The organism is Candidatus Methylacidiphilales bacterium (assembly GCA_033875315.1).
GTDB lineage: Bacteria > Verrucomicrobiota > Verrucomicrobiia > Methylacidiphilales > CAZTYG01 > JANRJG01.
This window is the reverse complement of record JANRJG010000024.1, coordinates 56,261-106,017: the sequence shown is the minus strand read 5'-3', so window position 1 is coordinate 106,017 and position 49,757 is coordinate 56,261. Positions and strand designations below refer to the sequence as shown.

Annotated in this window: 41 protein-coding genes (1 of these 41 cut by a window edge); 30 read left to right on the top strand and 11 right to left on the bottom strand. The window is 61.3% G+C overall.

Annotation, left to right across the window (positions count from 1 at the left end):
* Positions 1–154: 154 nt before the first annotated feature.
* From SFU85_07785 to SFU85_07730, 12 genes are all read left to right on the top strand, one after another.
* Positions 155–1,117, top strand: coding sequence for an NAD(P)-dependent oxidoreductase (locus tag SFU85_07785; GenBank protein ID MDX6766675.1), 963 nt, complete (start codon positions 155–157; stop codon positions 1,115–1,117).
* Complete coding sequence (locus SFU85_07780; GenBank protein ID MDX6766674.1) at positions 1,114–1,842, top strand: glycosyltransferase; 729 nt, start codon at positions 1,114–1,116, stop codon at positions 1,840–1,842. The genes SFU85_07785 and SFU85_07780 overlap by 4 nt, the downstream gene beginning before the upstream one ends.
* Positions 1,839–2,867 carry a GDP-mannose 4,6-dehydratase gene (locus tag SFU85_07775; protein ID MDX6766673.1) on the top strand — a complete coding sequence of 343 codons (1,029 nt, stop codon included), beginning with the start codon at positions 1,839–1,841 and terminating at the stop codon, positions 2,865–2,867. Before SFU85_07780 ends, SFU85_07775 begins: the two co-directional genes overlap by 4 nt.
* Before the next feature lie 525 nt (positions 2,868–3,392).
* Positions 3,393–4,937 (top strand): hypothetical protein, encoded by a 1,545-nt coding sequence (locus tag SFU85_07770; GenBank protein MDX6766672.1) that lies wholly within the window; start codon positions 3,393–3,395, stop codon positions 4,935–4,937.
* A gap of 4 nt (positions 4,938–4,941) precedes the next feature.
* The gene (locus tag SFU85_07765; protein ID MDX6766671.1) at positions 4,942–6,768 is read left to right on the top strand and encodes a thiamine pyrophosphate-binding protein; all 1,827 of its coding nucleotides are present in this window, start codon (positions 4,942–4,944) and stop codon (positions 6,766–6,768) included.
* Positions 6,765–7,577: an aldolase gene (locus SFU85_07760; GenBank protein MDX6766670.1), complete on the top strand. Its 813-nt coding sequence runs from the start codon at positions 6,765–6,767 to the stop codon at positions 7,575–7,577. Before SFU85_07765 ends, SFU85_07760 begins: the two co-directional genes overlap by 4 nt.
* A gap of 4 nt (positions 7,578–7,581) precedes the next feature.
* Positions 7,582–8,244 (top strand): SDR family oxidoreductase, encoded by a 663-nt coding sequence (locus SFU85_07755; protein ID MDX6766669.1) that lies wholly within the window; start codon positions 7,582–7,584, stop codon positions 8,242–8,244.
* Complete coding sequence (locus SFU85_07750) at positions 8,241–9,308, top strand: hypothetical protein (GenBank protein ID MDX6766668.1); 1,068 nt, start codon at positions 8,241–8,243, stop codon at positions 9,306–9,308. The genes SFU85_07755 and SFU85_07750 overlap by 4 nt, the downstream gene beginning before the upstream one ends.
* Complete coding sequence (locus SFU85_07745; protein ID MDX6766667.1) at positions 9,305–10,234, top strand: glycosyltransferase family 2 protein; 930 nt, start codon at positions 9,305–9,307, stop codon at positions 10,232–10,234. Before SFU85_07750 ends, SFU85_07745 begins: the two co-directional genes overlap by 4 nt.
* A 41-nt stretch (positions 10,235–10,275) precedes the next feature.
* Positions 10,276–12,138, top strand: a complete 1,863-nt coding sequence (locus tag SFU85_07740; protein ID MDX6766666.1) for a hypothetical protein — start codon at positions 10,276–10,278, stop codon at positions 12,136–12,138.
* Positions 12,139–12,290: 152 nt separating this feature from the next.
* Entirely contained in the window at positions 12,291–14,336 is a 2,046-nt protein-coding gene (locus tag SFU85_07735) for a hypothetical protein (GenBank protein ID MDX6766665.1), read from the top strand.
* 106 nt (positions 14,337–14,442) lie between these two features.
* On the top strand, positions 14,443–15,147 hold the full coding sequence (locus SFU85_07730; GenBank protein ID MDX6766664.1) for a glycosyltransferase family 2 protein: 705 nt from the start codon (positions 14,443–14,445) through the stop codon (positions 15,145–15,147).
* Positions 15,148–15,156: 9 nt separating this feature from the next.
* Here SFU85_07730 and SFU85_07725 read toward each other — a convergent pair whose 3' ends face one another.
* On the bottom strand, positions 15,157–15,879 hold the full coding sequence (locus SFU85_07725) for a hypothetical protein (protein ID MDX6766663.1): 723 nt from the start codon (positions 15,877–15,879) through the stop codon (positions 15,157–15,159).
* Between the two features lie 108 nt (positions 15,880–15,987).
* On the opposite strand from SFU85_07725, the gene SFU85_07720 reads away from it, so the two are divergent.
* The 7 genes from SFU85_07720 (at position 15,988) to SFU85_07690 (ending at position 23,318) form a co-directional block, all read left to right on the top strand.
* The gene (locus SFU85_07720; GenBank protein MDX6766662.1) at positions 15,988–16,422 is read left to right on the top strand and encodes a transcriptional repressor; all 435 of its coding nucleotides are present in this window, start codon (positions 15,988–15,990) and stop codon (positions 16,420–16,422) included.
* Positions 16,419–18,287, top strand: a complete 1,869-nt coding sequence (locus SFU85_07715) for a KUP/HAK/KT family potassium transporter (protein MDX6766661.1) — start codon at positions 16,419–16,421, stop codon at positions 18,285–18,287. The genes SFU85_07720 and SFU85_07715 overlap by 4 nt, the downstream gene beginning before the upstream one ends.
* A gap of 118 nt (positions 18,288–18,405) precedes the next feature.
* Entirely contained in the window at positions 18,406–19,314 is a 909-nt protein-coding gene (locus tag SFU85_07710) for a serine O-acetyltransferase (protein MDX6766660.1), read from the top strand.
* A gap of 53 nt (positions 19,315–19,367) precedes the next feature.
* Positions 19,368–20,441: a polyprenyl synthetase family protein gene (locus SFU85_07705; protein ID MDX6766659.1), complete on the top strand. Its 1,074-nt coding sequence runs from the start codon at positions 19,368–19,370 to the stop codon at positions 20,439–20,441.
* A gap of 55 nt (positions 20,442–20,496) precedes the next feature.
* Positions 20,497–21,366: a phytoene/squalene synthase family protein gene (locus tag SFU85_07700; protein MDX6766658.1), complete on the top strand. Its 870-nt coding sequence runs from the start codon at positions 20,497–20,499 to the stop codon at positions 21,364–21,366.
* Between the two features lie 57 nt (positions 21,367–21,423).
* The gene (locus SFU85_07695) at positions 21,424–22,164 is read left to right on the top strand and encodes a lysophospholipid acyltransferase family protein (GenBank protein MDX6766657.1); all 741 of its coding nucleotides are present in this window, start codon (positions 21,424–21,426) and stop codon (positions 22,162–22,164) included.
* Positions 22,161–23,318 carry a glycosyltransferase family 2 protein gene (locus SFU85_07690; GenBank protein MDX6766656.1) on the top strand — a complete coding sequence of 386 codons (1,158 nt, stop codon included), beginning with the start codon at positions 22,161–22,163 and terminating at the stop codon, positions 23,316–23,318. The genes SFU85_07695 and SFU85_07690 overlap by 4 nt, the downstream gene beginning before the upstream one ends.
* 89 nt (positions 23,319–23,407) lie before the next feature.
* Here SFU85_07690 and SFU85_07685 read toward each other — a convergent pair whose 3' ends face one another.
* The 4 genes from SFU85_07685 to glpX all read right to left on the bottom strand — a co-directional run bounded on the left by SFU85_07685 (position 23,408) and on the right by glpX (position 27,836).
* Positions 23,408–24,175: a carotenoid biosynthesis protein gene (locus tag SFU85_07685; GenBank protein ID MDX6766655.1), complete on the bottom strand. Its 768-nt coding sequence runs from the start codon at positions 24,173–24,175 to the stop codon at positions 23,408–23,410.
* Positions 24,172–25,644 (bottom strand): phytoene desaturase family protein, encoded by a 1,473-nt coding sequence (gene crtI, locus SFU85_07680; protein ID MDX6766654.1) that lies wholly within the window; start codon positions 25,642–25,644, stop codon positions 24,172–24,174. The genes SFU85_07685 and crtI overlap by 4 nt, the downstream gene beginning before the upstream one ends.
* A 156-nt stretch (positions 25,645–25,800) precedes the next feature.
* Complete coding sequence (locus SFU85_07675) at positions 25,801–26,754, bottom strand: hypothetical protein (GenBank protein ID MDX6766653.1); 954 nt, start codon at positions 26,752–26,754, stop codon at positions 25,801–25,803.
* A gap of 23 nt (positions 26,755–26,777) precedes the next feature.
* A complete protein-coding gene (gene glpX, locus SFU85_07670) occupies positions 26,778–27,836 on the bottom strand; it encodes a class II fructose-bisphosphatase (protein MDX6766652.1) in 1,059 nt (352 codons plus the stop codon).
* A gap of 93 nt (positions 27,837–27,929) precedes the next feature.
* Between glpX and nth the strand changes: the two genes are divergently transcribed.
* The 5 genes from nth to SFU85_07645 all read left to right on the top strand — a co-directional run bounded on the left by nth (position 27,930) and on the right by SFU85_07645 (position 32,672).
* The gene (gene nth / locus SFU85_07665) at positions 27,930–28,625 is read left to right on the top strand and encodes an endonuclease III (protein MDX6766651.1); all 696 of its coding nucleotides are present in this window, start codon (positions 27,930–27,932) and stop codon (positions 28,623–28,625) included.
* Positions 28,622–29,026 (top strand): hypothetical protein, encoded by a 405-nt coding sequence (locus SFU85_07660; protein MDX6766650.1) that lies wholly within the window; start codon positions 28,622–28,624, stop codon positions 29,024–29,026. The genes nth and SFU85_07660 overlap by 4 nt, the downstream gene beginning before the upstream one ends.
* Position 29,027: 1 nt before the next feature.
* Positions 29,028–29,639, top strand: coding sequence for a LemA family protein (locus SFU85_07655; GenBank protein ID MDX6766649.1), 612 nt, complete (start codon positions 29,028–29,030; stop codon positions 29,637–29,639).
* Positions 29,640–29,722: 83 nt separating this feature from the next.
* Positions 29,723–31,741: a M48 family metallopeptidase gene (locus SFU85_07650; protein ID MDX6766648.1), complete on the top strand. Its 2,019-nt coding sequence runs from the start codon at positions 29,723–29,725 to the stop codon at positions 31,739–31,741.
* Positions 31,742–32,036: 295 nt separating this feature from the next.
* Positions 32,037–32,672: an RNA-binding protein gene (locus SFU85_07645; GenBank protein ID MDX6766647.1), complete on the top strand. Its 636-nt coding sequence runs from the start codon at positions 32,037–32,039 to the stop codon at positions 32,670–32,672.
* A 195-nt stretch (positions 32,673–32,867) separates the two neighbouring features.
* Here the strand turns inward: SFU85_07645 and SFU85_07640 are convergent, their stop codons facing one another.
* Complete coding sequence (locus SFU85_07640; protein ID MDX6766646.1) at positions 32,868–33,668, bottom strand: hypothetical protein; 801 nt, start codon at positions 33,666–33,668, stop codon at positions 32,868–32,870.
* Positions 33,669–33,885: 217 nt separating this feature from the next.
* Between SFU85_07640 and leuA the strand changes: the two genes are divergently transcribed.
* The 4 genes from leuA (at position 33,886) to SFU85_07620 (ending at position 41,678) form a co-directional block, all read left to right on the top strand.
* Entirely contained in the window at positions 33,886–35,544 is a 1,659-nt protein-coding gene (leuA, locus tag SFU85_07635; protein MDX6766645.1) for a 2-isopropylmalate synthase, read from the top strand.
* A gap of 191 nt (positions 35,545–35,735) precedes the next feature.
* Positions 35,736–35,912: a hypothetical protein gene (locus SFU85_07630; protein ID MDX6766644.1), complete on the top strand. Its 177-nt coding sequence runs from the start codon at positions 35,736–35,738 to the stop codon at positions 35,910–35,912.
* Positions 35,905–36,471: a hypothetical protein gene (locus tag SFU85_07625; GenBank protein ID MDX6766643.1), complete on the top strand. Its 567-nt coding sequence runs from the start codon at positions 35,905–35,907 to the stop codon at positions 36,469–36,471. The genes SFU85_07630 and SFU85_07625 overlap by 8 nt, the downstream gene beginning before the upstream one ends.
* A 551-nt stretch (positions 36,472–37,022) precedes the next feature.
* Entirely contained in the window at positions 37,023–41,678 is a 4,656-nt protein-coding gene (locus tag SFU85_07620; GenBank protein ID MDX6766642.1) for an autotransporter domain-containing protein, read from the top strand.
* A 405-nt stretch (positions 41,679–42,083) separates the two neighbouring features.
* Here SFU85_07620 and SFU85_07615 read toward each other — a convergent pair whose 3' ends face one another.
* The 5 genes from SFU85_07615 to SFU85_07595 all read right to left on the bottom strand — a co-directional run bounded on the left by SFU85_07615 (position 42,084) and on the right by SFU85_07595 (position 48,231).
* Positions 42,084–44,270, bottom strand: coding sequence for a serine hydroxymethyltransferase (locus SFU85_07615; protein MDX6766641.1), 2,187 nt, complete (start codon positions 44,268–44,270; stop codon positions 42,084–42,086).
* 48 nt (positions 44,271–44,318) lie between these two features.
* Positions 44,319–45,503 carry a S41 family peptidase gene (locus tag SFU85_07610; GenBank protein ID MDX6766640.1) on the bottom strand — a complete coding sequence of 395 codons (1,185 nt, stop codon included), beginning with the start codon at positions 45,501–45,503 and terminating at the stop codon, positions 44,319–44,321.
* Between the two features lie 3 nt (positions 45,504–45,506).
* Positions 45,507–46,829 carry a phosphoribosylamine--glycine ligase gene (purD, locus tag SFU85_07605; GenBank protein MDX6766639.1) on the bottom strand — a complete coding sequence of 441 codons (1,323 nt, stop codon included), beginning with the start codon at positions 46,827–46,829 and terminating at the stop codon, positions 45,507–45,509.
* A 45-nt stretch (positions 46,830–46,874) separates the two neighbouring features.
* A complete protein-coding gene (locus SFU85_07600) occupies positions 46,875–47,711 on the bottom strand; it encodes an MBL fold metallo-hydrolase (GenBank protein MDX6766638.1) in 837 nt (278 codons plus the stop codon).
* Positions 47,712–47,787: 76 nt separating this feature from the next.
* Positions 47,788–48,231, bottom strand: a complete 444-nt coding sequence (locus SFU85_07595) for a hypothetical protein (GenBank protein MDX6766637.1) — start codon at positions 48,229–48,231, stop codon at positions 47,788–47,790.
* Positions 48,232–48,316: 85 nt separating this feature from the next.
* Between SFU85_07595 and SFU85_07590 the strand changes: the two genes are divergently transcribed.
* The gene (locus tag SFU85_07590; protein MDX6766636.1) at positions 48,317–49,411 is read left to right on the top strand and encodes a CofH family radical SAM protein; all 1,095 of its coding nucleotides are present in this window, start codon (positions 48,317–48,319) and stop codon (positions 49,409–49,411) included.
* A gap of 7 nt (positions 49,412–49,418) precedes the next feature.
* Positions 49,419–49,757 carry the 5' end (the start) of a L,D-transpeptidase family protein gene (locus SFU85_07585; GenBank protein MDX6766635.1) on the top strand. The gene runs 684 nt beyond the window's last position, so 339 of the gene's 1,023 nt are visible here — the first part of the coding sequence; its start codon is at positions 49,419–49,421; its stop codon lies off the right edge, out of view.

Genomic DNA, 49,757 nt, shown 5'->3' with positions numbered 1-49,757 from the left:
CTGCGCAAAGCATCGGCCAGAACTTGGAAGGAGCTGATCTCAGCCCTCAAAGAAGCCATCGAATCCTTCACCCCGGAGCACTGTGCCAACTTCTTCTCTCATGCCAACTACGAAGCTAATTAAGTGGAAAGTGCTCTAACTGGCTGCGCTGAACATGGCCGAAGAACGCGTATTGCTGACTGGGTCCTCCGGCACCTTGGGGTTCCATTTGTTGCAAGCCCTGGGTGCGTTTCCCGAAGTGCGTGTCCTGGCGCTGCTGCGTGCCGGGTCGCGCGAACCAAAGGCCCACGCCTCGGTCCGTTTTGAACGGGTTGATTTTTTTGACCAGCCTGCCTTGTCCGCGCTGGTGGCGGGATTCCGTCCGACATGCCTGATTCACTGTGCCGCCAGTGGCATGCAATTTCCAAAACCCCAATGGTTTGATTTGGTGCGCTTCAATGTGGATGTCAGCCTCCAGCTTTGCGAGGCGGCGTCAGCCGTTCCTGGATGCCGCCTGGTGTTCGTCGGAACCGGATTGGCTTACCGGGACCAAGGTCGGCCGTTGTCCGAGACTGATCCCATGGATACCCTGCACCCTTATGGGGCGAGCAAAGCGGCGGCGGATCTTTTGATGCGTTCTGCAGCCGCGGAATTCGGTGTGCCCTTGGTGGTGGTGAGGCCCTTTTCGTTCACCGGCCAGGGTGATGACCGGACTCGTTTGTTTCCGACCCTGCTGCGTTCCGCCCAAGAAAAGAAACCCTTGCAACTTTCACCGGGTGATCAGGTTCGTGATCATTGTGCCGGAGAAGACGTGGCCGCTGGGATTCTGGCGGCAGCCTTTTCCATGGGATCAGGCGATGCGGCGAATTCGGTTTACAATCTGGGTAGCGGCAGGACCGACTGCCTGCGCGCGACGATCGAAGATGTGGTCCGGCAAATAGGATTGGACATCGATTTGCGCTTTGGGGAACGACCGTATGCACCGTTTGAACCAATGTTTCTGGCTGCGGACATTACCCGGGCCGGTCATGATTTGGGTTGGCGTCCGAGGAAAAATCTGGCTTTTTCAGTCTGGCAGCTGGCCCAGGAGTCCTTCCCGGGTTTGAAACTTGAGAAACCGCAGGAATGGATAACATGAAATTATCGGTGGACCTGACCGTGATACTTCCTGCTTATGAGGAGGCGGAAAACCTGCGGAGTCTTCTTCCATCTCTCAGGGAGGCAGTGGAGGCCTTGGTTCCACAGTATGAAATCTTGGTGGTGGACGCGATCTCGCCGAGAGATGAAACCCCGGCAATCTGCGCCTCGGAGGGTGTACGGTATGTGGCCCGCCAAGGGGGCGAAAATTACGGACACGCCATCCGCACCGGTATTGCCGCTTCCTCCGGCAGGCATGTGGTGATCATGGATGCTGACGGTTCGCATAATCCCGTTTTTCTTCGGAGCATGTGGGAAAAAAGGGATGAAGCCGACTTGGTCATTGCATCGCGTTACATTAATGGAGGGAAGACGGAGAACCCGGCAGTCCTCATTTTTATGAGCCTGATTGTGAATGTGGTGTTCCGTCTGGTTTTGCGCCTGAACTGTCTGGACGTTTCCAACAGCCTGCGGCTTTATCGCGGAGATGATCTCCGCTCACTCGAATTGCGCTGCGACCATTTTGATATCGTAGAGGAAATTCTGGTCCTGTTGTGTTGCCGGACCCGCGGTTACCGTGTCTGCGAGGTCCCGGTTACCTTTGAAGTGCGCAAAGCCGGTAAAACCAAGCGCCAATTACTGGCGTTTGCATTCAGTTATGTGGTGGTACTTTGTCGTTTGTGGGCGCTTCGCAGACGGACGCTTAGAAATATTGGGGTGTTATGAAGTATCTGATAACGGGTGGATGTGGTTTTGTCGGCTGCAACATTGCGGCCAGGTTGATCGCGGAGGGTGCCGACGTCACAGTTTTCGACAATCTCTCCCGGGCGGGTTCCGAGGCCAATTTGGCCTGGCTCAGGACCTTGGGCAGGGTGGCTTTTGTGTCGGGGGATATCCGCAATCGGGAGATGGTTGAATCCTTGGTGGGTGACCTCCGGCCTGGAGTCATTTTCCATTTGGCCGGCCAAGTGGCGATGACGACCTCGATGGCGGATCCGCGCAAGGACTTTGAAATCAATGTCGTAGGCTCAATCAATCTGCTGGAAGCTGTGCGGGTATATGCTCCCGCAGCGGCGGTCATTTATTCGTCCAGCAACAAAGCTTACGGCGACTTGGGCCAGATCCGGTTGGAAGAGAAGGCCAAACGCTACGAGGCGCCGGATCATCCCATGGGGTTGGATGAAAGCACGCATTTGGATTTTCATACTCCCTATGGTTGCTCCAAGGGTGCAGCGGACCAATACATGTTGGATTATGCCCGTAGCTTCGGTCTGAACACGGTTGTCTTCCGTCACTCGACCATTTATGGCGGCCGGCAGTTCTCAACCTACGATCAGGGTTGGGTGGGTTGGTTTTGTCGCCAGGCTGTGGAGACGATGACCAGTCCGGGACGGGCTCCATTCACCATTTCGGGCGATGGCAAACAGGTAAGGGATCTGCTTTATGTGGAGGACGTGGTGGACTGCTATCTGGCCGCAGCAAAAAAGATTTCTACTGCACGAGGACAGGCATTCAATATCGGTGGCGGTATGGCCAACAGTTCCTCGATCCTCGAACTGCTGGATGGCTTGGAAGCCAGGCTGCGGGTTAAGCTATCCTATACTCACTTGCCTTGGCGGCACGACGATCAACGTTTTTTTGTCGCCAATAACACAAAGGCCAAGTCCTTGCTCCACTGGGTTCCCCGTGTTGCCAAGGAAGATGGGGTTGAAAGGACCATCGATTGGGTAAAAAAGAATCATGGTCCGTAAACCCGGATTTCGAGCAGTAAGTAAAACTGGATTATTGTTATATTTTCTTTCTTCGAAACTGCGTATTGGTTTGTTTTGGGGAATAACAGGGTCGAATGAGCGCGTCCAGACAGGTGATTGGCTGGTTTGAATGTAAAGGCCGCGGACGGAGTGGATGAAGTTGGCTGTGTTACCCCGTTCTACACACGTGAAGATGGATTTATTGTAGCTAATTCGCGGTTCGCTGTCTGCCCGGCATCAGAAGAGATCCGGGTTTTGCGTCTGATATCGGCACTGTCGCATTTCTTGGGCAAATTTGAGGTAAATATTCAAACGGATGGGCCCTGACCGCTTGAATATATTTTTGGGAATGTTTCCCAAAACCATTTGCTTGAAGCCACTTTAAAAGCTGCCTAAGTTACAATGATTCGCCTGAAGGTGGCTTGATTTGAATGGCCTATTTCGAATAGACCCTCGTAAGATTTCCGGCCAATTCATCTGGGGTGTGTTTAGTTCATTCGATAAAAATTTCGGCCAGGATTCCAAATGAAAATCAGAGATCTTTTTATTGTTGGTTTTTCGGCAATTGTTCTTGGTTTGGCAATCAGTGTGCTGGGAATGATCCACTTCGGCGGGTTGGATGGAAGTGCCGTGGTTCAGTCGGCTTGGAGATTTTACCTAGGTCAGGTGCCATACCGCGACTTCCTGACGGCGGCCCCCGCAAGTTATCTGGTGCTGCCTGGCCTGGGGTTTTGTTTATTCGGAGTCAGCTGGCATGCGATTGTTCTGGTTGCGGCTCTGTTTTCGGCGTTCGCTTTGGTTCTGCACTACGTGATATTGATCCGTATAGGCTGGGGATTTCGTTGGGCTTTCATTCTATCAGCAGTTACCCAAGTTGCGGCCATTCTGCCCCTTTGTTTTTTGCATTACAATCAGTCGGCGGCTGTTTCCGCGGTGTTGTTCGGTTCTGCCTCATGTTTATTGGCTCACAGCCCGAAGAACCGCGCGAACCAGGTTCTTTTTATCATCACAATGATTTTGATGTCTTGGATGAAGCCAAACATCGCGGGGTTGATGCTGGTGGGGTCATCCGTCTTCTTGTTGTTGGATAAGAGAACCCGGGTGCCTTTTGTGTACTGTGCTGGCATTGCCGTGGTTCTTTCGATTTCTCTCATGTTATGCTTTCGCTTGAATCCTTTTGGGTTGGTTGCCAGCTACATGGGATCGTCAGGCGGTCGGCTGTGGAATTTTTTGAATTTATACCGCAACCTTTGGCGGACCGATGCCCTCGAGGCCAGTATCACATTTCTTCTGCTTTCTCCGTTGTTTGCGGCCCTGATGCTGCGTGGAAATCCATTCAAAGGCTGCGTCAACAGCGGGCCGTTTTTTGTCACGATCAGCCATTTGGGCGCGGTCTCGACCTTGACTGGTTTTGTGGGTATGGCGACCAACTGTGAACACAATATGGTTGATGCCGTCATGGTTTTGAGTGGCATGTGCTTTTTGATTTTCAACGCTTCCGATCCTTCAGAGGTTGCGGCCAAGTCGACGCCTCTGCGGCAGATTGAAACGCGTTTGTGCGACATCTTTGCTTTTACTGGGGTCGTTTTTCTGGGCCTTTTTGGATTTCTTATGGGACTCAGTCGATTCCGTGTGGAGTCGATTGGACAGAATATGTTTTTCCAGGACGCCAAGCCGTTAAAGGTCTTTGCTCCCCCCTTCTTTGCCGGCCTGCGGACGGGGGAAATTTTTCTGAAAGTCCTGCAAGACATAGAGGCCACATTGGCCGCGGCTGGGCTAACGGATAAGGAGTCCGTTTTTTTCGGCCCAAGAATGGAATTTGCCTATGCTGCCTATCAGTTTATACCACCAAAAAACCAATACCTTTTTTGGCCGGGCACGGGAGAGGCTCGGCCGGAAGAAATCGAGGGTGCCGTATCTGATTTCATCAAGTGGAATCCCAAACTTTGCATCTTCTTGCTTAACGATTTCACCTATATGCCACAGTCTCTTCTTATTCACTTGTCTGCCCATTACGATGTCAGCAATACCCAGACTCTGACAGTGCTGCGATTGCGCGAAACGAAATAACATCATGAGCATCCGAGTCGCCGACTACGTTGCCTGTTTTCTTGCCGATCATGGAGTGAGGGACATCTTCGTCGTCACGGGTGGCGGGGCGATGCATTTGAACGATGCCATCGGGCGGGAAAAGCGCATCCGCTACATCTGCAACCACCACGAGCAGGCCTGTGCCATGGCGGCTGAGAGCTACGCCCGGCTGACCGGCCGGGTTGGCGTGGTCAATGTCACCACCGGCCCGGGGGGAATCAACGCCCTCAACGGGGTTTTCGGGGCCTGGACGGACTCGGTCCCGATGCTGGTCGTTTCCGGCCAGGTGAAGCGCGAGACGTGCATGGCGTTCCATGAGGTGCCCGGTCTTCGCCAGTTGGGCGATCAGGAGGCCGACATTCTGGGCATGGTCAAGGGCATCACCAAATACGCGGCTCTGGTCCGGGATCCGTCTGAAATCCGGTTCCATTTGGAAAAGGCCCTGCACCTGGCTCTTTCCGGCCGCCCCGGACCCTGCTGGATCGATATTCCCATCGATGTGCAGGGGGCCCGGATCGATCCATCGACCCTGACTGGTTTTACGGTTCCTGCTCCGGAAGGGATGGAATCCAAGGAGCTTCAGGCTGTGTGTGTCGACATCCGCCGGCGTGCGGAGGCGGCGCAGCGGCCGGTCATCCTGGTGGGTGCTGGCATCCGGGCCAGCCAGTCGCGGGACCGGTTGTTGCGGTTGTTGGAACATTGGGCCGTTCCCGTGACAACCGCTTGGAACGCGCAGGACGCGATTTGGAATGCCCACCCGCAATTCGCCGGACGCCCGGGTTCGATCGGCGACCGTGCGGGCAATTTTGCCGTGCAAAACGCGGATTTCCTTTTGGTGCTGGGCAGCCGGCTCAACGTCCGCCAGGTCAGCTACAATTGGCCATCGTTCGCCCGGGCCGCCTACAAAGTGGTGGTCGACATCGATGCGGCGGAGTTGCACAAGCCGACCTGGCGGGCGGATCTGCCCGTCCATGCCGACCTGCGCGAGGTGATCGACATCCTGACGGCCCTCGATCCGATCGCGTCCACACCGCAGCGCCAGAGGTGGTTGTCGCAGTGCCGGTCGTGGCGGGAGCGCTATCCTGCGACCTTGCCGGAATACTGGGACACGGACAACGGGGTCAATCCCTACTGTTTTGCCTCGGCACTCTTCGCACAACTGGCCGAGGACGAAGTGGTGGTCTGCGGGGACGGGACCGCCTGCGTGACCACCTTCCAGGCGGCGGACATCCGTGAGGGTCAGCGCTTGTACACCAATTCCGGTTGCGCTTCGATGGGCTATGATCTCCCCGGGGCCATTGGGGCCAGCGCAGCCCGGCCGGGACAACGGGTCGTTTGTTTGGCCGGGGATGGCAGCATCATGATGAACCTGCAGGAATTGCAGACCATTCAAACGCACGGGTTTCCGGTCAAAATATTCATTCTGAACAACCGGGGGTATCATTCCATCCGTCAGACCCAGCAGAACTTCTTTCCCGACGGAGTCATGGGTTGCGGGGAAGAGAGCGGATTGGGCTTCCCTGATTTTGGCAAACTGGCGGCGGTCTTTGGATTTCCCTACAGTGCCGCGCGGACCCATGCCGAGCTGGCTGGGGTGATTGCCGCGACTTTGGCACACACCGGGCCGGCGGTGTGTGAGATTTTCCTCGACTTGAACCAGCAGTTTGCCCCCAAACTGTCCTCGAAGCGACTGGACGACGGAACCATCGTCTCCCCGCCTCTGGAAGACCTGGCCCCTTTCCTGCAACGCGAAGAACTCGTCAAAAACATGTTCATTCCCGAATACCATCCCACCCCTAAAAAATCATGAATCTGCGCGAAAAACAAATGGTCGATCTGTTGATCGATCTCAAAGAAAACCACCACGTCGTAGGGGTGAAAGCCGAATTCGAGGCTGAAGGCACCCGCTTGGAAGAGGCCATGCGGTTGAAAGAAGTCAGTCTGAAGGCAGGACTCGGCATGACCCTGAAGATCGGCGGCTGCGAGGCCATCCGGGACATGTTTGAGGCCGCCAATCTGGGGGTGGTCCATCTGGTGGCACCGATGGTGGAAACGGCCTATGCGCTTAAAAAATACCTGAACGCCGTCAATATCGCCTTTTCCAAGGACCTTCAAAATGACGTGGATTTCCTGATCAACCTGGAAACCATCACCTCATGCCGGAATTTCGAGGAGATGCTCCAGCTTCCAGAGATTGCCCGGCTCAAGGGGATCGTTCTCGGACGCGTCGACCTCACCGGTTCCATGAATCTCACCCGGGAGGATATCAACAGCGATCAGGTCAAAAACCTTTGTTTGGAGATGGCGGCCAAGGCCAAGGCCCACGGCAAGGTGGTGGTGGTGGGCGGGGGCGTCTCCGTTCATTCGCTTCCCTTCTTCCGCTCCTTTCCTCCGGGACACATCGATCGCTATGAGACGCGCAAAGTGGTCTTTTCCTGCCCGGGAGCCCTCGAAAACAAGGAGGCGGCCTTCCTCAAGGCGGTCGAGTTCGAAATCAGCTGGTTGAAGAACAAGAAAGAATACTACACCCTGATCAGCCAGGAAGATGACGCGCGTTTGGTGATGATGGAGCAGCGCTACCAGAAACAGATCCAAGCCCTTTCCGCCGCCAAGGCCTGATACCATGCCAGTCGTGGTGATCACCGGAGCATCACGCGGAATCGGGAAAGCGATTGCCGAAGTCTTTGCCCGGGAATCGTGGAGTGTCATCGCCCCGGCGCGCGCCGAGTTGGACCTCTCCGACCCCGCTTCCATCCGCGCCTGGTGTGCCGGACCGGGGAGCGGGCAGGGTCCGATCGACGCCCTGGTCCACAGCGCTGGGATCAACCGTCCGCTTCCCGTCCGTGACATCCCCGATGAAGTGTGGGCCGAGACCTTCCAGATCAACCTCAATGCCCTGCGCCTTTTGCTCCAGGGCCTGGGCACCCGCCTGGATGGCGGGCGTATTCTGGCCCTCGGATCCATCTTTGGCTTGGTGTCCCGACCGGGCCGCGGGGCCTATGCCGCCAGCAAGGCCGCTTTGTCCGGTTTCATCCGCACCCTGGCGGTGGAAGAGGGCCCCAAGGGGACCCTGGCCAACGTGCTCTGCCCGGGGTATGTCGACACCGATCTGACCCGGAGCAACAACACCCCGGAACAAATCGCTTCGCTCTGCCAAACCATTCCGTTGCGCCGGCTGGCCAAGCCGGAAGAAATCGCCCACCTTGCCCACTGGCTTTGCAGTGAACAGAACTCATACATCACCGGGCAGTCGATTGTCTGTGATGGGGGATTCACCTCGTTATGACCCTGACCATCCGTTCCCGGAGCCATGACTACTCCGTCGAGGAGGCATCCCATTTGGCCGAGGCTGTCGCCCGGGTGAGCGCCTGCGGTCCGGTCTTTGCCTTGGTTGATGACTTTGCCCGGGGGCCTGCCCATGTGGCGGCGTTTGCCGGAATACCTCCGGAAAACATCCACTGGATCAAAGCGGACGAAGCGGCCAAGTCTTTCGACCAAATCGCCCCGATCATGGTCTGGTTGTTGGAGCGGGGCTTCCGCCGTGATGCCATCCTGCTTGCGGTGGGTGGCGGCGTGGTCCAGGACATCGCCTGCTTCATCGCCACGGTCATGCTGCGCGGGGTGAAGTGGCATTTGATTCCGACGACGTTGTTGGCCCAGTGCGACAGCTGCATTGGGAGCAAGAGTTCGATCAACATCGGTCGTTTCAAAAACCAAGTCGGCACCTTTTATCCACCCAACAGCATTTCCCTGGTGCCGGCAGTCCTGGCCGGCTTGCCCCGGGAGGAACGGGTTTCCGGGTTGGGTGAGGCGATCAAATTGCACCTGATCGCGGGACCGGAGAAATGGGCATGGCTGCTGGACCGGTTGGGGGCTTTTGATCAGCCGGATTTCCAGCTCGGACCGATCATCTGGAGCTGCCTGGAGATCAAGAAGCCGTTCATTGAGGAGGATGAATTCGACCGAGGTCGGCGCAATTTGCTCAATTACGGACACACCTTCGGCCATGCCTATGAATCGGCCACCGCCTACGCCATTCCGCACGGGATCGCGGTGACCCTGGGGATACTCACGGCCACCCACATCTCTGAACGCATCGGTTGGCTGCCCCAGGGGCAGTACCGGGAGATGTTATCCTTGCTGACGCCCTTTTTCGCCCCCTATCAGACTCTCATCAAAGGCGCGGAGTTGGACAAGATCACCGGCGCGATGAAGTGGGACAAAAAGAACACCGGTGGCCGGATCCATTGCATCCTCACCCGGGGTCCGGGCAAGATGGAAAAAACCGACGCCATCCCGCCCGAGGACTTGGCCCGGCACATGGGAAGTTTCCTGGAGACGCTGCCGTGAAAAAATTGACCGTGGTCACGCCCTGTTTCAATGAGGAGGACAACGTCATCCCGCTCTACGAGGCCATCCGGGAGCAAATGTCCCGTTTGCCCGGTTATGAGTACGATCACCTCTACATCGACAACTGCTCGACGGACCGGACGGAGGAACGCCTGCGGGCCCTGGCCTCGCGTGATTCCCGGGTCAAAGTGATTCTCAACGCCCGCAACTTCGGGCATATCCGATCGCCCTACCACGGACTCCTCCAGGCCACCGGGGATGGGGTCATCTACATGGCCAGCGATTTCCAGGACCCGCCGGAGATGATTCCGGAACTTGTTTCCCACTGGGAGGCTGGGGCACGGATGGTGCTTGGGATCAAAACGGAGAGCCGGGAAATGTTCCTGTTTTTCATGATCCGGCGCGCCTACTACCGATTGCTTTCCCGGCTCTCCGACATCGAATTGAATGAGAACAGCACCGGCTTCGGACTTTACGACCGCAGGGTGATTGATGCCCTCAGGCGGATCGATGATCCCTACCCCTATTTCCGCGGGATGATTTCCGAGATCGGATTCAAAGCGGTCAAGGTGCCTTTCACCCAGCCGTTGCGTACGCGCGGGTTCACCAAGAACAATTTCTACACGCTCTACGACATGGCCATGCTGGGCATCACCAAGCACAGCAAGCTGCCCCTGCGACTGGCCACCATGTCGGGTTTCATGCTTTCCCTGCTGAGTCTCCTGACCGGCCTGGGCTATCTGATTTACAAGCTGGTTTACTGGGACCGTTTTTCCGCCGGAGTCGCCCCGGTATTGATCGGGCTTTTCCTGTTCTGTTCGGTCCAACTGTTTTTCATCGGCATCCTGGGGGAATACATCGGGGTGATCCTGATCCACGTTCGGAAGCTTCCTCTCGTGGTGGAGAAGGAACGGATCAATTGCTGAGGACCGAGCAGCCCAACTCGAATCGAACAATCCCTTTCCCGATGTTGTCTCGTTGGCATGCCTCATGGACGGATTCCGACCTCGCAAGGCAGGTGGGGTTGATTCTGGCCGTTGCCGTTTTTTTTGGTTTCCTGCAGTGGGTCCGGCCTTATTTCTTCCTGACCGATGACAACCTGACAGGCTGGCACCCGATTGTCATGGAGGTGGGGCGTGGTCTCTTGGCGGGGAAAAGCCCCCTCCACAACCCTTTCCAATACGGCGGTTTTTCTATTCTTTCGGACCCCGGTGCTTTGGTGACGGTCAATCCGGTCGCTTTGGTCATCTCTGCGGTGACGGCGGCTACCGGAGCCCTGGCGGGGGCGGAGTTGTTCGCGTTTTTCGCCCTGTCCCTGTCGGCCTGGTCATTTTATCGATTGGTGGGTGTTTTGCGGGAAAGCTGGGGTGTTGACCTTTCCCCGGGTGCGGGTGTTTTGTTGTCGCTCAGTTATGCCTTCAACTTTTACGGGCTGACGATCGGTGCCAGTTGGGTCCAGTTCCTCGGCACCCAGGCCGCCCTCCCGTTGTTGCTGGGGGGCATCCTCGAGAAAGATGTGGTCCGTAGTTGGAAGTGGCTGTTGGCGGGTTCGTTTTGCAATCTCTGGTTGTCCCACCTCCATCCCTACCTTTATTCGACACTTTTCATGTCCATTCTGGTGTTGGCGTGGTTTGGGGTGCATCGGAATCCCATGCTCCTGGTGCGCTGGGGCGTATGCCAGACTGTGATGTTGCTGACGGTGTTGCCCATCCTGCTGCCCGGTTACCAGTCGGTGGGGCAATCATCGCGGTCGGAGGTGGTGGATGTGGTCAATACCTCCCTGGGGGGGGTTCATCTCCTGGCCCAGGTGGGAGGGCTTTTCGTGGCCCCGTTGGTTTTTTTGCTGCGCGGTGAGGCCAAATTTGATGAACAGGCGGTCTATTCCGATATGACCCTGATGTCCGGGGTTTGTCTGTGCTTGTTCGTGGTGATGATTGGGGTGCACGGCCGGCGTTTCCCAATCTTGGTGGGCACGGCCGCCGCATTGAGCCTGGCGATTTTTTTCGTCCTGGGCGAGGCCCTGGCGGCGGTGATCTGTGCGGCATTCTTTATTGCGACGGTGGGGCTGTGGCAATGGTTGCGCGATCGCCGCACCTCGGCTTTGGAGTGGTGTCTGTTCGGGGTTTTGGGTCTGGTCATGTTGTTTGTCCAGCGTCCGGCCTGGCTGGCGGAGCTTTTGCTGCAGATCCCGGTCTTCAAGTATCTGCGCTGGCCGTTCCGGGAATGCCTGCTCATCGTTTTCCTGGTGCATGTGCTGCTCTGTTTTGGGGCGCGGTTTGTTTCTTCACGCTGGTTCAAGGGCGGGATCATGGCCGGTCTGTTGGTGGTCTTGGGAATGTTAGCTTATGCCGGTGCGCCGACGCTCAATCTCATGCCCCAAGACCGGCGGTTGATTCTGGGAGGACAGGCCCGAGCCTGGTGGGACGGCAACATGCGTGAACTGGACGATGGCAGGCGCTGGGTCCCGGTGATGGCGGAAAAAGACTTCAAACTTCTGCGCTATGACACCCCGTTCTGCCTCTTGGGGGCGTTCAACTACCCGTCGCTTTACCGGGTACCGAGCACGATCGGCTACATGGGCAATTGGATGAATTACCCCGGGGACATCACCTTCCAGGACTGCTACCACTGGTCGGGATTGATCTCCCCGGAAAAGTACGATGCCTTTTGTGCCGCGGGCAAGACATTCAACAAAGTGGTGCTGGAATTGAAGCCCGGCGGGATGCTCCTGACCGCTTCAAGCAGTCGCGGCTCACGGATGTTGTGGTTGCCATGGGTGCTCCGGGATGCCAGGAAAACGGGCTTTGCCTTCCCGGACGGGCCCCAGTGAAGCGGATGAACTCCGGATCCCCGGGGCACCCCCCGATAAAGTGGCACCGGCACCCAATCGTATGGACTGGGCGCGGTTGCCTTTTGAGGAATCAGTTCGATTCGGTATGATGCCGCCGGTATGACCCATTCATGCCCGGGAAAGTTCCACAGATGATGACTCGCCTCCGGATGTTGATGATCGAGAAAGTTGGGTGCCGGTATAAAAAAGAAATCCTGGGATACCTCTGGGTTTTTTGGGGAGTGGTGTTTTTTTATGTCGGGCTGCAGAGCGTTTGTCCGCATTACTTTCTGGGCGACGACAACGCAAACTACTTTCTACCTTTGTATGACCTGGTGGCGGCTTCTCCTTGGGAGGGGACGGGCCTGGCCTGGTGGAATCCCTACCAGGATCTGGGACAAGAAGTGCACTCGCGGGCGCAGCTGGCGGTACTCTATCCGCCGGTTTACCTGGCATTCGGGCTATCGCACCTCCTTTTCGCGAAGGCCACCGCGGGCATTGATATCCTGGCCGGGATGCATTTGGTTTGGGCGGCTTGGGGCATGTACACGCTGGCTCTTCATTTCCGGGCCGAGCGCAAGTGGGCGGTGATTTGGGGGTTGATGTGGGCGACTCAGCCGTTTGTCGTTCAATTGACCCGTTGCTGGATTTCAACGCTTTACACGGCTTCATGGATGCCGTGGATTCTTTTTGCCTTGTTATGGATGGCCGGCCGGCCGTCCGTGCCCCGGGCCCTTGTGTTGGCGGGCTTGCGCGCCATCCTGGTTTTTTCCGGGCATCCGCATTCCTTTTTGATTTTCAGTGCCATGGAGGGGGTGTTCGCGGTTGTCTCCCTGGCCGGCATGCCGGGGCCGGTCAAAAAGCCGTTTGTGGTCACCTATGTTTTTTCTTGGGTGATCACAGGACTTTGGGCCGCCCCACAGCTGCTTCCATTCGTGGAGGCGATGGAAGTTTCATCCCGGAGGGGACAGCCCATGCCGTTGGCATCCATGCTGGCCTGGTCGATGTATGTGCAGGATTGGTGGAATGCGCAATGGGGGGCCTGGCGGGGCGAGTCCTACATCATGTGGAACAACGGCGTATTCTGGCAAGGGGGGCCTTGGTTGATCGTGGTGCTTTGTGGGGTCATCGGGTGGGTGCGACAGAACAAGCCCGTCCAGCCGTTTCTCGCGCTTTTGGTTTCTTCCTTGTGCGCGTTCACGCTTTGCACCGTGTTGTATGTATTGGTGGCCTGGATTCCCATGTTTGATCGGTTGCGCTGGCCGGGCCGGAACTTTGTCGTCTTTGCCTTTTTGTTCATGGCGCTGGGCATTTTGATTATTTCACAACTTCCCCGCATGGGGCGAATGTGGCGGCTGTTCACGCTGGGTGCCGTCCTGCTTTCCCTGGTGGTTAACGGGGCCTACAGTCTTTTTTTCAGCAGGGCACACCCGTCCGGGGACCGGGTGCCGGAGGTGGCCTCGATGAAATCCATGTCGGAACGGATTCCGGATGCGTCGTTCCGCGCGGCGACGGTGTGGCCTGTGGAGGGACTGGATGCGTCGTGGAGGTATGCAGCATACAATTTCGGCACACTCTTGCGAAGTCCCCACTTTTCGGGCTACGACATCCTCCGCACCAAGGAACACAACGCATTTCTGAACACGTTCCACCACCACGGAGCCTTTGATCAATTCCCGGGGGAGGCCCAACTGGAACACCTTCGGCTTTGGGGCACCCGGTATTATTATGTGAGCAAAGAGGCGCTTCCGAAGCTGGGCGAATTTGGCATCCTTGGAGAAGATGCCGGGTTGAGGTTGGTGGAAGATACCGCTGCTCAGGCTCCGGCGCGCCTGGCCGGGAAACCTGTTCCGTTGGTTTGGAAAATCAATGGGGGCCGAGTCGAGCTTGCAGATCATGGGGAAGGGGGTTGGTTGGAGTGGGCCGTCTGGCCGGTCAAAGGGATGACGCTGTGGGCGGATGGCCGCCTACTGGAGTCGGGTATGCATTTTGATGGGACAAACCCACCCCGTGTGTGGGTGCCCGCGGGCACAAGGACGGTGGAACTACGGGTGGGATGTCCGGGTTTCCGGGCCGGGATGGCCATGGCGGGCGTTGGTTTGGTGCTGGCTGTAGGGGCTTGGGTGTTTTTTCCCGGGCACAGCGGGAAAGGGTTTCTTTCTGGCCGGCAAGGCCCCGGCCATGAGACGGTGCGTTGATTCCCGGTCCGCGCGGGGCGTGGGTTTTAATGCCGGGGCGCCGGGCTAATTTTCTTTCCCGCCACAATCAATCCTGAATAAAGTAGCCACCGTGCCATCCGCTCTCATGCCTGCATTGTCCGTGGTCATGCCTGCCTTCAATGAGGAGGCCACGATCGCGGGGGTGATCCGGGCGGTGTTGGACCAGTCCGTGGTGGCCGAGGTGATTGTGGTGGATGACGGTTCCAAGGACGGAACCGCTGCCATCCTCGATCGATTGGCAAGGGACGAACCCCGGTTGGTGGTGGTCTCCCTCGGGACCAACCAGGGCAAGGGTGCGGCTCTGGCCGCCGGATTTGCCCGGGCCCGTTTCCCTTATGTCATCATCCAGGACGCGGATCTCGAGTATGAACCGAAGGAATACCCCGCGCTTTTGGCTCCCTTGTTGGAGGGTCGTGCCGATGTGGTGTTCGGTTCACGTTTTGTGGGTTCGGGCACCCACCGGGTGCTCTATTTCTGGCATTACGTCGGCAACAAGGTCCTGACCACCCTTTCGAACATGGCGACCAACCTCAACCTCACGGACATGGAAACCTGCTTCAAGGTCTTCCGGCGGGAAATCATCCAGTCGATGCGGATCGAGGAAAAACGCTTCGGGATTGAGCCGGAAATCACGGCCAAGATCGCCCGCCACCGGCCCGCCTTGCGCATCTACGAGGTGCCGGTTTCTTATTACGGGCGGACCTACGAGGAGGGAAAGAAGATTGGTTGGAAGGACGGGGTGCGGGCCCTTTGGTGCATCCTCAAATACAACTTTCTTTCCCGTTGTTAGGATGGAACGTCAGGACGGCCAGAGGCCGGCTTGCACGAGTTGGCGCACCGCGGCCCCGGCCCAGTCCCGGTTGGCGGCCGGACTGGCCGGACTCGGATGGAGGATGCGGGCGAAACCCACCCCCGTGTCCCCCAAGGCCAGCCGGGCCCGTTCCTCGGCAAATCCGCCCACCCCCACCACCACCGAAGGTTGCATGAAGGCCACGGCTTCGCGGAGATGGCGGTCGCAGGCGGCAAAAAGCGGGGCTGTTTCGGCGGCCGGAAGTTTGTCGGGGGTGAGGTTGGCGCCGCTCGACGACATGAAGACCAGCGGGCAATAATTGGCCACAAAATGGTCGCGGAAGAAATCCTCCGCCCGGGGGAAGCGCATGGAAAAGAGGCCCCAGAGGCGTCTCCCGCTGACTTCGGATTTTTCACAGGCAAAGCCCTGGATCGGACGTTTGGGGTGTTCGGGGTCCGGGTGGCCGACCGCGCCCGTGAGGCCCATCCAGTCGCGCACGGCGGCAATTTCACCGAAGGGCACTCCGGTCTGGGCCATGCCCCAGGGGCCGGGGTTCATCCCTAGGAAGAAGATTTTTTTTCCGGGTTGTCCGAAACGCCGGAGGTATTCGTGGTGGGGACCGGAAGCATAGGCAAGCGGGTTGTAAACGTGGCTGACCGGTGGGGCGAAGCGCAACCGGGAGACGGCTGCGCAGAGCGTCTGAGCGGATGCGACAAGGGGTTCAGCGGGCATGGCGGCAGAAATGATCATGCATTTGCGCGGACATGACGCAACCATGGGAAAACGGAAAAGGACGCTTGTGGGGTTGAACCGCCGCGCCCTGCGACCTAGGATGGGGAGGTGAAGCGCGAAACCCGCCAACGCCAGGCCATCCGTAGGGTCTTTCAGGAACACCCGGCCCCTTTGCTGGTTGGGGACATTCTTCAACGCGGGCAGAGGCACCTGCCCTCGCTCAGCCAGGCCACCGTTTACCGCGCGGTCCGGGATCTGGTGACCGACGGGGTTCTCGCCGTGGTCGAACTGCCCGGAGAGCCGCCACGTTATGAACCGGCGGGCAAACAACACCACCACCATTTTGTTTGCCGCTCGTGCGGGGTCGTGTTCGAGCTGGAGGGCTGCCTCCCGGGATGGCGGTCGCTCGTTCCGGAGGGATTCCGGGTCGAGGCGCACGAAATCGTGCTTTACGGGTCTTGCCGCCCGTGCAGCATCGACTCGACTTCCATGAATGACCGTGACCGAAATGCGGCCCGCCGTTCCAGCCGCCTGGCCGCTTGAGCACCCGCGAAAACAGACTTTGGGCCGTGGCCTTGGCTTCCACCGGGGTCGTTTTCGGCGACATCGGCACCAGCCCCCTTTACACCATCCGGGAGTGTTTCGGCCTCCATCATGTTCCGGCCACCCACGCCAACGTCCTCGGGGTGCTTTCACTGATCTTCTGGTCCCTGACGGTCATCGTTTCGGTCAAGTACACGTTGCTGCTTTGCCGGGCGGACAACCAGGGTGAGGGAGGCGTATTCGCGCTCAGTTCTCTGCTTTCGGGAATCCGTGACCGACTGCATCCCCGGTTGTTGTGGGCGGTCGGGCTGATGGCCTTGGTGGGGGCTGCCCTGCTGTATGGGGACGGGATGATCACCCCTGCCATCTCGGTCCTGGCGGCGGTCGAGGGTCTGAAGCTAGTCAGCCCGGTCTTCGAGCCTTGGATTGTCCCGCTTGCCGTGGGGATCCTGTTCCTTTTGTTTTTCATCCAGAACCACGGATCGGCCAGGATCGGGTTCATTTTTGGCCCCATCATGGTCGGTTGGTTCGTGACCCTGGCCATCCTCGGGTGGATTCAGGTCATCCAGGAGCCCGGCATTTTCCGGGCCCTCAATCCCTGGCATGCCGTGCACTTCCTTTTCACCCAGGGAACCGTTTCGCTGATGGTCCTTGGCGCCGTTTTATTGTGCGTAACGGGGGGTGAGGCGCTGTACGCGGACATCGGGCACTTCGGCCGGAAGCCGCTCCAGGCGGCCTGGTTCAGCCTCGTTTATCCGTCCCTGTTGATGAACTACCTCGGTCAGGGGGCGTTGATCATGCGCGACCCATCTGCGGTGGAGCATCCCTTTTACCGCATGGTTCCGCAGTTCGCCCTGGTACCCATGGTGTTGCTGGCCACTCTGGCCACGGTCATTGCCTCCCAGGCGATGATCACCGGGGTGTTTTCGTTGACCCAACAGGCTGTCCAGCTTGGGGTGCTGCCGCGCCTGCGGGTGTTGCACACCTCGGACCGGGTGCGGGGCCAGATTTATATGCCCGGAGTCAATTTTATCCTGATGCTTTCCTGCATCGGCCTGGTTCTGGCTTTCCGCAGTTCCAGCAATCTGGCGGCGGCCTACGGGCTCTCCGTCACGTTCGGGATGGTCATCAGCACGCTGCTTTTCGCTTTGGTCATGTGGAAATTGTGGAAGTGGCATCCGGCCGGGGTGGCGGCCTTGACCGCTCTATTCCTGGCCTTCGAGCTGCCCTTTGCCAGCAGTTGCCTGCTCAAGATGCACGACGGGGCCTGGATACCACTGGCCACCACCATCCTGCTGCTGACCGTCATGCTCACCTGGCAGCAGGGCCGCGAATACCTCGGGCGGCGCATCCGGGAAAACCTCTTTCCGATCGAGCTTCTGCTCAAGGAAATTGCCGACGGACGGATTCTCCGCGTTCCCGGCACCGGGGTCTTCATGTCCTCGATATCCCAGCAGGTGCCGCCCGTGCTGGTCCACCACCTCAAACACAACAAGGCATTGCATGAACGTGTGATTCTTCTGACCGTGCAGTTCGCCGAGGAACCCCGGGTCTTTGCCTCGGGCCGCGCCCGGGTCGAGGAATTGGCCCCTTCTTTCCACCGCGTGGTGCTCCACTACGGCTTCGCCGAGGAACCCCGGGTCATGGACGATCTGACCGCGGCCCTGGACCTCTCCCCGGGCCAGCGCACGGGCATCAGCTTCTATCAAAGCCGCGAGGTCCTGCGCATCACCCCCAAACCGGGCATGTCGGTCTGGGGCAAAAAACTCTTCAATTTCATCGCCCGCACCACCCGCCCGGCGGTCGGCTACTTCGACCTCCCTCCCGGCCAGGTCATCGAACTCGGCATCCAGATCGAACTTTAGCCTGCTTATCGCGCGGTGCGGGAACGCTGTGAGAATGGCTCGCCGGTTGAAGGCCATCCTGATTTGCGGAATGCCGGGCGGTCTTGCGCCGATGGCCGGACCACGATAGTTTGGCCGGATGCCTGTAAAGACCGACCCGCTCGTCGCCCGCATGCTGGATTCCTATGCGGCCATCGGCGGTATCAACCATATCGACGGGGTCAACCTGCCCTCGAAGCAGGTCATCGCCGAGATCACCCGCCTGTTGCTCCGCCTGCTTTTTCCTGGTTTTTTCAACAATGACCTGGTCTGTGGCCAGACCGTTGAGGAGGTCACCCGGAACAAAATCGAGCTGGTGTGCCGTGATCTCAGTTTGGAAATTGCCAAGAGTCTGGAATTCGACCCGCCCGGACCGGTCCATGCCGGGCGATCGGCTGAGGAAACCACCTGCGCGTTTTTGCAGCGTCTGCCGGCATTGCGCGAAATGCTCAGCACCGATGTGGCGGCGGCCTTCAACGGAGATCCCGCCGCCGGGAGCATGGAGGAGATCATCCTGGCCTATCCTGGCCTGGAGGCCATTTCCGTTCAAAGGATGGCCCATGAACTCCATGGGCTCGGCGTCCGCCTGATCCCGCGCATGATGACCGAGTGGGCCCACTCCCGCACCGGCATCGATATCCACCCGGGTGCAGACATCGGGAGTCATTTTTTCATCGACCACGGCACCGGTGTGGTGGTCGGAGAGACCTGTGTCATCGGCAACCACGTCAAAATTTACCATGGTGTGACCCTGGGGGCCCGGTCGACCTCCGGCGGCCAGGATCTCCGCGGAACCAAACGTCATCCGACCATCGAGGACCGGGTGACCATCTACCCGGGGGCCACCATCTTGGGCGGCCAGACCGTCATCGGTGCCGGTAGCACCATCGGCGGCAACGTCTTCCTCATGAACAGCGTGCCTCCTGAAAGTCTGGTCTATTATGAGGAGCATTCCGTGGTGGTCACGACCAAGCAGCGTGGTGGAGATTCCCTCGTCTACGTCATTTGAAGGAGAGGGGAATCGGCGTTTGCATTTAACCGGACCCGCCTTACGCTGCACGCATGCCCACCGAGGGATTGGAAAAAGCCCAGGCCGCCCTGGAGACCACATTGCAGGACCTGTTCACGGAACAGAAGGACACCTACCACTACGGTGAGTGGTTCGAGCCGTTGTATTTCGATCTGGCGGAGTTCGTCGGACGCAAGGGCAAACGTGTCCGCCCCCTGATGTTCCTCCTCAGCTACCGTGCCTTTGGCGGCAATCTTCCCCCGGATCATCCCGGCTTGATGCGTGTGGCGGCTTCCCTGGAGTTGCTCCACACCTTCATCCTCATGCACGATGATGTCATCGACCGGTCCGACACCCGGCGCGGCCTGCCGACTTACCACAAGCTGGTGGAGCAACGCATCAGTGCCTTCGAGGGCAGCGATCGGGTGGGTGAAAATGTGGCCGTGGTCATGGGTGATATTGTGTTCGCCATGGCCCTGCGTGTCCTGAACCAGTCCGGCTTCGACCCCCTCGTGCGCGCCCGGGTCATGGAGAAGTTTCTTGGATACACCGTCGACACCGGGGTGGGTGAAATCTATGACATCCTTTTCAGTGTGCGCGACATCGCCCAGCTATCGGCCGGGGAAATCGAGCGGATGTACCACCTCAAGACCACCCGTTACACCTTTGAAGCCCCCTGCGTCATCGGAGCCATCCTGGCCGGGGCGGAGGAAACGAAAGTGGCGGCCATCCGTGCGGTGACGGATCCTCTCGGTCTGGCTTTCCAGATCCAGAACGATCTTTCCGAATGCCGCTTTGCCGACCCGCTGGAGATGAGTTCGTGCACCGACCTGTTGGAGGGCAAAAAAACCCTGGTGGTGCGTTGCGCCTACGACCGTTTGGATGAGGTGGACCGCTCCTTCCTCCAACTGTGCCTCAATTCCGCCCGCCGGACGGAATCGACGCTGGTCAAGCTGCGCGATCTCATTCTCAAATCCGGTGCCCTGGAGGTCATGAAGCAACGGGCGGAAGACCTCTTCACACAGGCCGCTGGGGAGGTGGATTCGGGCGTATTCACCGAAAACGAGTCCGCCCGCATCCACACGGCTTTGCGTCTCATCCGTCAGCAGGCACGGGTGATGGTTTGATGCGCAAGTTTTTGCGCTTGCCGCGGGGATGGCAAGGGGCGTTGATGGGGGCCGCATGGACTTGATTGTTGACCGATCCTACCGGGCCGCGGCCGATGTGACCCGCTTGCACGCCAAAAGCTTTTACTTTGCCTCGGTGGCTTTGCCGCACGATAAAAAGCGCCACGCCTACGCGCTCTATTCCTTTTGCCGGTATCTGGACGACCGGGTGGACCGGGCTGATTCCCCCGCGGCCATGGACGAAGCGGTGCGGGAATTGGAGGATTTTGTCGCGCGGGTGGCCTCGGGATCCGGCACCATCACCGGGGAGCGCCGACGCCTGCCCTGGGTCGATGCTTTTTTGCACACGACCGAAGTCTGCGGGATTCCCGCGGATCTCTACCGCGACCTGCTGCACGGGGTGCGTTTGGACCGCGCGGAAGTGGAGTTGCCCGACTGGCCCTCCCTCAAGTCCTATTGCTATTACGTGGCCGGAGTGGTCGGTCTGATGATGACCCGGATTTTTGGCATGGAAGACCGGACCCACGATCCCCGGGCGGTGGAATTGGGCGAGGCCATGCAACTGACCAACATCCTCCGGGACGTGGCGGAGGATCTGCGTCTGGGGCGGGTCTATCTGCCAAAGGAGGAACTGGCACGTTTCGGGCTGGACCGCGCATTCCTGGCCCGCGGGCAGGTCACGCCGGAGTGGCGCGAGTTCATGCGTTTCCAGACCGGGCGGGCCCGGGCGGCCTACGCTTCCGCGGAACCCGGCATCCGTGCCCTGCCACGCGACGGTTCGCAACGCACGGTCTGGTTGATGAGCACCATCTACGCCGGCATCCTCGATGCGGTGGAAGAGGCGGACTATGATGTTTTTACCGCGCGCCGCCATGTCCCGCTCTCCCGCAAGTGCCTGCTGGCCATGCGGGTGTGGTTCCGGTGATAAACACATTTTGATGATGACCTCGCCTTCCGGACGAGGTTAGTATTTTGTTTTTCCATGATCGCGGCCAGAAAAGAACCCCTGCTGGATGAATTGTTCTACCGGGCTTATCTCCGCCCGAGCCTGAGGCGTCATTTTCATACCATCCGGATCCGTGGCATGGGCCACCTGCGTGGCCTGCCCGCGGGACGTTCGGTCATTGCCTTTGCCAACCACACCAACTGGTGGGACGGGCTCATCATCTTCTTTCTCACCCGGTTTGTGCCCGAGCGCCAGTTTTTTTGCATGATGGAGGAGAAGCAGCTCCGCCACTACCGGTTCTTCACGCGACTCGGGGCCTTTTCTGTCGACCCCGGCAACAGCCTCCGGGCCGCCGGCGCGGTTTTCTACAGCCTCAAGCTTCTCAAGCGTCCCGACACCATGCTCTGGATTTTTCCCCAGGGCAAAATGGTCGGCTCCCAAGACCCGGTGGAAATCCGTCCCGGGGCCGGCTTCATCGGCCAGCGCAGCAACCAGTCGCTGATGATTCCGGTGGCCTTCCGCTACGCCTTTTTCCGTGAGCAACGTCCCGAGGTCCTGATCGCGGTGGGCGAGCCCCATACCGCGGCGGAGGTTTCCGAAGCATGGATCCAGCAGAGTCTCCAGCAATTGGCCGATGAGCTTCGGGAAAGCGAAAGCTCCGGTGACTTGTCAGGCTTTGAGCCTCTGATGAATCCGGGATGGTCGGTCAACAAGGTTTGGGAGGCGGTCATCCATTTCCTGCGTGGACGCTGGCACGAATTCAAGCCGGTCAATTGAGCCGCCCTTTCACCATGTCCGTCCTGGATTACCTCGCCCTGGCCGGTTTTCTCATCACCCTGGGATTGGGTTCCAACCTCGCCGCCAATCTGTTGTGTTTCCGCCGCCCGCGGAGCCGGGCCATCCCTTCCTCGGAGGTCCCCCTGGTCTCCATTCTCGTGCCCGCCCGCAATGAGGCCGGGAGGATCGGGCCGTGCCTGGAATCCCTGCTCCACCAGGATTGGCCCAGGTGGGAAATCCTCGTGCTTGACGACCGGTCCGATGACGGCACGGCGGAAGTGGTGGCCGCCTTCAGCGCCCGCGAACCGCGTATCCGCTGTATTTCCGGAACCGCGCTGCCGCCGGGTTGGACTGGAAAGGCCTGGGCCTGCCACCAGTTGGCGGAACAGGCCGCCGGTGAATTCCTGCTTTTCACCGACGCCGATACCCGGCACGAAACAGGCTCACTGGCGTCGGCGATGGGGGAGGTGGAGCTCGGACGCCTGGATCTGGTTTCACTCTGGCCGCGCCAGGACGTCCGGACTTGGAGCGAACGTGCGGTGGTCCCCTTCATGCTGGTGCTCCTGTTGGTTTTCATGCCCCATTGGATGCCCGGGCGGCGCCGCAGCCTGGGTGCGGCCAACGGCCAGTTCATGCTTTTCCGGAGGACTGCCTATCAGAAGATTGGTGGACACGGGGCCGTGCGTTGCCATTTGGTCGACGATGTCGCCCTGGCGCGGGAATTGAAATCCTCGGGTGGCCGGGTGCGGAATCTGGATGGCAGCCGGATGGTGTCCTGCCGGATGTATGAATCGTATCCACAGCTCTGGGAAGGGTTTTCCAAGAATCTGCGCGCGGGCTTCGAGGCCTCGACGTCCGCCTTCCTTGTGTTTCACGCGGTGGAGTTTTTATGGGGACTGTGGCCGTTCCTGGTCCTGCTGGGCGGCGCAGCCGGTGTGTCCGGCCTCGGGCCGGTGGCTTTGGCCCTGGCGGCGGGCCAGGTGCTGTTGGTCCTGCTGCAGAGGTTTTGGATTGCCTGGCGCTGCCGCCAACCACTCCCCGGTGTGGCCTGGCACCCCCTGGCCCAGTTGTTGGTGCTGGCCATCGCGTTGAATTCCTGGCGCTGGCATGCCGCGGGGAAGATCCGTTGGAAGGGCCGGGTTTATCCGGGGTAGGATCATGGCCGGTTCACCCAGTGGCCGCCCTGTTTCCCCTCCTGCCTCTGTCTTGTAGACGGGGATACCCATCCCTGTTGCCCTGGTTCTCAGGCTGCGGCCAGCCGGCCGACGACAAAGAGCATGAGAGTCAGCGCAAGTACACCTGCCGCACGCAGGTCGGTCTTCCAGCCGACCGGGCTGTGCAGCGGGGCCAAACGGGCCAGGAGAAAGCTGAGCACGAACCAGGCGGCGTAGTTTTCCGCCGGCACCCGGCCGTCGTGCCATTGCCAGTAGCCCCGCACCTGCCAGGCAAAAGGTTCCATCACCCAGTCGAATGCGGTGGCCGCCGAAGCGGTCAGCAGGCAAAGGCTTCGGCGTCCGGCATGGGGCAGCAAACGCCGGAAGGTCAGGTAGAATCCGGCCACCACCATCCACCAGGCCGCCGGGATGGCCAGGGGCAACGGACCAATCTGCGGGCCCATCCGTCCGAGGTAGGTGTAGGAGCCGAATGGGAAACCCGTCAGGGTGCCGATGGTCTCGACCAGTCCCGAACCCACCGCCACCACCCAGACCGCTTTCCAGGCGTCGCGCCGTGGCAGGACCCCGGACGCCGTTGTCCACACCACGATGGCGCCAAAAAGCAGGAACAAAAAATCCCCCCAGTGCAGACAGGCCAGGGCTGCCGGCTGGAGCGTCGGTCCCAGATCGAGCGCCAGCACGGTTTGCTCCGTCACCCCGGCGGCCATGATGAACAGGCCCACCGTCGACCAGATGAGGAAAATCCACCAGACGGCCTCCGAGAATCGGTCCTCGGGTGAAAGCCGGAGGAAGTTGTGCCAGTGGCCGTGAAGTGATTGTCGGATGCGGCTGATCATGGCCGGCTTCCTCCATCGCCAAACCGGCGGAGGATCTTTTCCACCGCCATTTGCGCGCTCAGCAGGACCAGCGGGATGCCGCCCCCGGGGTGGGTGGTGCCGCCAACGAAAAAGACCGAGGGATCCAGCCGGGATTGGAGCGGGGGTCGGAGCAGGGCGGTCAACGGGCTGTGCGAGGCCCAGCCATAGAGTGCGCCGCCGGAACTGAGGTCGCGGGCGGCAAAGTCCGCCGGGCTCAGGGCCTCTTGGTGGCGGATCGAACCACGCAAGCCGCTCAAACCCCGACGCTCCAACATTTGGATGATTTCTTCAGCATAGGACTCCTTGCCTGTGGACCAGTCGACCGTGCCGTCGTCCGCCGGACAATTGGCCAGGATGAAGAGGTTGTCTCCACCGGGCGGGGCATCGGCGGGATCACTGTGCGCGGTGGCACTGAGATAGAGCGTGGGTTCCCCAGGGGGAATCCGGCGTTGGAAGAGGTCGTTGAATTCCGTCCGGTAGTCCTGGCTGAAATAGATGTTGTGGTGGCTGAGTTGGGGGAAGCGGCGGTCCACGCCCAAGAGGAGGACAAAGCCGGAGAGGGAAAGCGCCGGTTTGGCCAGACGGGCAGCCTCGGCCTCGTGACCGGGAAAGCGGATGCAGTCGCGGTGGGCCCGGATGACATCGCCATTGAACACAGTGCAGTCGGCCTGGAGGATTTCGCCACCGCGCAAGTGAATGCCGGAGGCGTCGATTCGGAGGACTTCCGTGGCGGTTCGCACAGTGATCCCGCGCTCGCAGGCCAAACGGGTGAGGGCTTCGGCGATGCGGGCCATGCCGCCGCGGACATACCAGGCGCCGAAGGTGGCTTCGACATAGGGGATGACATTGAAGGTGGCCGGGGCGGCGTAAGGGCTGCTGCCGTTGTAGGTGGCGAAGCGTTTGAAAAGCTGGCGCAGATGGGAATCGGTGAAATAACGGTCCACAGTCTGGCTGACAGACTGGAAGGTGGCGACTTTGGGGAGGTGGATCAGTTTGTGCCAGTTAGCCGGATGGAAGGCCTTCCACAGATCCTCCGGCGGACGGGTCAAAAAGGCTTCTCCGGAAAGCTCGTAGATTCCCTGGGCGTAATGGAGGAACCGGGCCACCTCCGGGCGTTGGAAAAAGGCCTCATCTTCGTCGATCGACGTTCCATCAGGCCAGAAGTAGCGGCAGACCGGACTGATCCGTTCAAGGGAGAGGTGATCCGACGACCGGGCTCCGGCGGCGGTGAAGAGGTCCTCCAACACCCAGGGCATGGTCAGGAGGGAGGGGCCGGTGTCCCAGCGAAAACCGGCCGCGCGGATTTCCACCGCCTTGCCGCCGGTTTGGGCGTTTTTTTCCAACAGGGTGACCCGGGCCCCGGAGGCGCGCAGCCGCAGGGCCGCCGCCAATCCCCCGAGTCCCCCGCCAATGACCACGGCGTGGAAGGATTCGGGCAACTGCGGCATCTGAAGAGCCATAGCCCGAAAACGATCCAACACAAGTCGCGCGGGGGATGATCGGACACGGACAGTGGGGGCCTTATCCCGGGATCCGGGACGAAATGGGGCAGATCGATACGCGGAAAACATCCGGCGCTTCCGGTCCGCATCCGCTGAGCAGGACTATTCCTCGAAGCTTTCCTGGGAACGGGCGTTCGCGGAGGGTGCTCCCCCGTGGCGGAACATCTCCCACTTGGGAAAGAGGCCCCAGGCCAGCAAGGACGCCAGTTCCTTGCTGGCTTTCGTGGGAGGGGTGTCCGCTCCGATGGTTTTGTTGACATCAAAAATGAAAGGTTTTCCGTCTTCCATCACGTAGTCGATTTTTCCGTAGTCCAATCCGAGTTTCTGCCGCAGGGATCTCAATTCGCCGTGGATCGGCCCGGCCGCATGGTGGATCAAGCGACCACTGGTGAAGATGGGTTCCCTGCCGATTTCGGTTCGGAGACACTCGGCTTCTCCAAGAAAGTAATACTCCCGAAGGACGAATTCATCGCCGTATCGTTCTGTGCAAAAGCGTTGAACGACCCATTCGGGGTTGTCGTAGATCCCCGGGGGGACCAGCCGGGGTGAGGCGAAAACGGTGTAGGATTCCTTGCTGAGGCTGGGTGGGGGAGGGTCTGCGGCGTTCTTCCGGAAAGGCCAACGGTTGGTCAGCCGGGGCCACCGTGCGGGGGGATGTTGCCGGTTCCATTGGCGCACTTCAGGAATACCCGCATGATTGAGGTTGGTTTTCACCATCACCGGCCCCTCGTAGCCGTCTCCAGAACGGATCACGCCGCTGGTGCAGGTGCGTTTGGCGATGGAGTCCGCTCTGGCGTTGAGGGTTGTGGCATAACGCGTGGCTTCTTTCGCGTAGCCGGAGGGCACGAACGTGAGGTCGACATGGACAAAAACGGCATCGGCCCCGGGCCAGTGGTGGGGCGAATCGACATCGAGGATGCGGCAGCCCCAGCTTTCCCAAATCGGACGCATCGCCGAGACCAAGTAACCCCCGTGGCGTGTTCCACCCAGGGCTTCGTGGGCCATCAGCAGGGTGCGGCGCGGCGGGGGCTTTCCGCCGCGGGTTGCAGGGTTCATTCCAGGGTTGGCCGGGATTCCCGTTATATCTTTCCTTCCGCCCGGGTGGACCGGCGGTGGAGGGTCTTGCGCGAGAGATCGTGGCGGGCCTCGATGAACCGCACGGTTCCGCTGCGCGCGCGCATGAGCACGGAATGGGTCACGCAGATGTTCCCGGTCACTTCCACGCCCTTGACCAGCGGGCTCTGGGTGATGCCGGTGGCGGCGAAGATGATGTTCTTGCCCATGGCCAGGTCGCGCGACATGAATTGCCTGTCCAATCGGTCGCCCCAACCCGCCTGGATGAGCGATTGGCGTTCGGCTTCATCACGCACCCAGATCTTGGCCCGCATGCCGCCCCCGAGGCAGCGCAGGGCCGCCGCCGCCAGCACGCCCTCGGGCGCCCCGCCGATCCCGGCATAGAGGTCGATGGGGGAGGACTGCATGGCCGGGGCCAGGGCGGCAGCGATGTCGCCGTCGACGATCATGCGCAGGGCCGCGCCCTTGCGGCGAATATCCTCGATCAACGCGGCGTTGCGCGGCCGGTCGAGCACGCAGACCACGACGTCGCGGGGGTCTTTGCCCAGAATCCGGGCCGTCACATCGATGACCTCGCCGATCGGTGCGTCGATATCGATGGGGAGGGAGGGATCGTCCATCCAGGCACGGCGGACAGCGAGAGGATAGGCCAGTTTTTGCAGGTAGAAGGCCGGGATGGCCTGGAGGCACGAGGTGCAGTCCCCCTCGATCTGGGCGGCCACGAGGCAGCTGAGGGAATTGGACATGCCCTTGCTGACGTTGGTGGTGCCGTCGACCGGGTCGACGGCGATCTCGAAGCGCGGGCTTTCCGGACCGCCGTAGCCGAGGCGCTCCCCGTAGAAGATCCCCGGGGCCTCGTCCTTGATGCCCTCGCCGATGACCACCTCGCCCCGGATGTCCATCAGGTCGAACATCCCGCGCATGGCGTCGCAGGCGGCGGCATCGGCATCTTCTTTGCGGCCCTTGCCGAGCCAGGGGAGGGTGGCCAGGGCGGCCATTTCGGTGGTGCGGAGAAAGTCGAATTCCAGTTGGCGTTCGACGTCGATGAGGGGGCGGTCGGGCATGTCTCCACATATGACGGAATTTCATGCGCTGGCGATGTTTTCTTGATCATGGGTGGGACTTGGCGGGGCGCACATCCGCGTTAAGGTGCGTTCATGGAACGCCCCGCCCGTGCCGCCGCCCTGCTCGCCCGCTTGAAGGCCCTCTATCCCGGGGCGCACTGTGAACTCGAGCACCGCAACCCCTTTGAGTTGCTGGTGGCGACGATCCTTTCCGCGCAGTGCACCGACGTGCGGGTCAACAAGACCACCCCGGAATTGTTCCGGCGGTTCCCCACGGCGGAAGCGATGGCCGCCGCAAAAACGGAGGAGCTGGAAGCGATCATCCGGCCGACCGGATTTTACCGCAACAAGGCCAAATCGATCCTCGGTGCGGCCCGGGCGCTGGTGGACCAGCACGGCGGGAATGTGCCCTGCGATCTGGAAACACTCCACGCGCTGCCCGGGGTCGGACGCAAAACGGCCAATGTGGTTCTCGGCGACGCCTTCGGCATCCAAGAGGGGATTGTGGTCGACACCCATGTCGGACGACTGGCCCGCCGCTTCGGCCTGACCCGGCACCAGGATGCGGTCAAGGTGGAGTTCGCCCTGATGCCCCTGATCCCGCGCGGGGACTGGACCCGGATCTCGCACTTGTTGATCTGGCATGGGCGTCGTCGCTGCAAGGCGCAGAATCCGGACTGTGCGGGCTGTGAACTGCGTGACCTCTGTCCCTCTGTGGACCGGGCGGCCCCAAAAAAGCGCAGGCCGGCGCTGGACAAGCGGCGGGACCGGACCAAAATCAAGCCGTGACCCAACCCACAAAAGCCGGAATCCGGATTGCCGCGCTCCTCGAGCGGTTGGAAGGGCGTGCCCGTGGCGGGCCGGGACTGTATCCGGTCCGTGAAGCCGGGGATTTTTTTCTCCTGGCCCAGGCGGGATTGGGCTGGAAGCCTTTTCCGTTTTCCGACATGGAGCGGTTGGGGACTCCGGAAATGAACACGCTGGCCGGGGCGTTGGACAATCTCCTGCGCGATCCTGTTCTCGGCCGCCAATGGGCCAACCGGCTTCTGCTCCTGCAAGGGAGGGGTGGCCTGGCCGCCGTTCCTGCCGGAGCCAGCCGCCGGGACACCGATCCCTCCGATGCACTGCTCACAGTCCTGCGGAGCGGGGAAAACACTTGCCCGGCTCCCCGCGTTCGCACAGCCTCCTGATATGGCGCTTGGATTGGTCGTTCTCATCGGTTTAGTGATCGTGGTGGTGGTGTTGCTGGCTGTGGCCGGTTCATTCATCGGCATCTACAACCACCTGGTCACCCTGCGCAACCGGACCAAGAACGCCTACGCCCAGATCGATGTCCAGCTCAAGCGCCGCTACGACCTCATCCCCAACTTGGTGGAAACCGCCAAAGGTTACCTCAAGCACGAGCGTGAAACCCTCGAAGCGGTCATCGCCGCCCGCGCGAGCGCGGTCAGTGCCAACCAGAAGGCCTCCTCCGACCCCTCGGACGCCGCCGCCATCCAGGGCGTGGCCTCCGCCGAGGGGAACCTCCAGGGGGCCCTCGGACGGCTGCTGGCCGTGGTGGAATCCTATCCCGACCTCAAGGCCAACCAGAACATGATGCAGTTGACCGAGGAACTGACCTCGACCGAGAACAAAGTGGCCTTCGCCCGCCAGGCCTACAACGACTCCGTGCTTTCCTACAACACCGCCCGTGAAACGTTCCCCAACAACTTGTTGGCGAACTTTTTCGGCTTTCAGGCGGCGCAGCTCTTCGAGGTGGCCAATCCAGCCGAGCGCGAGGCCCCCAAAGTCAGCTTCACCTGATCCGCTGCGCTCCCAACCTCCCGACCATCTGATCATCTGACCACCTGGGCCCGCTGAACGGGGCCGCACCCGACCGACCCGCGATGGATTTCTTCGCCCACCAGGACCGCGCCAGGCTCCTGACCCGCCAGTGGCTGGCTTATTACGTCCTCGCCCTGGCCGGGACCATCCTCGCCACCTATGTCCTGGTGGTGATGGTGTTGGGCATGATCGAGCACGAGAAGCGGAGCCCGACCCTTTTGCGTGAGCGGGAGGGATTCACCACCGGATTGAGTGCGCCCTTCCCTGGGCAGGGGTGGTTTGATCCGGGATTGTTTGTCGCCGTGACCGGGGCAACCTTGATCCTGGTGGCCGTGGGCAGCGGGTGGAAGACCCTGCAATTGGCCGGAGGCGGCGCCACGGTGGCCACCCTCCTGGGCGGACGCCCGGTCCCGCCCGGCACCTCCGACCCCGACAAGCGACGGCTGCTCAACGTGGTCGAGGAAATGGCCATCGCCGCCGGCCTGCCTGTGCCCGCGGTCTATGTGCTCGACGACGAGGAGGGGATCAACGCCTTTGCCGCCGGAAACGTCCCGTCCGACGCCGTCATCGGCGTGACCCGGGGGACGATCGAGCGGTTGACGCGGGATGAGTTGCAAGGGGTGGTGGCGCACGAATTCAGCCACATCCTCAATGGGGACATGCGCTTGAATGTCCGCCTGACCTGTCTGACCGCGGGTATTCTCTTCCTGGCCGTGATCGGCCGGACCCTGCTGGAATCGCTGCGCTATGCCCGCTTCTCCAGTGGACGGAAAGACAAGGGCGGTGGTGCGCTTCTCCTGGTCGTCGTGGGCGCCGGGCTCGGCCTGATGTTGATCGGGTCGATCGGTCATTTCTTCGCCTCCCTCATCCAGGCCGCCGTCTCCCGTCAAAGGGAATTCCTGGCCGATGCCTCCGCGGTCCAGTTCACCCGTAATCCGGAGGGCATCGGCGGGGCCCTGCTCAAGATCGCCGGTTTGGGAAGGAACAACCGCCTGCGCTCCAGCCATGCGGTCGAGGCGGGTCATTTCTTTTTCAGCGACAGCGTGACGGCCCGCTGGTTGGACATCGGGGCCACTCACCCGCCGTTGGAGGAACGCATCCGCCGCGTCGCCCCGCAATTGTTGGAGGAGGCGCATCTGGAAAGCCGGGCCGTGCGGCCCGGGGGTGCTTCTACTTCCTCTGCCCCGTACTCGGGAACGGGAGCAGGCTTGGCCGACTCACTTGGCGTGGCGGCCCTGGCCCCGGGAACGACCGTGGAACCGGTGGTCCGGGACAGCGCCTGGCCGGAGGCCGGAGCCGAACACCTGGCCTATGCGGCGGACCTGCTGGCCAACCTTCCCGGAATCTTGAGCGAGGCGGTGCGGGAACCCTACGGGGCCCGTGCGTTGGTCTTTGCCCTGCTCTTGAGCCACGACCCCGAAGTGGAGGCGCGGCAACTGGCCAGCTTGCAACGGATGTCGGAACCGCTCTTGCGACAGGAAGCCCTGCTCCTGCGCGGACCGCTCCGGCGATTGGACCGGAGGGTCCTGCTGCCTTTGGTCGATCTGGCCCAGCCGACCCTGCGCCTCTTGTCTCCCGCCGCCTACCGTGAATTCCGGCTCACCCTCGAAGTGCTGATTGAGGAAGATGGCGAGATCGGTTTGCTGGAGTATGCGCTCTTGAAATTGGTCAAACGCCGCCTGGACCCTTTGTTTCCCGGAATGATTCAGGTGAAGGAAGGGGTCCCGGCGCGCGAGCCCCGGACGCTGGAAGCCGCCTGGCCGGATATCCAGACCCTGTTGGCGGCGTTGGCCTATCAAAATGGGGATGCCGCGGCGGCGTTTGCAGCCGGCACGGCGGTTTACGGGGCGGCCCCCGGCCAATCGCCCCTGCCGCAGGCGGAACATTGCGGCCTTTCCGAAGCCGATCAGGCCATGGAGCGGTTGATCGACCTCCCCGAGTCCGACCGCCGGGTGGTGGTCGAGGCCTGTGCCCGCACCGTCATGGCCGATGGAAATTGGAATGCGGACGAGGGGGAATTGCTCCGGGCCATTGGCGACCACTTGGGCTGTTCCATCCCGCCATTCCTGGATCGATCCTGACCGAGCGCAGGGGCAAGGGGGAGAATCTGGCTTTCCCGGCCGGTTGGCGATTGCCGTTGCCTTTTTTCTGCATTTATCTATAAGTAAAACCCGAGAAAGGAGTTCGAGACCAGATCGAACCATCCCTGGCGAAACACGATGGCCATCCGGAATGACGGGTGCATCGCATAACCAAGTTTCTCAGCCAGAACAACTAGCATTGGATATTCGAAAAAATGATTCCGTTTGAGGATTTTTGCCCGTTGGCCCCTGGAGTGGACCGTTCCTGACGATTCCGACCCCTGACCGCGAACTTTTGCGGTTATCGTTCCCCAACGCCGACAAAGCCACCCCCGGATCCCTGGTCTCCAACCACATCATGGAAGAACACAACCGATCCCGCGGCCCCCGCGGACCCCGTCGCGGCGGACCCCGTCGCGGTGGACGTTACGACCGCGGCCCCCGCGGTCCCCGCAGCGAAGCCCCCCGTAAGAAAAAGAACCCCATCCTGGCCTTCTTCGCCAAGCTCTTCGGCGGCGACAAGAAGACTGCCCCAGCCAACGGCCACGCCACCGGTGAACGCCGTCCCCGTCCGGACCGCCCCGACCGTGCCCGCACCAACGGCCACAGCGCCGCAGGCACCGATGAAGCCACCTCCCGTGTCTCCGGTTCCACCGCCGCCGCCCTGGCCGAAGCCAATCCCGAAGTGAGCAACGAGAAGCTCTACATCGGCAACCTGTCCTACGACGCCTCCGAGAGCGATCTCTTCGACCTCTTCTCCAAAGTGGGAACGGTCAAGAACGTCGAGATCGTGCGCGACAAGTCGGGACGCTCCAAAGGCTTCGGCTTCGTCGAGATGAACACCATCGAGTCGGCCAAGGAAGCCTCGGCCAAGAACCACCGCACCGACTTCATGGGTCGTCCCCTTGTCGTCGCTGGTGCTAAAAAATAAGCCGCCGTTTCTGGAATACTTCAAAGGCCGGAAGGGAAACCTTCCGGCCTTTTTTGTGCCTAGAGCATTGTGTATTTAATCAGCTACTCGTTCTCATTCTCGTGCTCTCTGAATGGGAGAGAACGAGCACGAGAGCGAGTAAGAGAAACGAGATGAAGCCACTGCTAAGTAAACGCAAAGCGCTCTAGGCCACCGCTACAAGGCTACCGCCAGGACCTCCAGCGCCATCTTCCGCACCTCGCTATACGGGATATTCCCGGACACCAGCCGGTGGATCTTGCTGCGCTTGAATTCTCCGCCCTCGTAGATGGCCTCGCTCAGGGCATAGACCGGACCGGGGGCGAAGGATGGGTTGGCTTCCCGGGCAATCTTGGATTCGCCCTCCGGCATCCGGTTGAGTTGGAGCCTGCGGTGGATGGTCTTTTCATCCTTGAGCAGGAGGAAGGACCATTTCGGGCGCAGGTCGGCTTCCTCGAAGTATTCCTGGACGGAAACCCAGCGGCCATCCGTCTGCGGGATGATCTCGCGCTCATAGCTGGCCATGACGTTCAATTTCTCGCTTTTCCCCAACTGCCGGAGTTGGCGAAGACGGAGACGGTAGGGTTCGGCCTCCTCGGCCCGCCCGGCGCCGTGGAAGGCCTTGACCGCACCGATCAGTCCCTGCTCGTGGTCGGGTTCAAGCTGGGCGAAGCGGGAGAAAAACGTCGTGGCGTCGGCGAAACGGTATTGCTGGTTGAGGAGCAGCCCCGACATCAGGAGCGAGCCGCGGGCCTGCGGATCCTCGGCCAGGATGGCGGCAAAGGTTTCCAGGGCGGCATCGATGCGCTGGTCGGCCGCCAACTTGCAACCGGCCTCGAAGCGTTGCCGGAATTCTTTGGCCTTTTCCGGAGAAACGGTTGGGGCGGAGAAGGCCGGGAATAGAACCCAGAGTGACAGGAGGAGTCCGAACACCGCCCTACAGAAAAGCCATTCGGCCCGCCACCTTGACAGATGCATCCCCTGTTCATACGCTTTTCCCATGTTCCTGCAAGGCGCACAGCTCCGACTTACCAAGCCCGGCCATCCGGGTGGCGTGCGCTTGTGCTTGATGGCCTGAGCGCCTCCGCCTCACGCCCGGTCCGGGCACTCTTCTCTTCTCTCGATCCCCCCGCGAGAAAGCTTTAACCTTTATCGCGTCCCCTGTTCCCTTTAACTTTCCATTTCCAGGAGTTTTATGTTTTCAGAAACCTGCAAAAAATACCGGCCCTTTCCCCAGGTGCCGCTGCCGAACCGCCAGTGGCCCGGCCGCACGCTGAGCCAAGCCCCCCAGTGGTGCAGCGTCGACCTGCGCGACGGCAACCAAGCCCTGATCAACCCGATGAATGTGGCCCAGAAACTGGAGCTCTTCCAGACCCTGGTCGGCGTCGGCTTCAAACAGATCGAAGTCGGCTTCCCCTCGGCCTCCAACACGGAGTTCGAATTCAACCGCCGCCTCATCGAGGAAAAGCGTATCCCCGACGATGTGGCCATCCAAGTCTTGGTCCAGGCCCGCGAGGACCTCATCGAACGCACCGTGGAATCCCTGGTCGGGGCCAAGAAGGTCATCATCCACTTGTACAATTCGACTTCGCCCGCCCAGCGCCGGGTGGTCTTCGGCTTGGACAAGCCGGACATCGTCAAGATCGCCACCCGCGGCACCCAATGGGTCAAGGACCGCCTGCCCAGGCTGGCCGCTGGCGGCACCGAGGTCGTCTTCCAGTATTCTCCGGAAAGCTTTTCCCTGACCGAGGTGGAGTTCTCGCTGGAGGTTTGTGAGGCGGTCATGGACGTCTGGCAACCCACGCCGGAAAAAAAGATCATCCTCAACCTGCCCGACACCGTCGAGGCGGCCATGCCCAATGTCTACGCCGACCAGATCGAGTGGATCGCCACCCACCTGACCCGGCGTGATTCCGCCGTGATCAGCGTGCACACCCACAATGACCGCGGCACCGGCGTGGCCGCCACCGAACTGGCCCTGCTGGCCGGGGCCGAACGCGTCGAGGGCACGCTCTTCGGCAACGGCGAACGGACCGGGAACCTGGACATCGTCACCGTGGCGATGAACTTGTACATGCACGGCATCGATCCCCAACTGGATTTCTCCAACATCCCCGCCGTGCGCGAAGCCTACGAGCGTTGCACCGGCATGGAGGTCCCCCCGCGCCACCCCTACGGTGGCGACCTCGTCTTCACCGCCTTCTCCGGTTCGCACCAGGACGCGATCAAGAAGGGCCTGGCCGAACATGCCCGGGTTGGCGGGATCTGGGATGTTCCCTATCTGGCCATTGATCCCCATGACATCGGGCGCGAATACAAGGAAGTCATCCGCGTCAACAGCCAGTCCGGCAAGGGCGGGATCGCATACCTGCTGGAGAACGAACACGGCCTGGTCCTGCCCCGCGCGCTCCAGGTGGAGTTCGGGAAGATCGCCAACGACGCCGTCGACCGCCTGGGCCGCGAAGTCAGTTCGAGTGAATTGAAAGACCTATTCTGGAAGGAATACATCGAGCGGCGCGCCCCGTATGAACTGGTTCATTTTCATGCCGATGGCGTTAAGGGCGAGATCGCCTGCCGGGCCTCCCTGGTCAAGGACGGGCGGGAGCACCACGTCACCGGGCAGGGCAACGGGCCCATCGCTGCCTTCGTCGACGCCCTGATCCGGGACGGGGCCCCGTCCTTCGAAGTCACGGCCTACGCCGAGCATTCCTTGGGGGCGGGCAGCGAGGCCAGTGCCATCGCCTACATCCAGATCAAGGACCGGGACGGACGGGCCACCTACGGGGCCGGGATCGACACCAGCATCGAGTTCGCCTCGATCAAGGCCGTGCTCAGCGCCCTGAACCGGATCTGAGCCGGAAAGGCATTTTCACCACGAAGAGCGCGAAGTGCGCGAAGTTTTCGGATTTGTCTGTTTGAATCCTTAGAACAACCGGTTTCGCTTCGCGATCTTCGCGTCCTTCGCGGTGAACAATGGCTTCGTGATGGCTTTGTTCTTCAAGAGGAAAGATGGTCTTTTTCGTTGCCCTGGGGTGTAGTTCCGTCATGGCAGGTAAGGAAACGAACATCGACCGGCACCAGCCTTGGGTGGAAGCCGGTCCGGCCAAGGAGGCTTGGAAGGCCGAGGGCAACCGCTACACGGCAGCGGAAGTCAAGGCCGTGGAAAGTTCGCTCAAAGTGACCCTCCCACGCCGCACTCGGCGGACGCCGCACCATGGCTGAACAACGGTATTCTTGGGAGGATCTCAAGTCCGGTCTGCGCAGCTTGCATGAGCGGCATCCCGACTTCCTGAAAAAGGCCATCTTGGTGGGTGGAGCAGCCTGCATGTTCTACCGTTCCGTCCTGGCGCGCAGCCAAAGTCCGCATTTTCAAGTGCCGGATGCGGGACCGGAGGGCGAGGCGGTTTGGTTGAGCAAGGACGTGTATTTTAACCACATCGCTCGGGAGGACCTGCCCGCCTCCCCGCCGGTTCCTCTGGGACTCTTGCAGTCCGGCCTGCGTCTGTCCGCCTTGGATTTTGCGGAGACCGTGCGGACCTCCGCTCTGGAATTCGAGGACGGCTCCATCGTGCCCATCCTTGTGGCTGACCCGTTGGAGCTTTACCGGGAAAAACAGGCCTGCGTGGCCAAACTGCAACGGCCCCAAGACCGGGCGCATTTGGAGTTGCTCAAAGTCTATCTGGCCTACGAATTGGATCTTGCGAGAAAATCCAACGATCCCGGCGAACGCATCGCCTTGGAAGCCCGTTACCAGAACTACGCCCCCGACCTTCTGGTTTGAGGGCGATGATGCCATGAGAGCTTCAGCCTGTTGGGTTCCGCCAGTGATCGTGTAGATGGGGATTCCCATCCCTGTGTCTCCTACAGATCTCGTTTCTCTTAATCGATTTCGTGCTCGTTCTCTCCCATTCAGAGAGCATGAGAATGGGCACGATCAGCTGGTGAAATAGAAAAGACTCTAAAACACACAGATGGATGATCAATCTATGAGCAGAATATAGCGTTATATTTTCTATTAACGATGCCAAAATAACCTGTTTTTAGTAATTAGAGCTTCATTTTCAGGCGGGTTGACTGAGCTTTAAATATCCCTATTTCCGCAACCCTTGTGCTCTTGGAGGAGCAGTTGACACGTTTTCCTCATCTGCCAACGTTTGTCCCGCAGCTTATGCTGTTACAGCCTACCCCAAACCTATGATCCTACCTTTCTTTAAACGTCGCCAAGCCCCATCCGGGGATATGTCATCGCAATCCCCGAAGATGCGGCAAAGGGTCAGGCACTGGTTTTTCCTACCCATCACTGGGGCGCTCCTGTTGGGATCCTCTGCTCCGTTGTCGGCAGCCAGCATCACCTGGGGAAACGCGACCGCGATTTCGGGTAATTCGGACGTCAGCACGAGTGGCACCTTGGTGGGGGCTTTCAACATGGGTTTGACGGGTGTCTCTTCCACCACGGTCAATGGGGTCACCTTCAATGCCTTCCCCTTCAGCGTGGGGGGAACCACCGCAACCTCGGGAAATTTCACCTTTTCGGGAGATTTCTTTTCGGCGAACAATACGCTCACCACCGTAGCCAACCCGTTTGCCAGCCTGACCTCCGAGTACAGAACCCTGCTTTCCAGTATCGCCGGGAATAACAATACCTCCAACCTGACCCTTTCCATGTCCGGCCTGAGCACGGGCTCCACCTACCAGTATCAGTCCTGGTACAACCTCTCTCCTTTTAACGGTGTCTCCTTCAACGCCACCCTGACCAGTGGAAACGTCGTGACGCTCAGCCAAAAGACGCCCACGACGACAGACGGTCAACTCGGTCAGTTCGTCCTTGGACGGTTCACCGCCGATGCCTCCAGTCAGAGCATTATCTACAACGGCATTGCCATCGGCCCGAGTTCATCCAACGGCCTGAATGCGTTCCAGCTCCGCAACATCACCCCTGCTTCCGCCTTCTGGAAGGGCGATGTCAACAGCACATGGAACACCCTCAACGGCACCAATACCAATTGGGCCACGGCCCAGAATGGCACCACCGACACCACGGTGCTTCCCGGACCGACCACGGATGTGACTTTTTCCTCTGACAATTCCGGCAACAAAACCACCACGCTCGGCTCGAATTTCACGATCAAAAGCCTGACCGTCAATGACGCGGCCGCAGTGACCATTGGGGGCGCGAACACCCTGACCATTACCGACAATCAGGCCATCACTGTGAACAATGGGGCCGGCCTGCTCACCATCAACGCCACCGGCCTCGTGCTCAGTGGCGCCACGCCTACCATCGCGGTGAATGGGGCTTCCACCACCGCACTGATCAGCAGCGGACTGGGCTCGGGCACGGCCAGCCTGACCAAAACGGGCAACGGCACGCTCACCCTCAACGGGACCAACACCTATGCTGGCAATACCACCGTCCGCAACGGCACCCTGGCCGTCAACAGCGGCGGCTCTATCAACCACAGCTCGGCCAACCTGACTGTCGGCCTCAGCTCCGGCGACAACGCCACCCTCAGCATCGGCACCGGCGGCTCGGTTTCCGCTTTCCGCGGCCTCCTCGGTTTCGATGGCGGCGCCACCGGCACGGCCTCGGTCTCCGGCGGCAACCTCACCCTGGCCGATGAACTCTACGTCGGCACCACCGGCAACGGCGTCCTCAACCTCTCCAACGGCACGGTCAGCAACACCAAGGCCTTCATCGGCGTCAACAGCCCCTCGGTCAGCAGCGCCAACGTCACCGGCGGTGTGTGGAACAACAGCGGCGAGCTCACCGTCGGTTACGGCGGGCGCGGCTCACTTGCCATCAGCGGCACCGGCACGGTCAACAGCGCCGGGGCATTCTTGGGTTATCTGGACGCCTCCGACGGCAATACGGTCACCATCTCCGGCCCGGGAGCCTCTTGGAACAGCACCAACACCTTCTATCTCGGCCACGACGGATCGAACAACACCGTCACCGTTTCTTCGGGCGCTCTCCTGGCCAACGGCAACGCCGACTTCCTCATCGGCTCCAATGAGGCTTCGGACAACAATCTGCTCACCGTCACCGGAAATGGTTCCCGCTTCACCAGCAACGGAACCTTCTACGTCGGCCGCAGCGGCACCGGCAACCAATTTGAAGTGTTCGCCGGGGGCAACGCCACCAGCCGCAACGTCCGCATTGGTGGCGGCACCGGCTCCGTCGCCACCACCGAAAACAACCGCGCCACCGTCGATGGGGCCGGATCGCTCTGGAACGTTTCCGGCACGATGCGCGTCGGCTCCAATGGCGACAACTCAAGCCTGACCGTTTCCAATGGCGGTCGGGTCAACGTCACGGGCAACACGTTTGTCGGCTACGATGCGGTTTCGCAGAACAACCTCGTGCGTGTCACGGGCAATGGCTCGACCCTGTCGGTCAACGCGTTGACCATCGGGCGCGCGGGTTCCAACAACACGGTCAGCGTGGAAGCGGGCGGCAACCTCACCGCCACCAACATCATCCTCGGCGAACTCTCCGGTGGCTCGGGGGCCCTCCAGATCAGCGGCGACGGCCGGGTGGTCAATACGAACACATTTGCCGGCAACGCCACCAACACCACCGCCACGCTCTCCGTGACGGACAATAGCGTCTGGCAGATGACGCAAAATTTGTATCTGGGCTACAATGGCAACGCCACCCTGGCGATCACTGGCAATGGTTCGGTTTCCAATGAATTCGGCACGATCGGGACCCTTGCTGGTTCGGTTGGGAACGTCACCGTCAGCGGAGGTTTCTGGGTCAATACACAGAACCTGACTGTGGGTCTCTCGGGCAGCGGCTCCCTGGCGATCAGCGGCAATGGTTCGGTTTCCAACATCACGGGCAGCATCGGATCTGAGACGGGATCTTTCGGGAACGTGACCGTCAGCGGCGGGAACTGGACCAACAGTGGTTCACTCTTTGTGGGTGGCAACGGCACCGGCTTGCTCACTTTGAGTGGCAATGGCATCGTCCAGTCGCTCTCCACGCGCCTCGGTTTTGGCACCAATGGTAACGGCACGATGAATTTGAACGGAGGCCTGTTGCTCACCGGTCAGGTCTTGGAAGGTTCCGGCAACGGCACCATCACTTTCAACGGCGGCACACTCCGCCTGACGGGCAACCAGAGCGCGCTCTTCTCTGGCTTTGATTCCGGTGATATCACCATCGAAGACGGGGGCGGGACGATCGACACGCAATCGTTCGATGTCGCCACCAGCGCCGGGTTCAGCGGCACCGGCGCGGCCTTCCTGAACAAGATCGGCACAGGCACTTTCACCATGACCGGCACGCATTCCTTCACCGGGGTGACCAACGTCGACCAAGGCACTCTCTTGTTCAATGGCACCACGGGCTCGCTCTTCAACGTTTCCAGCGGGGCCACCTTGGGCGGCAACGGCACCATCAACGCTCCCGTCAACGTCCTCAGCGGCGGCACGCTCGCCCCCGGCGGCAGCGCCGGCAACAGCACCGGCGTCCTCAGCGTCGGCGAGCTGCGACTTAACCCCGGTTCCAACACCCGGATCGAGATCAATGGCCTGAACCCCGGCACCGAGCATGACCAAATCCAAGTCACCGGCAACGCCGACTTGGACGGCACGCTGGATCTCCTCTTCGGCTTCGCCCCGACCGTGGGCGATCGCTTCACCCTCATCACCGCGGGCAACTTCACCCTCTCGGGCAACGCCACCCAGGGCTTCGACACCATCACCACCACCGGCCTGGGAGCGACCCTCAAGACCACCGTCGAGATCGACCCGACCAACTTCGACATCGTCATCGACCTGCTGCAAGGTGACTTCCGGCCCTTCGCTGGCACGCCCAACCAGCAGGCCATCGCCGCCGCTCTGGATGAACTCTCCCGCGGCGGGACAATCCAGGATCTGATCGACTACCTCAACTCCCTGCCCGAAGAAGATCTCCCCGGAGCCTTTGATCTGATTTCAGCGGAAGAACTGGCCGCTCTGGCCAACACCGGCTTTGCCAACACCCGCGGGGTGTTCAACCTGCTGCAGAACCGCATCCGCGAAATCCAAAACGGCCAGCAGTTCTCCGGCAACGGCCTGACTCTGTGGGACAACAGCCGCCAGTTCCAGCAGAGCCTGCTCGCCGGGACCCAGATGGTCGATGGCCTTCAGGTCTATCAGCCCAAGATCGACGACAAACGCCTGGGCTTCTTCGTCTCCGGCCAAGGGGTCTTCGGGGACGTGGACGGCGACGGCAACGGCGACCAATACGACTTCACCACCGGGGGTATGATCGTGGGCAGCGACTACCGCCTGACCCCCAGCACCGCCATCGGCCTCTACGCCGGTTACCAGGGCAGCACCTCCCAAACCAGCACCGACAGCGAAACCAAGAGCGACTCGGCCAAGTTCGGGGCTTATGGATCCTGGTGGCATGAAAAGGGCAGCTGGCTCTCGGCCAACATCGGCGGCGGCGTCCATGGCTACGACAGCGAACGGGTCTCTGTCGGCGGCATCGCCAGCGGCACCACCGGTGGCCGGGAAATCAACGCCCAACTGGCTTTCGGACATGACTTCAAAGCCGGTAAGAACAAAGAATGGACCTTCGGCCCTGAGGCCGACGTGGCTTATACCCGCATCTGGATTGATGGGTTCACCGAAAGCGGATCGCTGGCCCCCCTGGCCATCGAAGACCAGGAAGCCGATTCCCTGCGTACGACCCTGGCGTGGAAGGTGAGCTACGACTGGCAGATCGAGAAGCTGACCCTGCGTCCGTATGGACGCTTGGGATGGCAGCACGAGTTCATGGACGACCAACAAGGCATCGGCGCCCGCTTTGCCGGGGGTGGGGGATCGGTCTTCACCGTCCAGAGCCCAGATGTGGCCCGGGACAGCATCGTGGCCGGAGCGGGATTGCAGATCCTCTTCAGCGAAACGATCAGCGCCTGGATGGGCTACAACGCCGAAGCCAACCAGGATTACGAAGTCCACAGCGTCAACGGTTCCTTCAGCGTGCGGTTCTGATTCGAAAAAAACAGTAGATCTCGCGCTGAGGCGCGGGGGTGCTGAGGTGTGAAGGGGTGGGGATCTGTCTTTGTAGACGGGGATTCCCATCCCCGTGTCCCCTTCAGTTCTCGTTTCTCTTACTCGATCTCGTGCGCGTTCTCTCCGCCCAGAGTGTGCGAGAGCTGGTAATACCCAATAAGATTGAGAAGGCGATCACGTGCCTTAGGGAGGGCGAAGCTCACGCTGAGCCGCACCTGGCATGATGACAAGAATCCGGCTCGGCGGGAGCCTTGCCCTCCCAAAAAACCCATCACCCAGTCATGAAGAATAAGCCTGCCTCCATCGGAGGGTCGCAGGCTCTGCGACCAGGCCGCACATCGTGCGGGGCTGAGGCGGATATAGCCCTCCCATTGAGCCTGACGCTCAATAGGGCAGCGGGAACTGCTCCGTGAAAGCGTGGACTTTCCGGGCGATGGCTTGGAGCGCGGCCGTATCCGTGCGGTGCTCGATGCCCTCATGGATCCAGTCGGCGATCTGGAACATCTCCTCCTCCTTCATCCCGCGGGTGGTGACGGCGGGGGTGCCGAGGCGGATGCCGCCGCCCTTGAAGGGGGACTGGGTGTCGTAGGGGACGGCATTCTTGTTGCAGGTGATGCCGGCGAGGTCGAGGGCCTCCTGGGCCTCTTTGCCGGTGACGCCCTTGGGTTGGAGGTCGACGAGCATGAGGTGGTTGTCGGTGCCGCCGGAGAAGATGGTGTAGCCATTTTTCTTCATGCCTTCGGCGAGGGCCTTGGCGTTGCGGACGACCTGTTGTTGGTAGGCCTTGAACGCGGGAGCGAGGGCCTCTTGGAAGCAGACGGCCTTGGCGGCAATGACATGCATGAGCGGACCGCCCTGGGCGCCCGGGAACATGGCGGAGTCGATGCCTTTGGCGTGGTCGGCACGGCAGAGGATGAGGCCGCCGCGCGGACCGCGGAGGGTCTTGTGGGTGGTGGTGGTGACGAAGTCGGCGTGCGGGACGGGCGAGGGGTGGATGCCGGCGGCAACAAGGCCGGCGATGTGGGCGATGTCGGCGAAGAGATAGGCGCCGACGGAGCGGGCGATCTCGCCCATGCGGGCGAAGTCGATGATGCGGGAGTAGGCGCTGGCGCCGACGGTGATCATTTTCGGTTTCTCGCGCACGGCCACGGCGGCGAGTTCGTCGTAGTCGATGAGACCGGTGTCCTGGCGGACGCCGTATTGGACGAACTGGTAGAGCTTGCCGGAGAAGTTGGCCGGGTTGCCATGGGTGAGGTGGCCGCCGTGGCTGAGGTTCATGCCGAGGATCTTGTCGCCGGGCTGGAGAACGGAAGTGTAGACGGCAAAATTGGCCTGGGAACCGGAGTGGGGCTGGACGTTGGCGTGTTCGGCCCCGAAGAGTTGTTTCGCCCGGTCGATGGCGAGTTGCTCGACTTCATCGACATACTCGCAGCCGCCGTACCAGCGTTTCTTGGGGTAGCCCTCGGCGTATTTGTTGGTCAGGCAGGAGCCCTGGGCTTCCATGACCGCGCGGGAAGTGAAATTTTCCGAGGCGATGAGCTCGATGTTCTGTTTTTGGCGGAGGTGTTCGTGGCCGATGAGGGCGGCGATGGCAGGATCGGATGCGGCGAGGGAGGGGACTTGGGAGGCGGGTGCGGTCGAGGTTTTGAGGGTGTCCATTTTTTCGAGTCTCCGGGAGTGTCTTCCGCCCGAAAAGGGCGTGTTGAGCCAAAGGTCAATCATGCGTGAGGCTTGACGGGGGGTCAATTCATTTGCAGCCAGACAGAGCACGTTGGCATCGTGGTGCTCGCGGCTGGCGCGGGCGGCGTCCTCGTGGTGGACAAGGGCAGCTCGGATGCCGGGGAAGCGGTTGGCCACGATGCTCATGCCGATGCCGGATTTCCCGATCAGGATGCCACGGTCGGCCCGGCCGGCCAGGAGTTCGCGGGCCAGGGCGGCGGCGATATCCGGGTAGTCGGCGGTTTCCGCGGAGTGGGTCCCGAGGTCGCTGACGGTGTGTCCGGCGCGCTGCAAATCCTGCAGGAGCCGTGATTTGAGGGTGAATCCGCCATGGTCGGCACCGAGCGCGAGGCGCAGGGAAGTGGGGGTTGTGGAAGTGGCAGGGGAAGGCTTGGGGCGGTTTTTCAGCAGCGCACGGAGGGCGGCCTCGGTCGCGCGGTAGATTTGGTCGCGGGTGCGGCGGTAAACGGCCTCCGACTGGCCGATGGGGTCGTCGACCTCGCGTTCGTCGGCCGGGAGATGATCCTCGAACTCGCGGATGAGGAACGTTTTCTCCGCGGCCTGGGGGTAGAGCATGAGCATGTTGTCGAGATGACCGTAGGTCATGACCAGGATGGCGTCGGCGCCGTCAACCAGTTCCCGGGTCACGGGCTGGCTGCGCAGGCGGGAGATGTCGATGTCGAGTTCCGCCATGACACTGACGGAATGGGTGCTGGGACTCTGGCCGCCGACTGCCCCGATACCGGCCGATTTGACCCGGATGGTCGGATCGTCCTTGGTCAATTCGCGCGCAATGCCTTCGGCCATGGGGCTGCGGCAGATGTTGCCGGTGCAAACGAAGAGCAGGCGCATAGGAAGAGGTGAATTTATCACGGGCTGGATGGCCCGCAAAGTCCCGAATCAGGGGGTGGAAGCCGGAGGGGAGGAGAGTGGGGAGGTTGAGGCGGGCGGCTGCCGTTTGATCTGGATGGCCGCCACGGCGTCGCAGGCCGCCTTGAGCACCGGATCGGCGAGCGGGACCTGGTTCTTTTTCTCGGCTTCGGCATTCAGGACCTGGCTGCTGATGTCCTGGTTGAGACGGGGCAGGGGCTCGGGTTCGGCCAGAAGGGTGGCGGTTCCGTATTTGGCAGCGGCTAGAAAGGCCTCGCGTTCCTTCTCCGGGGTCGCTTCGGCCAGCAGGTCCGGGGCCAGTCGGGAGGCCAACAAATCGGTGCCATCGGCGGTGAGGGCGCGAGCGGTGGCGAGGCGCAGGAAGCGCCCGGATTTCAAGCGGGTTTCGCGGAAGAGTCCGCCCTCACCGGCGGTGGGCTGGCCGACGAGCAGGGCTCCGGCCCCTTGGCGGAGGGACCAGGCGAAGGCTTCCGCCGCCCCACGGGTGTCGCGGTTGACCAAAAGGAGGATCGGCATCCAGGAGGGCAGGTCGAGGGGCTGGCGTTCGGATTTGAAGACGCGTTGGGGTTGGTTGAGTCCCTGGACGGTGAAGAGTTGGTGACCGGGGCTGAGGAAGAGGGCGGCGGCGGGGGCGGCCCCGGTGAAGTTGTTGGGATCGGTGAAGAAACGGAGATCGATGACCACGCCGTTGGGCTTGGCGCTTTTCCACAGGGACCACTCACGTACCAGGCGCTCGATTTCCGGGGGGTCGAACGAGCGGGGACGCCAGTAGGCCACCCCGCCCGGCAGCATTTCGAGGAGGGTTTTGGTGCTGGGGGAGGCTCCCTGGGTGGGGTTGGTCGCAAGACGGATTTTATCGCGGGCTCTTTCCAACACGCCCGGGAGGGTTTCGGCGTTGAGGGGTGTCCCGGCGAGCGCGGGGGATTCCAGGTAGCCGGCGCGGAGCAGGTCGATGATTTCGGGGTACTCCGCAGCGGTGGGGTGCAGGTTGGCCTCGGCCACCGGGGCGGGCAGGGGAGCGGGCGGTGCCTCGGCCTGGATCACGGGAGCGGCCGGAGCCGCCGGCGGGTTTGTTGCGGTTGGTGCGGCCGGGGGCGTGGCCAGCCCGGGCCTTCCAGGCCAGTTCAGGGTGACCAGGACGCCGGTGGCGAAGGCGGCCAGCAGGCCGGTGAGGGTGATGATACGGCGGAACATGGTTTACGGAGCCGGGGCCGGGGTGTAGGAAAAAGAAGGGCGGGAGGATGATGAGGCAGGCTTGAGGGCGCGGTGGGCGATGTCGCGGCGGAAGTGGGCACCGTCGAAGTGGATATAATTAACAACTTGATAGGCAAGGGTGCGGGCGGAGGCCAGGTCCGGAGCCGTGGCGGTGATGGCCAGGACCCGTCCGCCCGAGGTGATGATGCGGCCGTCCTTGAGCATCGTGCCGGCGTGGAATACGGCGGCTTCCGGCGGAAGGGGATGGTCCAGGCCGGTGATGGGCTGTCCGGTCAGGGGCTTCTCCGGGTAGCCCGGAGCCGACAGGACCACCGTCAGGGCGGAACCGGATTTGAGTCGGAGGTCGAGTTGCCCCAACCGTCCCTCGACCGTGGCCAGGAGCAGATCGAGCAGAGGTGTTTCGAGGAGGGGAATAAGGACCTCGGTCTCGGGGTCGCCGAAACGGGCATTGAATTCCAGGACTTTCGGTCCCCGGGAGGTGAGCATGAGACCGCCGTAAAGAACCCCCCGGTAGTCGATGCCGCGGGCGCGGAGGGTTTTCAAGAGTGGCTGGAAGACGGTGCGTTCGACTTCGGCCAGAAGAGCGGGCGTGACGACCGGAGCCGGGGCGTAGGCCCCCATCCCGCCGGTGTTGGGACCGGTGTCTCCTTCGCCCACCCGCTTGTGGTCCTGCGAACTGGGGAGGAGGACATAGTCCCTGCCATCGGTGACGGCGTGGATCGAGGCTTCCTCGCCGTCGAGAAATTCTTCGATGAGGACCTCGTTGCCTGAGTCGCCAAAGGCGCGGTCGTCCATGATGGTGGCGACGGCGGCGACGGCCTCCTGTGCATCGCGGGCGATGATGACGCCCTTGCCCGCGGCCAAACCATCAGCCTTGATGACCAGGGGCCACTGGGTGTGGGCAAGGCAATGGGCTTTGGCGGCGGCGCTGTCGGTGAAGCGGGCGCTGTCGGCGGTGGGGATGCCGGCCTCGACGAGGATGTCCTTGGTGAAGGTTTTGCTGCCTTCCAGGCGTGCGCCGTCCGCGGTGGGGCCGAAGGCCGGGACGCCGAGGCGTTTGAGCCGGTCGACCAGGCCGAGGCAGAGCGGGGCTTCCGGGCCGACGACGACGAGGGCGGGTTTTTCGCGCCCGCACCAGGATTCGATGCCGTCGAGATCCGTAGCGTTGAGCGGGAGGTTGGAGCCGAGGGAGGCGGTGCCTGCGTTGCCCGGGGCGAAATGAAGGGAGGTGACACGGGGGTCGCGGTGGAGGGCCCAACCGAGGGTGTGTTCGCGTCCGCCGTTGCCGATGATGAGGATTTTCATGAAGAAGTCGGGAAGAAATGGAGGGGGAATCCTTGGGTGGTTGCTTCAGGGGTCCCGCCATTCCAGCACGGTGGGTTGGGAGGGCAGAGTTTTGGCCGAGAAGCGGTATTCGCTTCCATCCAACTTGCGGACGGGGAAGGCGGTGAAATCGATGGCGTCCAGGGGGCGGAGATCGACCTTGGTGTTCTTGGGCGTTTTGTAAGTGATGGGCACGATCCATTTGGCTCCGAGCAATTCGGCATTGCGGAGGATTTCGCGTGGGCTGAGGTCGAGGGTGCCGACGGGGAGGAAGAGCACATCGACCTGGCCGATGGCGGAAACGTCGCGGGAACCGAGGGGGTGGCCGAGGGTGCCCAGGTGGCAGAAGCGGAGCCCGTCGACCTCGATGACATAGACCGTGTTGCGGCCCAGGCGCTTGCCACCCTCGGCGTCGCGCCAGGTGTTGATGCCGCGGAAGGGGATGCCGTTGGCCCGGTTGGCCCCGACCCCGGCGAGGCTGCGGAAGATCTGGGGGATGCCGAAGATGTGCTGTCCGCCCGAGTGGTCGGAGGACTCCGAACTGATGAGGACAATTTCTGCGGGCAGGTTGTCAGGGATTTTGTAATCGACCGTGCCTTCGGTGAACGGGTTGAGGGCGATGCGGACGCCGGACTGCGAAGTGAGGAAGACGAAGGCGTGGCCGAACCACCGGGCGAGGGTGCCTTCGGTGGGTTCGGCCGGGGTGGAGGCGGGGGCGGGGAGCGGCGCCGGTGTTGGCGGGGCTGGGGTGGTGCTTTCCGTTTGCTGCGCGGGGCGAACCGGCAGTCTTCCGTTGGGCGCAGCCACCCCGATCACGGGGAGCAGGGTCAGAAAACAGAAGAAGAGGGCGCAGAACCGGGTCACCCGTCCAAAATGGCCGTACCCGGGGGCGGCGCAATCCCAAATCCCTGCAACCGGAGCGTTTCCCTTGCAGGTCCCGCTACTTGGAACCGAGGTTTCCCGAATCGAGAACGTCCGCGGGCGGAGCCAGCAGGCGGGAAAGTTCATCAAGGAAGGTGCGGGCATCGGATTCGGAAAGGGAACCATCTTGTAGGTTGCGGCACAGGGCTTCGACCGCCAGGGCGAAGGACTGGCTTTGTTGCTCTGTCAGTCCTGGGGCGCGGCGTTGCAGGAGATCGAGGATGTCGTTCAGCCGGTTTTCTTCACCGGGGGGAAGGGCTTTTTCGAGGGCGGGGCGGGCCTGGGTGAGTAGTTCGGCGGCCATCCGGTTGGCCATGGCGTGTAATCCACCACCGGATTCGATACGGGTTTTGACATACCAGGCCAATCCGGCCAAGGCCAACCCTAGCAGAAGGAATCCTCCGCCGAGGAACAAGAGCAGGGATTTGAGGATTCCACCCTTCCGCGCAAGGTGCCGGTTCATCCAGCGATCCTACGACATCGGGGTTCTCTTGGGAAGAAGGCGTGCCGCGGATTGACCCGGGAGTGGACCCGGCTTAAATGGGCCGATGCGTGAAGACCCTTGGGACTTGTCCCTGCCCGAGCTGCAAGCGGAAGCAGCCCGCCTGAACAACCGGCGGCACGGGAACCGTGTGACGTATGTGGTCAATCGCAACGCCAACTTCACCAACATCTGCACGGTGGGCTGCAGTTTCTGTGGCTTCCAACGAAAGGCCTCTGATGCCGATGCTTATGACCGCACGGCCGGGGAGGTGATCGAACGGCTTTCCCTGACTCCCTGGGTGACCGAAGTTTGTCTCCAAGGGGGGATTCACCCTGGTTGGCGGCTGGAGGACTACGCCGCTCTGGTGCGATCCATCAAGGAGCACTTCCCCGGCATCCATGTTCACGCTTTTTCACCGATGGAGATTGAACACATGCGGCGAAGCAGCGGTCGCGACCTGGAGTCCGTGCTGGGCGAACTGATCGACAGCGGGCTCGACACGATGCCGGGCACGGCGGCAGAAATCTTGGTCGACCGGGTTCGCGGCGAGCTTTCGGGCAACAAACTGGGGGCCGCCACATGGGAGCAAATCGTGCGTACGGCCCACGGGATGGGTTTGAAATCGACCGCCACTGTCATGTATGGCCATATCGAGACTTGGGAGGACATCCGGGAGCACTTTTCGATCCTGCAAAGAATCCAGGAAGACACCGGGGGATTCACCGAATTGGTCCCGCTGGCCTTCATTCCCTACCGCAACCGGCTGGGCAGCCGGATGGTGCCCGGCCGGGTGGAATCCCGCGACTTTGCCGGGTTTGAACAACGATCCATGGAACGCGCGCAGCGGCTTTACCCTTTGGCCCGGGTGTACTTCGACCATCTCATCCCCAACCTCCAGACATCGTGGGTCAAACTGGGCCCGGCCCGGGCCGTCGCTTCACTGGACTGGGGCTGCAACGATTTTGGCGGGACGCTTTACGAAGAATCGATCACACGGGAATCCGGTGGGGCACACGGGGAATGCCTGACCCCGGGTGAGATCCGCAGGCTGCTTTTGGCCGCGGGCTGGGAACCCGCCGAGCGGAGCACCACCTACCGGTTGCTGCCCCGGCGAGAGGTGCCGGAGACCCGGGCGCCCGGCTTGGCTGCTGTGGTATGATTCTTTCATGAAAGCCCCGCTGAGCGCCCTCTGTGCGGCCGTGCTGCTCTGTGCTTGCCAGAAAGACGCCCCCGAGGCGGCACGGCAGGAATTGGAGAAACGGCACATTGTTCCCGATCCCGGTGCATTGGTCATAGCAGCACGTGAGGGTGATGTGGACCGGTTGCGTTTGCTTCTGCTTTCCGGGGTGGATCCGGGTCTGGCCGGTCCGGATGGGGAAACAGCGCTGGGGGCGGCCCTGGCCGAAGGCCGTTCGGAAGCAGTGGAGGTGCTTGTGCGCGAGGGGGGCAACCGGGTCCTGGAGGGTCCGGCCCGTGCCGCGATACTTCCGCCCTCCGGCCAGACC

What these genes read in the sequence shown, in the direction of transcription:
- SFU85_07755 (MDX6766669.1), top strand. Translation starts at nt 7,582, where the DNA reads ATGCCAGTCGTGGTGATCACCGGAGCATCACGCGGAATCGGGAAAGCG.
- SFU85_07590 (MDX6766636.1), top strand. Translation starts at nt 48,317, where the DNA reads ATGCGTGAAGACCCTTGGGACTTGTCCCTGCCCGAGCTGCAAGCGGAA.
- SFU85_07760 (MDX6766670.1), top strand. Translation starts at nt 6,765, where the DNA reads ATGAATCTGCGCGAAAAACAAATGGTCGATCTGTTGATCGATCTCAAA.
- SFU85_07770 (MDX6766672.1), top strand. Translation starts at nt 3,393, where the DNA reads ATGAAAATCAGAGATCTTTTTATTGTTGGTTTTTCGGCAATTGTTCTT.
- SFU85_07730 (MDX6766664.1), top strand. Translation starts at nt 14,443, where the DNA reads ATGCCTGCATTGTCCGTGGTCATGCCTGCCTTCAATGAGGAGGCCACG.
- SFU85_07695 (MDX6766657.1), top strand. Translation starts at nt 21,424, where the DNA reads ATGATCGCGGCCAGAAAAGAACCCCTGCTGGATGAATTGTTCTACCGG.
- SFU85_07775 (MDX6766673.1), top strand. Translation starts at nt 1,839, where the DNA reads ATGAAGTATCTGATAACGGGTGGATGTGGTTTTGTCGGCTGCAACATT.
- SFU85_07785 (MDX6766675.1), top strand. Translation starts at nt 155, where the DNA reads ATGGCCGAAGAACGCGTATTGCTGACTGGGTCCTCCGGCACCTTGGGG.
- SFU85_07780 (MDX6766674.1), top strand. Translation starts at nt 1,114, where the DNA reads ATGAAATTATCGGTGGACCTGACCGTGATACTTCCTGCTTATGAGGAG.
- nth (MDX6766651.1), top strand. Translation starts at nt 27,930, where the DNA reads ATGGAACGCCCCGCCCGTGCCGCCGCCCTGCTCGCCCGCTTGAAGGCC.
- crtI (MDX6766654.1), bottom strand. Translation starts at nt 25,644, where the DNA reads ATGCCGCAGTTGCCCGAATCCTTCCACGCCGTGGTCATTGGCGGGGGA.
- SFU85_07710 (MDX6766660.1), top strand. Translation starts at nt 18,406, where the DNA reads ATGCCTGTAAAGACCGACCCGCTCGTCGCCCGCATGCTGGATTCCTAT.
- SFU85_07765 (MDX6766671.1), top strand. Translation starts at nt 4,942, where the DNA reads ATGAGCATCCGAGTCGCCGACTACGTTGCCTGTTTTCTTGCCGATCAT.
- SFU85_07650 (MDX6766648.1), top strand. Translation starts at nt 29,723, where the DNA reads ATGGATTTCTTCGCCCACCAGGACCGCGCCAGGCTCCTGACCCGCCAG.
- leuA (MDX6766645.1), top strand. Translation starts at nt 33,886, where the DNA reads ATGTTTTCAGAAACCTGCAAAAAATACCGGCCCTTTCCCCAGGTGCCG.
- SFU85_07615 (MDX6766641.1), bottom strand. Translation starts at nt 44,270, where the DNA reads ATGCGCCTGCTCTTCGTTTGCACCGGCAACATCTGCCGCAGCCCCATG.
- SFU85_07625 (MDX6766643.1), top strand. Translation starts at nt 35,905, where the DNA reads ATGGCTGAACAACGGTATTCTTGGGAGGATCTCAAGTCCGGTCTGCGC.
- SFU85_07675 (MDX6766653.1), bottom strand. Translation starts at nt 26,754, where the DNA reads ATGAACCCTGCAACCCGCGGCGGAAAGCCCCCGCCGCGCCGCACCCTG.
- SFU85_07700 (MDX6766658.1), top strand. Translation starts at nt 20,497, where the DNA reads ATGGACTTGATTGTTGACCGATCCTACCGGGCCGCGGCCGATGTGACC.
- glpX (MDX6766652.1), bottom strand. Translation starts at nt 27,836, where the DNA reads ATGCCCGACCGCCCCCTCATCGACGTCGAACGCCAACTGGAATTCGAC.
- SFU85_07655 (MDX6766649.1), top strand. Translation starts at nt 29,028, where the DNA reads ATGGCGCTTGGATTGGTCGTTCTCATCGGTTTAGTGATCGTGGTGGTG.
- SFU85_07705 (MDX6766659.1), top strand. Translation starts at nt 19,368, where the DNA reads ATGCCCACCGAGGGATTGGAAAAAGCCCAGGCCGCCCTGGAGACCACA.
- purD (MDX6766639.1), bottom strand. Translation starts at nt 46,829, where the DNA reads ATGAAAATCCTCATCATCGGCAACGGCGGACGCGAACACACCCTCGGT.
- SFU85_07630 (MDX6766644.1), top strand. Translation starts at nt 35,736, where the DNA reads ATGGCAGGTAAGGAAACGAACATCGACCGGCACCAGCCTTGGGTGGAA.
- SFU85_07685 (MDX6766655.1), bottom strand. Translation starts at nt 24,175, where the DNA reads ATGATCAGCCGCATCCGACAATCACTTCACGGCCACTGGCACAACTTC.
- SFU85_07740 (MDX6766666.1), top strand. Translation starts at nt 10,276, where the DNA reads ATGTTGTCTCGTTGGCATGCCTCATGGACGGATTCCGACCTCGCAAGG.
- SFU85_07595 (MDX6766637.1), bottom strand. Translation starts at nt 48,231, where the DNA reads ATGAACCGGCACCTTGCGCGGAAGGGTGGAATCCTCAAATCCCTGCTC.
- SFU85_07610 (MDX6766640.1), bottom strand. Translation starts at nt 45,503, where the DNA reads ATGTTCCGCCGTATCATCACCCTCACCGGCCTGCTGGCCGCCTTCGCC.
- SFU85_07640 (MDX6766646.1), bottom strand. Translation starts at nt 33,668, where the DNA reads ATGCATCTGTCAAGGTGGCGGGCCGAATGGCTTTTCTGTAGGGCGGTG.
- SFU85_07725 (MDX6766663.1), bottom strand. Translation starts at nt 15,879, where the DNA reads ATGCCCGCTGAACCCCTTGTCGCATCCGCTCAGACGCTCTGCGCAGCC.
- SFU85_07735 (MDX6766665.1), top strand. Translation starts at nt 12,291, where the DNA reads ATGATGACTCGCCTCCGGATGTTGATGATCGAGAAAGTTGGGTGCCGG.
- SFU85_07750 (MDX6766668.1), top strand. Translation starts at nt 8,241, where the DNA reads ATGACCCTGACCATCCGTTCCCGGAGCCATGACTACTCCGTCGAGGAG.